Origin of the sequence: Hymenobacter lapidiphilus (assembly GCF_003417065.2) — a bacterium.
In the GTDB taxonomy this organism is placed as follows: domain Bacteria; phylum Bacteroidota; class Bacteroidia; order Cytophagales; family Hymenobacteraceae; genus Hymenobacter.
In genome coordinates this window covers 1-56,429 of record NZ_QVLT01000024.1, presented here as the reverse complement: position 1 = coordinate 56,429, position 56,429 = coordinate 1, and the positions used below count along the sequence as shown (strand labels likewise).

The window sequence follows — 56,429 nt, the reverse complement described above, 5'->3', positions numbered from 1 at the left end:
GACGTAGGTGAAAAACAGCCGGCTGAAACGGAACGGACGGATAAAGGGCGTGATAAGCAGCTGGGCCGCCGGCAGCACCGTGAGGGCCAGCAGCAACTCCAGCCAGTGCTTGCCCGCGCCCTCAAACACGCCAATACCGGTGCGCTGCCGCACCGCATCGGCCAGAAGGGCCTCGGCGGCGGCGGGCGGGAAGTGGTGGAACGCCGAGAAGATGGTGCGGAAGCCCGGCAGCCCGGCCGGTACAGCCAGCGCGTTTACCGGGGCCGGCTCGAACTCCAGGCCGGGGGTGGCGGCCTGCAGCGGCTGCCAGGCGGCGGGTTGGGGGTAAAGGTCGGTGAGGCAGACGCGGGCATCGGGCAGGCCACCGGCCCGCAGGCCGCGCAGTACGCCGGCCGTGCCGCCGCCCGCCCCGGCACCCAGCTCCAGCACCCGCGTTTGGCCGGTGTGGCGCAGGGCCGCCAGCAGCAGCGGCACAATGGGCCGATAGGTACCCAGGGCCGAAATCATAAACCGCAGGTAGTCCATCATCCCGGACCGAATAACCTTCGGAAACCAGGGCAAATCCTCGAACTCGAACAGGTGCAGGCGCAGCTTCATGCCGTGGGCTTACGGGCAGAGCAGGCGTTGCGTTGGCCGGCCCCGCCCGCGCAGGCGGGTCGCTAGGCCGGGTGCTGCGAAGGCGCGGCTACGTGCCGGGCAGGACCATAGAGCCACAACACGCCCAGCACCGCTGCCAGACCATACGGTAGTGAAAACGGCAACAGCTCGGCCAGCGAATTCATCGGAATGAGGTCGAGCAGCAGCAAATTGATGAGCAGAAAAAACAGAATAATACCCGTTAAAGCCATTGTGCGGCGTGGCCAGTTAGCCTGCAGACGGCTCATGAGCAGGAAAAAGGGAACTACCAGCGGCACGATGGCCAGCGACGCCAGTGCCGCCGTCAGGCCTACCATCAGGGCAATCGAATAATCATCGAGCCGCTCGTAGGAAAAATCCAGCAGCAGCCAGAGGGTCCCGCCGAGGTTGCTCAGCAGCCACAGAATAAGTGTGCGGGTAATAGTAGAATAATTGGCCGAAGTATAAGTGTGCGTCATAGGATTGGTGGTTAGAGAAATGGGAGGATACATTTATGGCCGAAAACCGGGTAGACAGACGGCCGGCGACAGTAGCGTTGCTGCCAGAACTTACGGTCTCAAAGTTCCCACTGGTTTGATTTAAAGCAGGTTTTTAATGGGAAAGGGCTGTTTCAAAATGGGGCGTCCGCAGGAGGTCCACCCTGCGGCCGTAGTCTGGTTTTGGCCATGTCCGGCACCGCCTTCGTCTGGTCATCCACTCATTTTGGGACGAATTCGGACCTCGATCTGGCCAGACTGCCCGTTTCCAAATGGGGTATGTCGAAAAAAAACAAGCAGCGGCAGGGGAATAATTGGCAAAATAGTCGTTGCTTTGTAGTGCAAAGTTCTTTTTGAAGCTATGGCCCAGCCTACTCCCGACCCACTTGCCCAACTCACCGAGATTCGCGCCATCATGGAGCGGTCGTCGCGCTTTATTTCGCTGAGCGGACTGGCCGGGGTAGGGGCGGGGCTGGTGGCGCTGGCCGGAGCCGGGCTGGGGCACTGGTACCTGAAAGGGCTGTACCCCCACGCCGGCTACCTGGGGCTGCTGGAAAGTTCGGCCGCCGAACGGCGGGCGGTGCTGCCGTTTCTGCTGGGGCTGGCGGCGGGTATCATAGCAATAGCACTATTGGTGGCCACGTTCTTCACGTTGCGCCGGGCCCGCCGCAATGGGCAGCCACTCTGGAGCGCGCTGGGCCGGCGGCTGGCCATCAGCCTGGCCATTCCGCTGGTGGCGGGCGGGCTGTTTTGCATCGCGCTGTACCTGGATGGCGCGGTGGCGCTGGTGGTGCCGGGCATGCTGCTGTTCTATGGCCTGGCCCTGCTCAACGCCAGCAAGTACACCCTCGACGAAATCCGCTGGTTGGGCCTCACCGTAATCGGCCTCGGGCTGGTCGCCATGTTGATTCCCGGTCTCGGCCTGCTGTTCTTTGCGCTCGGTTTCGGCTTGGGCCACATCGGCTACGGCCTGCTGATGTATAACCGGTACGAGCGGTGAAAAACGGTTGTCATGCTGAGCGAAGGCGGAGCCGAAGTTGAAGCATCTCTACCGCAACACTAATTTTACCATTTGATTGCTATTGCAACGAAGCAGTAGAGATGCTTCGGCTCCGCCTTCGCTCAGCATGACATCGTTATATCTGCTCTCTTTCCTTCAGAAGACTGCCCCCATCATTTTACTATCTCACCGCATTGAAGCACCTGATTCACACGCTCAATAAAGCTTTCGACAACCGGGTGCGGTTGGGCGTGATGGCGGTGCTCATGGCCAACGAGGTGGTCAGCTTCACCGAACTCAAGGAAGCCCTCGACCTGACCGACGGCAACCTCGCCAGCCACGTCGCGGCCCTTGAGAAAGTGGGGTACGTGAGCGTCAGCAAGCAATTCGTCGGCAAAAAGCCCAACACTACCTACTCGGCTTCCAAGGAAGGCAAAACAGCTTTCCAGGAGCATCTGGCGGTGCTCGAAAAACTACTGCGCGGATAGTGGGGCTCTTTTTTTGTCGTTAAACTTTGAAATACAAAGTTCTTTTAAAATAAACCATATGTCTGCATTCACTTTGAATCCTGCTGCCGCTGGCTCTACTGCTGCGGCTACGGCCCGCCGAGTCCCGCTGCCGCTCACGGCCCTCCAGAAACTGCTGCTGCCGCTGGGCGCGGTACTGTTCGACGTGCTGTTCTACCGGCAGGGCGTGGGCCTGAATCTGGCGCTGTACACGCTGTTTGTGGTGGTGGCCACGCTGGTGGGGCTGCCCCGGCACGCGGCGGTCTGGCGCTCGGGCTACTTCCGGCTGCTACTGACTGGTACCCTCTTGAGCGCGGGCGCTGTGCTCTGGTACGGCTCGGCGGCGGCCTGGCTGGCCTGCGTGGCCTCGCTCGTGATGCTGCTTGGCTTCGTGAACCAGCCCCACCTGCGGCTGCTGGCCTTCGCGCTGCTCACGGCTTTGGGCGGCGCGGCGCGGGTGCTGCCGGGGCTGCTGCCGTACCTGCGGCTGCCCAGCGCCGGGGCCGGCAAGTGGGGACGTACCCGTTTCTACGGCCGTTTGCTGCTGGCGCCGCTGGCGGTGCTGGTCGTTTTCCATTTCCTGTTCGTGCTGGCCAATCCGCGCTACGCCGCTCTGGCCGGGCAAGTATTCGATTGGCTAGGCGATTGGCTGCTGGCGCTTCTGCCCGCTATTTCCATCCCGCACCTGCTGTTTTTTCTGGTCGGATTCGCCCTCACCGGCATGGCGCTGGTCGTCGTGCCGTTCCACTTTTTCCAGGACCAGGAGTCGCGGCTGGGCGAGTTTGTGCGGCGGCAGCGCGACCGGGTGGCCTCATTCGGGGTCCGCCGGCCCGATTTCCGGCCCCTAACCCGTAAGGCCCTCGATCTGCGCAAGGAATACCTGGCGGCCCTGGCCGTATTCGGCCTCGTGAACGTGCTGCTGCTGGTCGTTAACGTCATCGACATCCGCTGGATTTGGTTCGGCTTCGTGCCGGCCGCCGGTTTCGACCTGACCCAGTTCGTGCACGAAGGTACCTACGTGCTCATTTTCAGCATTCTGGTGGCTATGGGCATCGTGCTGTGGTTCTTCCGGCGCAACCTCAACTTCTACCAGCCCGGTTTGGCGGCCCTGCGCTGGGGCGCTACTATTTGGGTGGTGCAGAACGCGGTGCTGATGATATCGGTGGGCCTGCGCAACTATTATTACATCCAGTACACGGGCCTGGCATACAAGCGCATCGGGGTGTACGGGTTTCTGCTGCTGACTTTCTTCGGGCTCGTTACGGTGCTGCTCAAAATCTGGCAGCGCCGCTCGGCCTTTGCGCTGTTGCGCCTCAACTCGCTGGCCGCCTACAGCCTGCTGCTGCTGCTGGCGCTGGGCAACTGGGAAATCTGGATTGCCCGCTACAACCTCAACGCTCGCTTCGGCACCCTCGACCTCGGCTTCCTGCTCGAAATGCCCGCCCGCGTGCTACCCGAGCTGGCCGTCCGCCAGCAAGTGCTCTACGGCGTGAGCCGCATCATCATCAGCCCGCCCGGTAGCTACACCGAGCAAACGGCCCTGCCCGCCGAGGCCCGCGCCCTCATCCAGCGCCGCGTCGCCGCCTGGCAGCGCAGCTACCAGCGCCAGCGCGCCTGGCAAAGCTGGACCGGCGCCGAATCGGCCGCTTATTACTCAGCTGTTAGCCATTAGCTGCTAGCTGTCAGCTTGCGTTGTATCCGCCCGACTGCCGATTAATCTCTTCCCAAAAGCTGTCAGCTAACAGCTGATAGTTAAAAGCTCAAAACAATGACTTTCTTCCTCACTTTCCTCGGCCTGTTCTGGTGTACAGCCAGCATCGTCGCTCTGGCCACCCTGCTTACCTGGCGCGAGCGGGCTGCCACGCCCCCCGAACGAAGCCGGCGCCTGCTGGCCGTGGTGCTACCCGCCGCGGCCCTGCTGCTGGGTTCCGTCCTCTGGACGCTGCTACACGTGATGCTGCTCTGGGGCCCGGGCGCGGCAGCAGTGGCCGCTCAATGAGCGAGCAAATGGACATGAGAACCGTTTTATCTTCTCCCGGCCGCTGCCTGGCGGTGCTCCTGACGAGCTGCGCTCTACTTTGGACGTCGTGGCAGATACCCGCCTGGTACCGCTTGGGCTCGGCCGACGCGGCCACCCTCGCTATGCTGGTGCAACTCTGGCAGCAGCCGATTCTGGTGGTGGGGCTGCTGGTCGTGGCTAACGCCGTGGTACTATACCATGCCACCCTGCTGTTGGCGCTGCCCGCCGCCCCAGCTTCATTGCTCGACCGGCCCAGTTACCTGGCCGATTTTGTGTTCTGGCTCTGCATAGTTTTTCACCTCAGCAGCCTGTTGCTGCTGCTGCTACTTGGGGGCGGCTGGCTGCGGCTAAATCCGTTGGCCCCATGAAAAAGACCGAATCGTACCCGGAACAACTGTGTCAGTTTACCCTGCATGTGCTGTTGCCGGCCGTGCCGCGCCTGACGTGGTGGGTGCTGGGGCTTATAGGTTTTAGCGGGCTGAACCTGCTGTTTTCAAAGGAGCTGTGGCCGCACTTCCCACGGGCGGCAAACTGGTTTTGGTTTTCTATGATGCCCTGTTTGGCGGTGCTGCCCTGGCTGGGGGCCTACACCGCAAAGCAGCTACGACAACGGGTGCGGCAGTGGTGGTGGCGCGGGCTATGGCAGCTGGCAACTATTGGAGCCTACTTAGTGGCAATTATTGGGTCATTGGGGCTGATTATTTTCTCGCTGATTGGGATGGTAATTTAGTCCTGCTGATGTAGCTGCCGCAATTTCGCTAGCTTACCCGCCATTGCCCCGGCACCTCTGCCGGCCTGTAAACCCCGCCCAATGGCCCGTACCGCCCTGTTGATTCTACTCATTCTATCCCTGGTCTTCGAGCTGATACTGACCGTCGGCGGCTTCTTCGCTCCCGAAATGCTGCTGGCAAAATTTGGCGTCGGTGTTACGCCCGACACCCGTTTTCTGGCTTTTGTGCTGGCCTGGCTGCTGCTGTTCGTGAGCCTAGCCATTGTGCTGGCCCTGGTTTGGGTGTGGCGGCGCGATGGAGGCTACCCGGCCCTGTGCTACCTGTTGGGCTTTTGGTGGATAGGCATCGGGCTGGGCCTGTATCTCGGCTACGGGCGCTTCGATAACCTGCTGCTCGACGGGCTGAAGGGCGTGCTACTGGTGCTGGCGACCTGGGCTGCCCGGCGGGAAGTGGCTCAGGGCCGGCCCTTCAGCAGCTGACCCATTGTCGGTGGCCCGGCCGCAACTGGTATATTTGCGGTTCCGCTGCCGGCCTGCCTGGCCGCGCCCTTCCTTCCGCGCCCTGCATGTCTGCCTCCCAAGCCCCTCAATCAACCGATTCTGCTGCTACTGCCCGGCCCGGGCGCCGCTGGCCCAACCGCCTTTCCCGGCTGCTGTGGGCCTGCTTTGTGGTGGGGCTGGGCGTGTTTCTGCTCTATCCGATTCTGGTGAGCATGAACTTTATGTACCTGTTTGGCAAGTCGCCGAGCCTGGAGGAGCTGGAGAACCCGCGCGTCGAGCAGCCCTCGCAGGTATTCACCGCCGATGGGGTGCTGCTGGGCCGCTACTTCCGCGAAAACCGCAGCCCGGTGCCGCTCAGCAAAATGTCGCCCTGGCTGATTAAGGCCCTCGTTGCTACGGAAGATGTGCGTTACCAGGATCATTCGGGTATCGACGCCATCGCCATTGCGCGGGCTGTGGCAGGCGTGGCTACCGGCGGCAGCGGGGGCGGGGGGTCCACCATCACCAGCAGCTGGCCAAAAACCTGTACAAAACCCGGCGCAAAGAAAACACCGGCGCGCTGGGCCGGATACCGCTGCTGGGCACCGTCATCAGCAAAACCAAGGAGTGGCTCACGGCCGTGGAGTTGGAGCGCCGCTATACCAAAAACGAAATTCTGGCCCTGTATTTCAACACCGTCGAGTACGGCTCGCAGGCTTATGGGGTGAAGGTAGCCGCCAAAACGTTCTACAGCACCTCGCCCGATTCGCTCAGCATCGAGCAGGCCGCCATGCTCGTGGGCATGCTCAACAACCCCACGGCCTACAACCCCCAGTTCCATCCCGAAGCCGCTAAGCGCCGCCGCGACCTGGTGCTCACGCGCATGGGCCAGGCCGGCGTGCTCACGGCGGCTGAAGTGGCTGTGCAGCAGGCCACGCCTATCGTGCTGCAGTACCAGGTGGAAAAGCACGTGGACGGCCCCGAAACCTACTACCGCAGCGCCATCAGCCAGCGGGCCAACGAGTGGTGCCGCCAGAACGGCTACGACCTTTACCGCGACGGCCTGAAGGTGTACACCACCATCGACTCGCGCATGCAGGGCCACGCCGAGGAATCGGTGGACAAGAAAATGAAGAGCCTGCAGCAGGCTTTCGACCGATTCTGGCGCAACCGCGGCACCGACCCCTGGGTGGACGAGGACGGCAACGTGATTCCCAACTTCATCGAAACCCAGATGAAGCGCACCCAGCAGTACAAGCGCCTGGCCGCCCGCTATGCCGGTCAGCCCGCCCGCCTCGATTCGGCCCTAAACGCCAAGCGGCCCATGAAGGTGTTTACCTGGAAGGGCGACCGGGACACCACGCTGCTGCTTTCGCCGCTCGATTCGCTGGCTTACTACAAGCATTTCCTGCACGCCGGCCTGATGACGATGGACCCCTATACCGGCCAGATTAAGGCCTGGGTGGGCGGCATCGACTACCGCTTCTTCCAATATGACCATGTGAAGCAGGGCAAGCGCCAGGCCGGCTCCACCTTCAAGCCCTTCGTGTACCTGACGGCCCTCGACAACGGCTACGCTCCCTGCGACCGAATCCGTGATGAGCGCGTGACCATCAATTACGTGGAAAACGGCCAGCCCATGGAGTGGAAACCCGACAACGTGACCCGCGAGTACACCGGCATGAACATGACCCTGCGCTACGCCATGGCCCGCTCGGTGAACTCGGTGACGGCCCAACTCACCGAGAAAGTCGGCTGGGACAACGTGGCCAAGTACGCCCACAAAGTGGGCATCAAGAGCAAGCTGCTGGGCGTGCCCAGCATCGGCCTGGGCTCAGGCGGTGATGTGAGCGTGTATGAGATGGTGAATGCCTACAGCACGTTCGTCAACCAGGGTTTCCGGCCCGAACCGATGCTCATTACGCGCATCGAAGATCAGAACGGCAACGTGTTGGTGCAGTTCGACCCGCGCCAGAAGCGCGTAATTCCGGCCGAAACGGCCTGGCTGATGACCTACATGCTGCGCGGCGGCATGGAGGAGCCCGGCGGTACCTCGCAGGCCCTCTGGGATTATGAACTGTGGAAGAAGAACAACCAGATTGGCGGCAAAACCGGCACCACCAGCAACTACTCCGACGGCTGGTACATGGGCATCACCAAAGACCTGGTAACCGGCGTGTGGGTGGGCGGCGAAGACCGCAGCATCCACTTCGTGGGCTCGCAGCAGGGCGAGGGCGGCCGCACGGCGCTGCCCATCTTCGGTACCTACATGGAGAAGCTCTACCAAGACCCCGAACTGGACCTCAAAATGGGGCCCTTGCCCCAGCCGACAGTTAAAATCAACAAGAAATACATGTGCGTTACGGCCGAGCCCCGCCGTCGCCCCGAACCCGTGGATAGTCTCGTAATGGACGATTTACTGGAGAAGATAAATAGCGGCCTGGCCATCCCCGACAGCATCAAACTATAGCTGCCGTTAGGCGGTCGGCCGCTGCAAGCCGGCAACTCCCAGCTAGTTGCGCCGACGGGGCCGGAGCGCTACCACCGCGGCCAGCAGCCCAGCTGCCACCAGCACCGAAAGCAGCTGGAAATGCCCGCGCCAGCCCGTCGCGCCCCGTATTTCGCGGGTGGCCTCTATTGAATTGGCCCAGGCAATGAAGGCATCGGCAATGGGCAGCTGTCCGAACAGATAGCGTTTGCCAGCTGAAGTAGTCAGGGCGGCGCCAAAGCCCTCTATGCTGTTGCGCAGGCCCACGGCCGTGGTGCTGTCGGCGTAGCGCTGCATGGTGCGGCGGCCCACCAGCGAGGCCGCACCACCCACGTCCCAGATAACCGGCCCCGAGTCTACGTCGTCGGCTGGAGGCGCACCGAGGGCGGCTTCGCGGATGCCCGGCAGGCCCAAGCGGGTCGTCAGGAAATGGCGGCGGTAGCGGCGGAACTGCTGTTGGGCGAAAGCCGGGTCGACTTCAAGCAGGAAATTGAGCAACTGGCTTTGCGAGGAGCCCCGCGCAGCTTCCAGGCTTTGGCCGCTGCCGGCCGCCGTGCGGTGCGGAATCAGCCCCCGCGAGTCGAGGCAGCCCTTTACCTGCTGCACCCACTGCCGGAGCAGGGGCTGGTAGCGGGCAGGGTACAGCCGGTCGTGCTCAGCCAAAGCGGCCACGCCCACCACGCCATCGGCGGGCCAGGCCGCCCCGGAGTACGATTCGAGGTAGGGCGACGGGCTGCCCATCAGCGCCCGGGCAATCAGGGCGCACTGCCGCCGGAACTGGCCCACATCGGCCGTGTCGCGGCGGGCAGCGGGCTGGGCGGCCAAGTAGCGCCCCAGCACGTAGGCCGACCAACCCTGGTAAAAGGCGCCGTTAGGCAGAGACAAATCGGGGTTGATAAACTGCGCGGAGCCGTTCGGCGACTGAATTTCGCGCACCGCCCAACCCGCTTCTACCAGCCCTTCCTGGTACAGCGGCGCCTGCGGAGGCAAGTGCGGCAGCAGCTCTAACCAGGCCAGCGCGTACAACGCATTCAGATATACAAATCCCTCGGGATAGATGCTTTGCATCTGCTGGCCGGCCCCGGCGTGCATCGGCCCGCGCAGAAACCGCAGCTGGGCCACTACATCACGGTTGATTGGCCGACCGTTTTCGGGGCTGAAATCAGGACGATGGTAGAGCCGGACATTCAGATAGCCTACCACCAACAGCAGCCCCAGCAAAATCCCTTGCCCTAAGCGGCGCATGACTTCGGCCGTTACTCCTCCCCGTAAAACGACTCCAGGGCCGGCTTCAGGGTCGGATACTCGAAATTAAAGCTCTGGCCCAGCACTTTCTCGGCGCTGACCCGCTGCGAGGCCAGCACGATTTCGCTCATCTCGCCCATCATCAGCTTCAGGCCGAACTCGGGCACTTTGGGCAGCACCAGCGGGCGGTGCAGCACCTCGGCCAGGGTTTCGGTGAACTTCTTGTTGGTAACCGGGTTGGGGGCCACGGCATTGTACACGCCGCGCCACTGCTCGTCTTCGATGGCCCTAATGAAGAGCCGGCACAAGTCATCGAGGTGAATCCAGGACATATACTGCTTGCCCGAGCCCAGTGGGGCGCCGGCCAGCATCTTCACGGTGCGGGCCAGTGGCACCAGCGCCCCGCCCTCGGGACTGAGCACGATGCCGATGCGCAAAATGGCCGTCCGGATGCCGTCCTGCTCCACGTACTCGGCCGCCTGCTCCCACTGTCGGCACACGTTGGCCAGGAAGTCGTCGGGGGTAGATGCGGTTTCTTCCGTCAGGAGCCGGTCGCCCTGGTCGCCATAGATGCCGATGGCCGAAGCCGAAATAAAGCCGCGCACATGGTGGCCGGGTTTGCGCAACTCCTTGGCCAGCAGCTGCGTGCCCGCCACCCGGCTCGACAGAATCTGCCGCTTGCGCTCCGGCGTCCATTTGCCATCCGACACACTGCTGCCAGCCAGATTGACGATGTAGTCGGCGTAGGGCACAGCCGCTTCGTCGATGGTACCAGCCAGCGGGTCCCAGCGGAAGCTGAAGTAGCGGTTGTTGCCGGGCGTACGGCTCAGCAGGGCCACTTCGTAGCCGCCGTCAATCAGCATTTCAGCCAGCCGCGTACCAATCATTCCGGTGCCTCCCGTAATCAGAACCTTACGCGACATAGCAATTCTTAAGCTGCTAGCTAGCAGCTATTAGCTGTTAGCTGATGTTTTGAAGTGAAAAATCGTAATCGAGGCTGCAAGCTACTACGGAGTTCCGTACCATTAGCTAGCAGCTCATTTCCCTATCAGGCGCAGGAACTCCTGGCGCAGGGCAGCATCCTGGCCGAAGGCCCCGCCGTACTCGGCCGTGAGGGTGCTGCTACTGGTATCGTTTACGCCGCGGCTCATTACGCACAGGTGGTCGGCCTCAATAAGCACAGCCACGTCGTCGGTCCCCAAGCTCTGCTTGAGTTCCTCGGCAATCTGGCGCGTCAAACGTTCCTGCACCTGGGGGCGACGGGCAAAGTACTGCACCACCCGGTTCAGCTTGCTCAGGCCCACCACGTGCTCACCGGGCAGGTACGCCACGTGCGCCTTACCAATAATAGGTACAAAGTGATGCTCGCAACACGAGAACAACGTAATGTCGCGCTCCACCAGCATCTGCCGGTACTGGTAGCGGTTCTCAAACAAACGTACCTCGGGGCGGTAAGCCGGGTTGAGGCCCCGAAACCACTCCTGCACGTACATTTTGGCCACCCGGCGGGGAGTGCCAGCCAGGCTATCGTCGCTCATATCGAGGCCCAATACCTGCATAATCTCGCGAAAATGACCGGAAATAGCTTCAATTTTGGCATCATCATCCAGCTCAAAAGCATCGGGCCGGAGGGGCGTGCGCAAGTCGACGGGAAGTTGGGTGTCGGCGGCGGCAACGGTGGCAGAATTGCCGGCTACTGCTGCTGCCGACAGCGGCAGGTTATCCATGGTATTCTACAAAGTTGCGTTCGGTCTCGTACAACGTAACCGACAAAGCCAGATTCCCGGCCAGGTGGGGCCGTAGCCGGTTCCAGCTTACGACGGCAATATTTTCGGCCGTGGGGTTGAGGGTATGGAAATCGGCCACATCCAGGTTCAGATTTCGATGGTCAAAGGTATCGAGAATCTCCCGCTTAATGAGGTCGCTCAGCTTCTTCATGTCATACACGTAGCCCGTTTCCGGGTCGATTTCACCCGTGAGACGCACGATAAGCTGGTAATTGTGGCCGTGGTAATTGGGGTTATTGCACTTGCCGAACACCTCTTGGTTGCGCTCGTCAGACCAGGCGGGGTTGTGCAGGCGGTGGGCAGCATTGAAGTGCTCCTGGCGGCAGATGGTTATCGTCATAGTGAGCACGCAACCCCCGCCGGGAGGCTTTTGTTCAGGTCCCGGGAGGTATCCATAAGTTTATCATATAAATAAGTTAATATATAAATCTTCCCCTAAAAGTCTAATTTCCTGAAAAAAAACAATCGGGGGTGTAGCAACATGCAGACAGGCTGGTTAAATTTGGTCAGTCGGAAAGCCATTTTCCAATCTTAATTCCTGTTGCGCAAGCTTTTCTTTTTCAATCAATTGTTCTCCTTATGAAACGAAGCATACTTTTTCCGCTGCTGCTGGTGCTGGTATCGTCGGTAACCGGCTTCGCACAGACTGCCCAGGTTGACGAAACCGAGATGGCCATCAAAGGCATTCCCCGCAAAGGCCAGCGGATTTCCATGCAGCTCGACAGCAAGAGAGTAGAGGATTCCTGGAAGAAACAGCTGGATGAGCAGTTTGGTAGCAAGGTAAAGTCCGACAAAGGCATTTACACCATGGACGGCGTAGTAATCGACGCGCTGTCTAAAACGCCGGTGCGCGTTATCAGCAAGGTTGATGCCGTGCCAACCGGTACCACCATCTGGTGGTCGATTGACCTGGGCAACGCCTACTTGAGCAAGGATGCCACGCCCGTGCAGTGGAAATCGGCCGAAGGCTACCTGAAAGACTTTTCCACTAAGCTCTACCGCGAAGATATGGCCGTGCAGGTAATGTCGGCTGAAAAGTCGCTGGAGCAGGCCCAGAACCAGCACATTGCGGTTATTGCCAAAGCCGACGCCTACAAGAAGGACATCGAGAAGAACAAGCAGAAGAAAATGGAGATTCAGCAGCAGCTGGCCCAAAATGCTTCCGAACTGCTTCAGCTCAACAACCAGGTTGATACCAACCTGAAAGAGCAGGAAGGTGCCCGCGCCGACATCGTGAACATGCGCGTTGCGCTGGAGGCCGTAAAAGAGCGCCTCAACAAGATCCAGTAAGCCGTCCGGAGCCGCCAACTTTCCAGTTGCGGCCCCTCACGTAGCGTCTACAGCAGAAAGCGCGCCGGTTTAACCGGCGGGGCGGCTTTCTGCTGTAGACGCTACGTACCTGCCAGCTCAGCTACCGCATCCACCGGCGAATCAGTTGGCTGGCAGCTTTTTTCGTCTTTCCAGCCTACGATGCGCGTGTTGGGGGGCGCAGTTACGAAACCACAGGTCGAGGAAGGGCCTGACCGCGGGGTGCGTGCGCTGGAGGCTGGCCCAGTCGGTAGCCTGAGGCAGGATGCGCTGGCTGGGCCGGGCCGGCACGGTTACCACCACTGGCCGTAGCAGTCCATCTATGTCGAGCGTGAGCAGGGCAATAGGCAGCACCTCAAGCACGGTGCCGGTGGGCTGGCTTTCGGCCAGCAGCAGAGCCGGCAGTGGCTGGCCCTGGGCCGCATCGGGCGGGCTGGTACCGGGTATGAAGCCCAGGTTGCCGGGCGCGGGCAGAAACTCCACCACCGCTGCCAGCCCCGCCAGCCTCCGCGGCTCAAAAGCATCGGTAGTTGGGTTGTAACGCTGCTCGTGGTTGGTGCCGGCCGGCGTCTCTACTACTAGCTGTAGCAGCCTACGATCGGCTGAGAAAGTGGGTATATCGGAGTAGCGCGGGCCACAGCCGCATAGTAGCAGCAACAGGGCCGGGGTAAGGAGTCGTCGTCGCAAACGCATGGTGGAAAAGTACTGGCAAAGGGGCGCAACCGCAACCGGGTGCCCCAACTTGGGCGACTTAATGCGCCGAAAGCTGCTCCGATACTGGAAGCTGCTGTTCGGAGCGCCAGCGTTGACCCTTCAGACAACAACGCTTGGCCCCGGCCGTGTAGTGCGGGTCGGGGCCGGGTGTCGGGCGTAAAGTATGTTTATTCTACTGGGCCAGCCGCTGGTTTATGATGCGGAAGGGACTCAGCTCTTCGAGGTGGAAAACAAATCGAATCTGGTCGGTGAATTCCTTGCGGCTACCGGGTAACCCGTTGCCGTACTGGCTGCCGGCCAGGGGCACGTAAAGGCGCAGGATATTATTGGGTATGGGCACCAGTATTCTGGATACGGGCACTACCAGACCGGCATCGTAGTAGCCATATGTACGGCCCGAATTTGACTGGCCGGCCCGATTTACCAAGCCGAAATCAGCAAAAACCACCAGCGGAACAATGGGCAGGTCGGCTTCGAGCCCCACGGTAGTAAGCCACTTCTGAGTAGCCACGGGCAGATACGCCTTGAATCCGCCGTCCCGGTCGTCGGTCTGGTGACGCTGGGCGGTATAGGTGTGGGAAGTCTGCTGGCGGTCCAGGAACATCGTCTGGCGGCGGTAATCAAAGCTGCCGCTCAGGCCCATGGCAAACGGACTATCAGTACCCGAATTCAGGAAAGCGCCGCCGAAGAAGCGGGCACGCACCTGTTTGGTGGCGTTGTAGTAGCGGCCATAGGTGGCGGTGGCCCGCAGCAGGGTCGCGTTCTGGCTGGTGTTGTCCGATTCTGCGTCGGGGCTGAGCTGGTTGAGCTCTACGTGGGCCGACCAGTTCCGCAGGGCATTGCCGTCGCGCATCAGGTACTCCAGGGTCTGAATGCTGGTAGTCTGGCGGCGGTCCTGGTCGCGGACGTTGGTGTTGGCAAACCGCACCAGATGCTGGGCCTGGTTGAAGGCCGAGTGGGGCAGGAGCAGCGTCAGGCTGGGCTCAATCTTGCGGTAGCGCTCGAAGCGGGTTAGCTGCACGCTGGTCAGCAGCTGGCGGGCCCGGGCCTGAGGCAGCACGTTCAGGGTTAGGCTCCCAATGCCGTTGAGTTCCCGGCGGTTGAAGCTGTATAGGGGCATGGCCAGGTAATTCAGCCGTTTAGGGGTCAACAGGTTGTTGTAGAAGGCGGCCCCAAGCATGAACTTGTCGGAGGTGTTGACGCCCACCACCGGCACCCAGTTGATAACCTGCCGGTCCCAGCGTTCCACGCTGGCCAGGGGGCGCAACTGCAGTGGTTCCCAGCGGCGGAAGGAGCCATTGACCTTCATCCGGTCGTCGCGGCGGTTGAGTTGCGGGGTGAGGTAGCCCGCGTCGATTACCACAGCCGCCACGCCGGCGGCGCGGAAGTTGAGCTGGGTTTCGTCTTTAGTATCGTCATTGGTGCCTCCGAAAGCGGGCGTCCACTTGGTTTCCAGCACTTGGCCCCGGGCATCGAGGGTGGAAACGGGCACGGCAAACGGGGCGGGCGAGTCATTGCGGACCAGCACCTTCAGGGTTTCGCCCTGCACCAGCATATCAGACAGGGCCGCCTCGTAGTGATTCTGGGTGGTGAGCATCTGCTGGAAAAACCAACCCAGTTTCTGGCCGGTTGCCTGCTCGAACGCAGCCTGCATATCCTCGGGGTAAGGGTGGCGGAACTGCCACTGCTGATAATACGCTTGCATGGCCGCATCAAACTGCTCCTGCCCGAGGTAACCGGCCAGGTATTTCAGCAGCAGCGGTGCTTCCGAATACAAGCTGAGACGATAGTTCAAACTGCTGTAATCGGCCGAGGTGACCCCACTCACGGGCTGGTCGAGGCCGCGGGACGTCAGGGCGGAAATGGGCAACCGCTCCAGGGCAACGGCCGGCAGGTCGGCGATGCCCGCGGCGGATGTCAGCATGGGCCACCTGGACAGGAAGCCCAGCGCGCTGCCCGCTGCCGTGTCGCGCTCGGCCACGCGCTTGTCCATATAGGAGTTCACGCCCTCATCCATCCAGGCGAAGTCCCGCTCGTTGGAACCCAGGATGCCATAGAACCAGTTGTGGCCTACCTCGTGCACAATGGCTGCGGGCTGGGTCACGGTTACCATCGGGTACTCCATGCTACCTCCGCCCACCAGTACGCTGGCTACAGCCGTGGCGGAGGCGTAGGGGTACTCGCCCACCCAGCGCGAGTAGTAAGTAAGGGCGTCGTTCACGTTCTGAAGCCCTTTTATCCACTGCGGAGCGTCGCGGTTGGTGAACATCACCCAGGAGGTCACCGTGCGGCCCGAAGGTAGCGTGACGCCGCTTTTGAGCACATTGAAGCGCTTGTCGGCAAACCAGGCGAAGTCATGAACGCGGTCCTGGACGTAGCGCAGCGTCTTTGTTTCGCTGGCCGAAGCCGGAAAGCTGAGGTCGGAGCCGAAGTCTTCGGCCGTTTTCTTGGCGGCTCCGGCGGCGGCCAGCGCATCCAGGCGCGCCAATTCCGCGGGGTTTTGCAGCACGCCGGTGGCCCCCACTACATAGTTGGCCGGCAGCGTAATGCGCACGTCAAACGAGCCAAATTCGGAGTAGAACTCGCCTTGGTTGAGGTAGGGCATGGGGTGCCAGCCGCGCTGGTCGTACACGGCCGGTTTGGGGTACCACTGCGTTATCTGATAGTTCTGGCCCACGTGCCCGAACCGGGAAAACAAATCCGGAATTTTCACCCGAAAGGGTGTCGTGATGGTAATGCTGGCCCCGGCAGCTAGGGGTCGGGGCAGCACGAGCCGAGCCATATCGGGGTTGGTGGCGTCGTAGTCGAGACGGGCGGGCTGGCCGTTCACCCGAAATTCGAGCCCATCGACAAAGCCGCGCTGGGCCGGCGTGGCAAACTCGAACTCGCGGTTGCCGTTGCGCAGCTGCTGGCGGGCAAAGGCCGTATTGTTGTCGCGGTAGGCGTTGGGCCAGAGGTGGAACCAGAGGTAAGGCAGCACATCGGGCGAGTTGTTCGTGTACACTATTTCCTCGCGGCCGTTGAGCTCGTGGCGCTGGTCATCGAGCGTCACATCAATGGAATAATTGGCCTCCTGCTGCCAGCCAGCGGCCGGCTTCTGGGCCAGGGCAGGCAGCGCGAGCAGACTGAGCAGGTAAAGGATTGTTTTCATGCAGAAACTGGGCGGAACAGCAAAGGAGGGAGAAAAAGAGAACGAAAGTAGCCTCTCGGGCCGCAAGATGCACTACAACCTTTACCCGTTGCCTGCGTTTGCACGGATACTATTTTTCATCTCCGCCGCCCCGGCGGCCCCAAACACCTTTCACATGGCCTTCCACAAGATTCCAAAAGACGATACCCAGCATCAGGTTCACCTCGACGGCGCTGTTACGCTGCTCAGCAATGACCTGCAAGAAGAAGCCAGCCGCGCTGGCCTCGACAACCACTTCCAGCGCTGGATTGAGGACCTCAAGGACGTTAACAACCCCCAGTTGCATCAGATTGTGGTGGACCTGCAGGACCTGAAAGCGCATTTCGGGGGTGGAACAGTGAACGAGGAGACGGTTACCCGCCTCATGTCGCGGTTGGGCACTAATACCCTGGCCGCCGCCGCTTTCGCCGATAATCCCAACACGGCCGAGCGCGTCACCAAGCTCGGTGAGGCCCTCAGTGCTGCTGCCCAGCAGCTACGCGGCAGCCAAAACACGCCTGCCCAAGACCTGAAGAAGGATTCGGCCAAGAACTAATCAATGTCATCTTGACGAAGGAAGGACCTTGTACAGAAGCTAACATGAAACAATAGCTTTTGAATGAGGTCCTTCCTTCGTCAGGATGACAGATGGTCAAACGAAAAAGCCGGCTTCCCGTAAGGGAAACCGGCTTTTTCTATGCTGAGAAGCAACGCTGCTTACGCGGCGGCTACAACCTTAGGGGCGTTCAAACGGCGCTCCTTGATACGAGCTGCTTTGCCCGACAGGCCACGCAGGTAGTACAGACGGGCGCGACGCACCTTACCGCGACGGATAACTTCAATCTTGTCGATGTTCGGCGAGAGAAGGGGGAAAATCCGCTCGGTACCAATCTGGTTCGAGATTTTACGCACGGTGAAGGTTTCGCCGTTGGTGCTGGTGTTCTTGCGCTGAAGCACAACGCCTTGGAACTGCTGCACGCGCTCCTTGTTGCCCTCACGAATTTTTACGTGAACGTTAACGGTGTCGCCGGCGGCAAAACGGGGGAAGCTGGCGCGGCGCTCCTGGGACTCTTGCTCAATAAAATCGAGTAGTACGCTCATGGTTGAAAAGACTATAAAGGACGGTCGCGCCGCCCCGAGGGTTTCTGGTAAAGAGGCGCAAATATAGCGCTCTGTTTTTGGATTGTGAAATGGTGAGGTGGTGAAATGCTGACAGTTGCCCGCAGTTTCCTTCGCTCACTATTCCAGTAGGTCCGGCCGGCGCTGTTGGGTGCGGGCCAGGGCTTGTTCGTGGCGCCAGACGTCAATTTTCGGGGTGTTGCCCGAAAGCAGAATATCCGGCACCGGTTGGCCCCGCCATTCGGCGGGCCGGGTATAGATGGGCGGCGAGAGCAGGTTATCCTGAAACGAGTCGCTCAGGGCCGATTCTTCGTTGCCCAGCACGCCGGGCAACAGCCGAACTACGGCATCAACCAGCACCGCCGCGCCCAGCTCACCTCCGCTCAGTACGTAGTCGCCTACACTGATTTCGTGGGTGATGTAGGCCTGCCTAATCCGCTCATCGACGCCCTTGTAGTGGCCACACAGTACCAGTATGTTACTGCAAAGCGACAAACGGTTAACCAGCGGCTGGCGCATGGTTTCGCCGTCGGGCGTGAGGTAAATGATGGCATCGTAGGTCCGTTGGGCCAGTAGCTCGTCGAAACAGGCTGCAATTGGCTCCACGCGTAACACCATGCCCGCACCACCTCCGAATACGTAATCGTCAATCTGGCCATGCTTGTTGATGGCATAGCGGCGCAGATCGTGCAAATGGATTTCGGCCAGACCTTTTTCCTGGGCGCGTTTCACGATGGAATGCGCAAAGGGGCTGACCAGCAAATCCGGCTGGCACGTGACGATGTCAATCCGCATGAACTGAACGGTTACGCAGCCGGCTCGTCGTCGTCTGACTCCTGCTCGTCGTTGGGCGAGGAAGGCGTCAGGTACACGTCGAGCAGGCCGTCGGGCAACTTCACCAGCAGGCGGCGGGCCGCCTGATCGGCGCGGAGGATTAGCTCATCCACCACCGGAATCAGGACTTCCTGCCCCTGATAGCGCATGCCCAACACATCCTGCCGGGGCAGCTCGTAGAAAGCCTCCACGACACCCAGCTCGCCCAATTCCTCATCCACTACGAGGTAACCTACCACGTCATGAAAGTAGAACTGGTCGTCGGCCAAAGCAGGTAGCTCGGCCAGAGGGCGCCACAGCTTGGCATTGCGCAGCGGCTCGGCATCCTCAATCCGGTCGATGCCTTTCAGCTTGAACAGTACCTTATTATCGGTCTGGGGCTGAAACTTCTCGACTTCGTAGGCTACCAGCTTGCCGGGCGCAGTGGGCATTTCCAGCCACACTGTTTGGAGTTTGCGGTAGTCGTTGAGGTCGTCCACGTCGAAGAAGGCCACCACAAACCCTTTCAGGCCGTGGGGCTTCCCGAGGGAGCCCAGCTGGTAGCAATCGTCGATTTTCATGGAGGAGTGGAGCTTGTAGCTATAGAAATCGAGCAGTTGAAAAGTTGAAAGGCCATTACAGCAATTCTGCTTTCCAACTGCTCAACTCACAAACTATTCGGCGGCGGCTTCGGTGGTTTCTTCGGCTGGAGCAGCAGCTTCAGTCGTTTCGCCTTCAGCTTCCGAAGTAGCTTCGGTAGCTTCCTCGGCTACGGGAGCCGGGGCGTTAGCGGCATCGATGGCGGCCTGCTTGGCGCGCTGAGCTTCCGAACGGGCTTCCTTCACCTTGGTTTCGGCGGCCAGACGCTGCTGACGAGCATCATCCTTGGCGGTGCCGAGGCTGGTGCGCTTGCTCTCAATCTTGGTTTCCTTGTCTTCCTTCCAGGCGGTGTAACGCTCATCGGCAGTTTCCTGCGAAATAGCGCCTTTGATAACACCCAGCTGCAGGTGCTTGCGGTAGAGCACACCACGGTACGAGAGCATGGCCCGTACGGTATCGGTGGGCTGGGCACCTTTCATAATCCAGTCGAACGCCTTCTCACCATCGAAGTTGATGGTAGCGGGGTTGGTCTGGGGGTTGTAGGTACCGATTTTCTCGATGAAGCGACCATCACGCGGAGCGCGCGAGTCAGCAATAACGATGTCGAACATTGCGGCCTTCTTGCGGCCGCGGCGGGCGAGGCGGATTTTAACTGCCATAAACCGGTTGGGTTAAGCGACGCATCCCGTGCGTCTGGTTGAAAATGAGGTGCAAAGGTACTCACAGATTGCGCGGATTAAAAGGATTGCCCGGATTCAAATCTGACCCCCACCTCTTCGGACGGCTCGATAAGCATGCAAAAGGGCTTCCCCTAGTGGAGAAGCCCTTTTGCTTGGTGAGCCAGGTGACTGTAGTTCGCAAAAACCTACGCGGCCATCTGCACGTCTTCCTGCCACTTGCGCTTGATTTTGACCACTTTTACCTTGTCGAGGGCCCAGATGAAGGCGTAGGTCGGGTCAAGCTCCCACTTCTTCACGGCAAAGTTGACGCGCATGGGGAGCTTGTGGTGGTTGTTCTGGAATAGCTCACCGAAGGCCAGGAAATCGAAGGGCAGCGTGTTCTTGGAGTGGTCGTGGTTGTCGAAGTTCTGGTAGCCGTACTTGTGGCCGCCCCAGTTCACGATGGCACCATGAATCGGACCCATCAGAAAGTGCAGCGGCAGCAGCAGGAACTGCCACCAAGCCGTAGCGAAGTTGACGTAAAACAACACATACATCGTTCCCCAGGCCAGACGCGAGTACCACTTGTCGCCCAGATTCTCGATGAGGCTCCACTCGGGGTAGTCGCCTTCGAAACGCTCGGCGGCGGCGTAGTCGCGGTTGAGCACAGCGTTGTAGATGTTCTTGGTCTTCCACATCATCGTGAAGGCGTTCGACGAGTACAGCGGCGAGTGCGGGTCGAGCTCGGTGTCGGAGTAGGCGTGGTGCATGCGGTGCAGCAGCGCATAGGCCCGCGGCGACAGGAATGAGGAACCCTGGCAGATGTAGGTGAACAGGAAGAAGAATTTCTCCCAGAACTTGTTCATGGTAAACATCTTATGCGCCGCATAGCGGTGCAGGTAAAACGTCTGCGTGAACAGCGACAGGTAATAGTGAGCGACGAAGAAAACGAGTATTGCCATCGGGGCAGAGAAAAATGGAGGAAATCGGAGGGAGAGGCTGCTGGAACCGTCGCGCTCAAAAGCGCGGAACCCTTATATAAGTTCAGCAACCATACCGCAAAACTACGGCTACCCCTACCGTCAGTGCAATTTCCCTGCCCAAAAGGCCATAATGTTATTGAGGCTGGTCGGGTCCGAAGCCAAAATTGCCTTTTAAAGCAGCGCGTCATCCTGAACGAAACAGAACGTCATTCAAAGCGCAAACCAGAACGTCATCCAGAGCATAACGAAGAATCTCGCGTGCCAGAGCAACTCCTGAAAGTAGGGTTGCTCTGGCACGCGAGATTCTTCGTTATGCTCTGGATGACGTTCTGTTTCTAGTAATAAGCCTCGGCGGCCTGCCAGTGGGCAATGTCGGGGAGAGGGGCTACAATGCGCATGTCTTCCTTGGTGACGGGGTGCTTGAACTGCAGCTCGCGGGCGTGCAGGGCGATGCTTACGTCCGGCAAAGGAGCTAGGAAACCATACTTTACGTCGCCGACGATGGGGGTGCCCAAGCCGGTGCTCAGCTGCACCCGAATCTGATGGGGGCGGCCAGTAATGGGGTTTACCTGCACCAGAAAGCGGTGGCCGGCCTCTCCCAGCACCTGATAGTCCAAGTCCGACTTCTGGCCCTGACCGTGACGCTCGGGGTAGGCCTTGGTAACGTTGCGGATAGGATCTTTCACCAGCCAGTGCGTGAGGTGGCCCGAAACGGGGGCGGGGCATTTACCGGTGAGGGCCCAGTAGGTTTTGCTGATTTTGTTGTCGCGGAACAGCTCGTTCATGCGGCTCAGGGCCTTGCTGGTTTTGGCCAGCACCACCACGCCACTCACCGGCCGGTCGAGGCGGTGTACTACGCCGATGAAGGCCGCGCCGGGCTTCTTGTACTTGAAGCGCAGATACTCCTCGGCCTTGTTAGACAGCGGTTCGTCGCCGGTGGCGTCGCCCTGCACGAGCAGGCCGGCGGGCTTGTTGATGATGAGCAGATGGTTGTCTTCGAACAGAATTTCTTTCCGCTCCGACCACAAATTCGGACGATTCACTGAGGGGGAATTAAAAATTAAAAGTGAAAAATTAAAAATTGACTCGGGCGATACCAAGTGGTACAAAAAGCCTGTTCTGAGAGTCGAAAGAATAACTTTTAACTTTTAACTTCTATTTTTAATTAAATTAATATGCTTCGTCCTGAGTGGGGAAGTCGTGGGATTTTACGTCCTGGATGTAGCGCTGCACGGCGTCGTGCATGGCGTCGCCGAGGTCGGCGTAGCGGCGCAGGAAGCGCGGTTTGAACTCCTTGGTGATGCCCAGCATATCGTGCACGACCAGCACCTGCCCATCCACATCGGGGCCGGCGCCGATGCCGATGACCGGAATGGTGAGCTGCTCGGCCACGCGCTTGGCCAGGCCCGATGGAATTTTCTCCAGCACAAGGGCAAAACAGCCTATTTCCTGCAGCAGCAGCGCATCTTCAATCAGCTTCTGCGCCTCTACCTCTTCCTTGGCCCGCACCGAATACGTGCCAAATTTATAAATACTTTGCGGAGTGAGCCCCAGATGGCCCATCACCGGGATGCCGGCCGTGAGGATGCGGGTGATGCTGTCCTTGATTTCGGCGCCGCCTTCCAGCTTGATGCCGTGCCCGCCCGATTCCTTCATGATGCGGATGGCCGAGCGCAGGGCCTCCGACGAGTTGCCCTGGTAGGAGCCAAACGGCATATCGACGACTACAAACGCGCGTTTCACGGCGCGCACCACACTCTGGGCGTGGTAAATCATCTGGTCGAGGGTGATGGGCAGCGTGGTTTCATGGCCGGCCATCACGTTGGAGGCCGAGTCGCCGACGAGCAGCACGTCGATGCCCGCGCCGTCCAGAATCTGAGCCATCGAGAAGTCGTAGGCCGTGAGCATGGAGATTTTCTCGCCGCGCTCCTTCATGGCCAGCAGCTGATGCGTGGTCACGAGTTTCACTTCCTTGTGTTGAGACATGTTTTTTAGCTGTTAGCTAGTAGCTGATGGCCGTTAGCTTAGGTTCTGAATAGTGGTTCCGGTCTGCTGTAGCGCCGCGCAACCTGCCTGTGCTCACGACCAAGTAGCAGGGCCATTGCGAGGCTGCAAAGTAATCGGCCGGCTTCAAGCTTACCGGGCCTTGTCGGAGCGGGAAAGCAAAGCTGCAGTTTTTTTCAGAAGATGCGAACAAAGCTACTAGCTAATAGCTGTCAGCCAGCGGCTAAAAAAGCTACAGGTTGTTGAGGAAGGTGCGGTTGCGGCTCAGCTTGAGGCTTTGCAGCAGCGCCGATTTGGCGGCAATGGTCACGAAATAGCCGCGGGCCGGGCCGAAGGGCGTCCAGGTGCCGTTGATCTGCCAGCAGTGCAGGTCCTTGGTCAGGTCGAGGCGGGTGAAGGCGGGCGTTTTGTTGACGAAATCGTAGTTGGAACTGAATCCGAAGCGCAGGGACTCGGTGAGCTTTACCGAGCCGTTGAGGTTGAGCGAGGCCGCCGTGTAGGGGCCTTTGCGCACCCGGCCGAAACGCGCCGGCAACGGACCCTGGTTCTGGTAGGTAAGGGCGAAAGCCGTATTCAACTCCCAGGGAATCTCGAAATTCACGTAATCCTCGTAAGGGTTGAGAGGCGTAACGGCGCCCAGCTGCGGATCGTTGACGGGGGCTACATCGCGCTTTACAGCCGACTTGCGGGTGCCCTGGCTAGGATTAAACTGGTAGGCCAGGTTCATGCTGGCTCCGGTCAGGCGCGCCAGCCGCACCTTCGACTGCTGCCACAGATACTTGTCGCGCAGCCGCCCCAGCGAGTCCTGCTGGTAGGGGCTGAGCTGGCCGTTGATGAACACCGTGAGCTTGCGGGCAACCTCCGTATTGAAGGCGAAGGATATGGGGTCGAGATTAAAACCACCCACTCTTTCAAAGTCGTAGCCACCCGAAAACGTGAGGTCGCGGATGAGGGTCACCTTATTAAACGGTGTGGTGCCAGTGGTGTCGTCGGAGTTGCGCACCTTTAATTCCACCGAGTTCTGCAGCTGGAAAGACAGCCGGTTGTTGGAACTGTTGAGCGGTACGCCGTAGATGAAGTTGTTGAACTGCGGAAACGGTACCCCGTTTCTGTAAAGCGGGTTAGAGGAGTATAGCTGGCCGGTGGCTGGGTCGCGCAGGTCATCCAGCTGCAGGTTCTGGAAAGCCTGCGCGCCCGGCAGGTTCTTGGGCGCATAGCTGTAGCCGATGCTGGGCGTAACCTTGTGGCGCAACGCCTGCAGCTTGCGGTTGCCCTTGCGGATAATCGTGCCGTAGAACGACGTGTTGAGGTTAAGGTTGGCCGAGCCCGTGGGCAGGCGGTTGAAGCTGACCACCGTATCAATTTGTACGGCCCGGGCTACAGAGTTGTACTCATAGTCGAGCTTCTTGAAGTACCAAACCTCGTTGTAGGTGATGCCAGGGCTGATATTGAATTTGCTGACGGTGTAGCTGCCCAGCGTGATGTTGAAGTCGTGCTTCATGCCCGTTTGGGAGTTGCGCAGCAACTGGTTCAGGTTGCCCAGCTTGATGGGCGTAATGTAGGGGTCGCGCGAGCCGCCCAGCAGCGGAATGGTGCCACTGTTGAGCAGCCGGGCCGGCACGTTGTTGGTCAGGCTGTTCCGGAAGGTGAGGTTGTAGGAAAACGCCAGCTGCTCGTAGGCCTTGCGGGGGCGCAGCTTCAGAATATCGTACACGTACTGCCGGGCCAGGCCCACCGTCAGGTCGGGCAGATTGGCCGTCATCGTGCCCAGGCGGGTGTCCTGGGTCTGGCTGAGCTGCAGCGCGTAGTTGATGGGGGCGTTGCGCAGCTGCTTGGAGTAGCTGATGTTCGACTGGAACGCGGCGCTCAGGTAGTTGCGCGTGTTGAACGTGGAGCTGCGCTGGTACGCGCCGTTAGCCGATTGCAGGTTTACGCTGGCCGAAAACCGTCCGCCGCCCGGCCGCGGCACCGGCGTGTGTCGCCAGCTGAGGGCGAAGGATTTGGCCGAACTCGGCGGCGTGTACGTGGGGTTGGTGTTGGCGTCGGTGCTGTTGAAGATGGGTTCAAGCGGCTGCGAGTTGAAGCTGAACGTGAACAGACCGTCGTACTTGTAGCGCGTGATGTACTGCATCTCGGCCGTACCCCGCCAGCCCCCGAACCGGTCGCTGTTGCCGGCATAGATGTCGCCCGTCAGGCGCACGCCGATGTGTTCGTTGGCGGCCCAGTAGTAGCCGCCGTTGCGCAGGAAGAATCCCCGGTCGGCGGCCTGCCCGAAAGTGGGGATGATGAGGCCCGAGGCCCGCTTGTTGTTTTTGGGCGTGGGAAAGTAGCCGAACAAAAAGCCCAGCGGCGTTGGAATATCCCCGATAACCAGGTTGAACGGCCCGGTGATGACCTGCTCCCCGGGAATGAGCTTCATCTTGGACGCGTTGATGTAGAAGTGCGGGTGCTCGAGGTTGCAGGTGGTGTAGCTGCCGCGCAGGCCGTTGATGTCGCCGTTGGGCTGGCGCTTGATTTTCTCGGCATGAATGAAGCCCTCGCCCTGCTTGGTCACTACATCGGTAATGCGGCCGCGCTTGCTCTTGATGTTGTAGTCGATGCGACCCGCCTGGTAAGTTTCGGCACCCTGCGTGAACAGCGGCCGGTCTTGCACTTTGCCCGTCGAGTCGGCCGCGCCTTCGGCCGTCACCAGGTTGCGTTCGTAGTCAATCGTAATCAGGGCCGCCTTCAGGTTCACGTCACCATAGGTTACGTCGGCCTTGTCGTAGAGAATGGCGCGCTTGTTCTGCACCTCGAACCGGATAGAGTCCTGAGCCTTGTAGACCACGGTGGTTTCCACGGCGCCTTTGCGGCCCGGGTTAGCGCCCAGCAGCACCGAATCGGGGGTGCCGCCCACCTGCAGGCCGGTAGTACCGGTGCGCACGCGGCCGTCGGGCTTGGGCGGGTTCACGATGGTGGGCAGCGGGCGTACGTCGCCCGGCGCGTTGGTGCTCGGCGACACCTGCGTGCCCGGTGGTGGCGTCGGGTTGGGCACCTGCTGATCGGGCAGCGGCTTTTGCCGGGTAGGGGTTGGCATTTGCTGCGCCCGGGCCGCGGTGGTTAGCAACCCCAGGCACAGCAGCAGCGTAAGGACCACAGCCGGCGCCGGCAGGCGCCCGAATAAGCGTGTTAAGAGATGAAACACAGGCGCGAATAGGGCCACGTAGTTATTTATCGTTTATTTTGTGGCGGTTTGCAAAGGTAGCCGGTAGCTGCCTCAACTAACGAACTCCGTGCGGAATATTGTCGCTCTGGGCACGGCGGCCCTTCTTCTTTTCGCCGAATTCACTTCTCCCCTCACACCGGCTCCGCAGTCGGCGGCCCCGCCACCCGTGCGCTACAAGCTCCGGACGGTGGTGCTCGATGCCGGCCACGGGGGTAAAGACCGGGGCTGCGCCGGCGTATCGGCCCGCGAAGCCGATGTGGCCCTGAAGCTGGTGCTGGCCCTGGGCAAGGAAATTGAGGGGAAAATGCCCGACGTGAAGGTGGTGTACACCCGCAAAACCGACGTGTTTGTGGAGCTGGCCGACCGCGCCAACATCGCCAATAGCCACAGCGCCGACCTGTTCATCTCCATCCACTGCAACGCCGCCTCGCCCGCCGCCCACGGTACCGAGGTCTGGACGATGGGTCCGCACAAAACCGACGCCAACCTGGCCGTGGCCAAGCGCGAAAACTCGGTTATTCTGCAGGAGGATAACTACAAGGAGCAGTACAATGGCTTCGACCCTACCTCGCCCCAGAGCCACATCCTGTTCAGCCTGTTTCAGAGCGCTTATATGGTGAACAGCCTGCGCTTTGCCCAGAAGGTTGACCGGCATTTCCGCACCACGCTCAAGCGCCCCTCGCGGGGCGTAAAGCAGGCGGGTTTCCTGGTACTCTGGAAATCGGCCATGCCCGCAGTGCTGATTGAGTCCGGCTTTCTGACCAACCGGCAGGAGGAGATCTATCTGAACGATAAAACCAATCAGGCGTATATGGCTTCGGGCATCTACCAGGCCTTCCGCGAATACAAGCAGGAACTGGAAACCGGCTCGGGCGACTAGCCGGGCCGTGCAACCGCGGGCCCGCCTGCCGACTCTCTCCTCTCATATAACCGCGACCTCCCGTGTCCAAAGAAATAAAAGTGGCCCTGCTGGGCATAGTGGCCGTGGCGCTGCTTATTTTTGGCTTCAACTTCCTGAAGGGCAGCAACATTCTGTCGTCGGACCGCACGTACTTCGCCAAATACGATAACGTGGACGGGCTGGCCATCGGCAACCCCGTGATTCTGAACGGCATTAAGGTAGGCCAAGTGAAGCAGATGGAGCTGCTGCCCGAAGAAGGCAACCGCGTGAAAGTTTCGGTGGAGCTTCAGAAAGGCGTAACGGTGGGCGACTCGACGGTGGCCAGCCTGAGCGGTTCGCTGCTGGGCTCGAAAACCATTACCCTATTTCTGGGCCGCAACTCGAAGGTGTTCGCCGGGGGCGAGGAGCTGAAGTCGTACACCGTGGCCAGCCTCACCGATGCCTTCCAGGCCAAGGCCCTGCCAGTGCTCGGTACCGTCGATTCGACGCTGACCAAGGTGAATGCCTTTCTCAACAAGGATGCCCGTTTGAGCCTGCAGGCCACGCTGCTCAACAGCCAAGCGGCCACCGAGGCCCTCAAAAACCTGCTGCTGCTTAACCAGCGCAACATCAACCAGATTACCACCAATATGGCCCAACTTACTTCTGATCTGAACAAGACCAGCAAGAAGTTCGACCGCGTGGCCTCCAACTTCGCCGTGCTCAGCGACTCGCTCAAGGACGCCCCCGTGGGCCCGGCTATGCGCAAGCTCAACGCCACCATGACCGAGGCGCAAAGCGCGGTAACGGCTCTCAACCGCTCGCTCACCGACCAGCAGGGTTCGCTCGGCAAGCTGCTCAACGACAGCACGCTCTACCGCAACCTCAACGCCACCGCGGCCAGCTCCAACGCCCTGATTTCCGACCTGCAGGCCAACCCCAAGAAATACGTGCATTTCTCGGTGTTTGGTGGCGGCAAGGATAAGACCAAGAAGGAGGTCGAAACCACCGTTACTAAGCCCAACGGCACGGTTATCGAAACCGAAAAGGAAACCAAAACGGTGAAGTAGCCCGGCTGGCTTCCGCCAATCTGCTTACCTTTGAAATCCGCCCACTCAGGCGGATTTCTTTGGTTTTAACTGGTATCTGAAATGGTCGGAACTGATAAAAAGAACCGTCATGCTGAGCATGTGGCGCATAGAGCCAGGGTCGCAGCATAGTCGAAGCATCTCCACCGCAATGGTAACCCTGTTGACTGCCACGAAGCGGTAGAGATGCTTCGACAGGCGGACGCCAGATGGAGCATGACGTTCTTTCAGCGGTTTCCATCCCGACCAAGTTTCCCACTACCCAATTCTACCCAACCACTTCCCATCCCACCCGCAATGAACCTCGAATTCAACAAGAACGAAGACAGCCTTAAGCAACTCATCTTTCAACTCAGCCAGCGGAGCAAGCGCGTGGCGTTGGGCGGCGGCGAGAAAAGCATGGCCAAGCACAAAGCCAAGGGCAAGCTCACGGCCCGCGAGCGAATTGCCTACCTGCTTGATAAGGGTGCGGACAGCGTAGAAATTGGGGCGTTTGCCGGCGAGGGAATGTACCAGGCCGAAGGCGGCTGCCCCGGCGGCGGCGTGGTGGTGATGGTGGGCTGGGTGCAGGGCCGCCAGTGCGTGGTGGTGGCCAACGACGCCACCGTGAAGGCCGGCGCCTGGTTTCCGATTACGGCCAAGAAAAACCTGCGGGCCCAGGAAATCAGCATGGAAAACAAGCTGCCCATCATCTACCTCGTTGATTCGGCGGGCGTGTACCTGCCCATGCAGGACGAGATTTTCCCTGACAAGGAGCACTTCGGCCGCATCTTTCGCAACAACGCGGTGATGAGCTCGATGGGCATCGTGCAGATGGCCGCCATTATGGGCCCCTGCGTGGCCGGCGGCGCCTACCTGCCCATTATGAGCGACGAGGCCATGATTGTGGACGGCACCGGCTCGGTATTCCTGGCGGGCTCCTATCTGGTGAAGTCGGCCATCGGCGAATCCATCGATAACGAAACGCTGGGCGGCGCTTCCACTCACTCCGAAATTTCGGGCGTGACCGATTACAAGTTTGCCACCGACGAGGAGTGCCTCGACCACCTGCGTAACATCTTCGATAAGCTCGGGGGCCAGGCCACGGCCGGTTTCTCGCGCAATGAGCCCGTGGCGCCCAAGGCTAACCCCGAGGAAATCCTGGGCGTGCTGCCGGCCGACCGTGCCAAGCCCTACGACATGATGGACATCATCAACCGGCTGGTCGATAACTCGGAGTTCGAGCCCTACAAGGACCTCTACGGCCAGACGCTGCTGTGCGGCCTGGCCCGCATCGACGGTTGGGCGGTGGGCATCGTGGCCAACCAGCGCAAAATCGTGAAGACCAAGAAGGGCGCCATGCAGATGGGCGGCGTCATCTACTCTGACTCGGCCGATAAGGCCGCCCGGTTTATTATGAACTGCAACCAGAAGAAGATTCCGCTGCTATTCCTGCACGACGTGTCGGGCTTCATGGTGGGCTCGCAGAGTGAGCACGGCGGCATCATCAAGGACGGGGCGAAGATGGTGAATGCCATGGCCAACTCCGTGGTGCCCAAGTTCTCGGTGATTGTGGGCAACAGCTACGGCGCCGGCAACTACGCCATGTGCGGCAAGGCCTACGACCCGCGCCTCATCGTGGCTTGGCCCACGGCCCAACTGGCCGTGATGAGCGGCGCGGCGGCGGCCAATACGCTGCTCCAGATTCAGGTGGCCTCGCTCAAGTCCAAGGGTCAGGAAATCACGCCCGAAGCCGAAAAAGAGCTGCTCGACACCATCAAGGCCCGCTATGAGGAGCAACTCTCGCCTTACTACGCCGCGGCTCGCCTCTGGGTCGACGCCATCATCGACCCCCGCGAAACCCGCAAGGTTATTTCCCAGGGCATCAGCATGGCCAACCACGCGCCGATTGAAAAGGCGTACAACGTGGGCGTGATTCAGGTGTAAGGTAAAGACGAAATAATATGCGGCTGATTTCAATTTGGATAACAAGTAGTCTTCTGCTGGCCACGCTGACCGTTACTGGCCAACAGCGCAAGCTCACGGATAAGGAATTGAATAATTCTGGAGTTATTCAATTAGCCTACAGTGCTGAATGTGCTGAAGCAACTTCCTTGGCAGAGCTGGACATTGCGAAGCAGATGCCTTTTCTGGTATTGAAAAGCGGTCCTGCTCCTCAATCTTTCGCATCTGATGTGACCTTTGAAGAAACTTACGGGGTCTTTTATTGGGAAGAAGGATGCACTGGTCCGGCACAGGAATGTATGGTTTCATACAATCAACGAGTCTTCAAATACTTGACAGCCACGCATGGCAATCGTTGGATGAAAACCATCCGCAAAGATGTAGTTGGCTTTAAAGAGTGGAGGAAAAAGCGCAAATGATGTAATTACCAGCGGCCCGCCAGCTCCACCCGGAGCGGCGGGCCGCTGACGTTTCGGCGACACGTATTTAGGACCTTAGTGATTCCAGTGTTAGCTCTGTAGAAAGAGGTGCGGGCGGCGGCTCCCCTTTGCTCAGCCCGCCTGTTCATAGTTGTCATATTCCGTCGCCGTCCGAACAAAACGGGCCGGCCAACGTGTTATCTATCGGCAACCTGCGCAGGAAAACCGCGTCGGTTGTGTTTATTCGCTTATTTTGTCTGCTCCTGTTTTAGTTGCCGCCCGCTTACGTCCATGACCAACCGCGAAATCAAGGCCCTCATTTCCCTGCTCGACGACCCGGAAATTGCCCCCCATGCGGAGGACAAAATCCAGACGCTGGGCGAAACCATTATTCCGTTTCTGGAGGAGAGCTGGGAGGAAAGCCTCGACCCGCGCCAGCAGCAGCGCCTCGAAGACCTGATTCATCACCTACAGTTCGAAGGTCTGCAGCAGCGCTTCCGGGTGTGGCGCGAAACCGGGGCCGAAAACCTGCTGGAAGGCATGTGGCTGCTGAACTCTTATCAGTACCCCGACGCCGATTTCCAGAGCCTGAACCGGGCCATCGAGCAGCTGCGTTTCGAGGTATGGACGCTGCTGCAGCCCGAAATGCACCCCGCCGACCAGGTGCAGACGCTCAACCACGTGTTCTTCCGGGCCCATAAGTTCGCGGCCAACACCCAGAATTTCCACTCGCCGGCCAACTCCATGCTGCACCGGGTGCTGGAGACCAAGCGCGGCAACCCGCTCTCGCTCTGCGTGATTTACCTGCTGGTGGCCCAGCGCCTCAAAATGCCGGTGTTTGGTGTGAACCTACCCAACCTGTTCGTGCTCACCTACCAGCTCGAACCGCCCCTGGAGCCCTTCTACATCAACTGCTACAACCGCGGCCTGGTGCTCTCGCGCACCGATATCGAGCACTACGTGCAGCAGCTCAACCTCACGCCCAACGACATCTTCTTCCAGCCCTGCACCCACCTCGACATTGTGCGCCGGGCCCTGCGCAACCTGCAGCTCAGCTTCGAGAAGCTGCAGGAGCCCGCTAAGGCCGTGGAAGTCGGCCAGCTGCTGTCCATCCTCACCGACGACCCGCAGCCCTCCGACACTGACCCCAACGAATAAGTAGCAAAGCTGTAAACGGCCACGGCCGGCCCGCACATTGGTGCGGACCGGCCGTGGCTTTTTGCTGGGGAAGAGGTTTAGAACCGCTTAATCAGGCAGCCGGCGGCGCGTTTGTCGGTTACACCGGCGGCGCGGCCGGCCAGCAGATTGTCGAGCACCTGGGCCAGGTATTTTTCCTTCACGTAGTTCTCCACCTGCGGATTGTCGTCGATGGCGCCCTTGTAGCGCACCGCAAAACCGCCGCTGACGGGCTGCAGTACAATTACTTCGGGGGTTTTGGTGGCGCCGAGCAGCGTGCTCACGTTCTGGCCTTCGTCGGTGAGCAGTGGGAGGGCCGCGCCGCCGCTGGCCTTCACTTTCACCTTCTCGTTGGCATCAATGGCCGCCTCCACGTTAATGGGCGTGTCGATGAACAGGAACTGCACGCCCTTGCCGCCGTAGTCGGCGCTGAGGGCCGCCAGTCGGTTCTGGTAGAGCGTCGAGAAAGGGCAGGTCTGGTTGATGAACACCACGACCACGGCCTTACTGCCGGCGTAGCTTTTCAGGCTGACTTCCGTGTTGTTCTGCTTAAGGTTGAAATCGGCCACCGAGCGGCTGCCCTGGGCGCGGGCCGAGCTAACGGCGAAGATGCCGAACAATAGCGTGGCGGCGGCGAGCAGGGAAATGCGGCGGAAAGACATAGGGAGGTGGTAAGGTGGTGAGCGAGTTCACTTATGCAGCATCTACGCAATAAGTGAGGACGTAATCGGGGGTAGGCTGAAAGTAATGAATCTGGTGTTGGCGGCGGGAGTTTTCTAACAGCAGGTGTCCCGTCAATACACCAGCCTCCCGCCGCTCAAACGGATTGAGCAACAATTGCTCTTTAAACACCAGCCCCCGGCGACTATGCAGCTTGTAGAGCGTTTCCTTGGCACTCCAGTACAGGCAGTGCTTGGCTGCATCGTTGCCGGCATCGGCCTGTTCGGTTTCCGATAGAAACCGCCGGGCCAGCTGTTGGGCTTTTGGGCGGATGAGTTCAATATCTGTGCCAACGGCTGCGGCACCCCGGGCAACCACCGCCGCCACCCACTCGCCCGAGTGCGACAACGACACCCCGAAGGTGGGCAAACCACTGAAATAGGGCCGGCCGTTCGGGTCGTTTTCGAGCGGAGTAGGCGCATCAGTCAGCTCGCGCAGCAGCTGCCCGGCCAGCACGCGGGCCGCCAGCCACTGCCGGGCCCGCAGCTCGTCGCGGCCGTCGGGGAAGCGGGCCAGGTAGTGCGCCGGACTCGGCAGCAGCTCCCAGAGTTTGTCTGCCGGTTCCGTCAGGTGCCACAGCCCCAGCAGGGCAGTAGTGGAAACAGGGGAAAGGGAATGCAGCGGCATCGGCGGGTGAATGACTCAGTGAATGAGCAAAGATACTGTCATCCTGAGCGGAGCGAAAGACCTGCAGAGATGGTATTTAATGACGTTACCTTCTCTATAGGTCCTTCGCTCGCTCAGGATGACAGTATCTTTGCTCGCTAACTCACTCACCTGCCCGTGCGTCCTACTATCCAGAAAATCGCCACCCTCGCTGGCCACCGCGACTGCGTGTACGCCCTCACTGGCACGGTGGGGGAGGACGTGGTGTATTCGGCCGGGCCTGATGGGCTGGTGGTGGCCTGGAACACGGCCGCGCCGGAGCAGGATGGCGAGCTGGTGGCGAAGGTGGAGAATTCGGTGTACGCGCTGTGCCGGCTGCCGGAGCGCGATTTACTGGTGCTGGGCCACAATTTCCAGGGCGTGCAGGTGATTGATCTAGCCAACAAAGAGCTGATTTTCGCCACCGCGCTGCCGCCCGTGGCCATCTTCGATATCTGTTATTCTGAAGCCCGGCAGCGCCTGTATGTGGCTCTGGCCGATGGCACGCTGGCAGTATTGCGTACCACCGATTTCCGGCTCGAAACCCTGCACCGCGTCTCCGATAAAAGCCTGCGTTGCCTGGCCCTACACGAAGAGCGCAACGAGTTGGCCGTGGGCGGCTCCGACTGGCAGGTGCATATCCTCGACGCCGATACGTTGGCCTCTAAGCACACCATTGCCGAGGCCACCAACTCGGTGTTCACCTGCGTCTACTCGCCCGATGGCAGCCAACTGCTGGCCGCCGGCCGCGACGCTCACCTGCGCACCTACGATGTGGCCGCCGGCTACGCGCCCCTGCGCACCGTGGTAGCCCACATGTTCACCATCAATCACCTCATCTTCTCGCCTGATGCCCGCCTGCTGGCCACCTGCAGCATGGACAAGAGCATCAAGCTCTGGGACGCCGCCACCGGACAGTTGCTGCGTGTGGTAGACAAGGCCCGCCACGCCGGCCACGGCACCTCTGTGAACAAGTTATTTTGGCCGGGGAGCCAGAATAGGCTAGTTTCGTGTAGCGACGACCGTAGTCTGGCGGTCTGGCAGGTGGAGGAAGGGAGGAGTTAGGAGTTAGAAGCGAGGAGCTAGAATGGATGTTGAGAGGAACTGATTTGGCCCTCTCAACCCATATATGATTCCGACATATCTTCCTTCTGGATATCCATATTTCCCTTCTAACTCCTAGCTCCTAACTCCTAGCTTCTCAAAATGAAAATTACCGCCCTCGATATCCGGCAGCAAACCTTTGGAAAAGCCCTTCGTGGGCTGGATAAGGACGAAGTGCAGGCCTTTTTACAGACCGTTTCGCAGCAGTGGGAGCGGATGGGCGACGAAAACCGGGAACTGCGCCTCAAGCTGGAGCACGCCACCCAGGACGTGAGCAAGATGCGCGAGGTGGAAACCAGCCTCTACCGCACCCTCAAAACGGCCGAGGATACCAGCAACAGCATCACCGAGCAGGCCCAGCGCGACGCCGACCTGCGCATCCGGGAGGCCCAACTGCAGGCCGAGGAGCTGCTAGCCGGTGCCCGCCAGAAGGCCCGCGCCGTGGTGGAGGACGCCTACCAGCAGGCCGAGCGCACGGTGGCCGACATGAAAAAGGAGGCCAACGCGCTGGGCCAGGAGTGCCAACGACTCGAAAACCTGCTCGACGGCCTCACCCGCGACCTGCACCATTTGGCTTCCGATGCGCTGGATAAAGTGGAAAAAGCCCGCACCCGGCCCAAATCCGGCGCGGCGGCCATCCTTTCGAGGGCGGCCAGCGTAAAGGTGAACCGGCCGCCCGCGGCCGACGAACCTTCCACTTCTGACGCTTCTGCCATGTACGTTTCCACCGCCGCTACCGCTTCGGCCGCTGCTATTGCCGCCCCGGCCGCGGCCCGCTTTGAACCAGCCGCCACCAACGGGTCGGCCGAAAGCCGCGCCACCCAGCCTGCCACTACTGGCTACAACCCCAAGCCCGGCCAGCAGCCCGACCCCAGCCAGGAGCCCGAGCGCCCCACCGGTCCCACCGGCCCCGACCAGCAGCCCGGCCCCGAGATTGAGCGCCCCGGAGCCCCAGCCGAAACCCCGGCATCTCGCCCGCGCCCCGCATCGACCCGCCCGGCCCCATGCGGGTGCCCGATCCAGCGCCGCCACGCGTTGAGCCCCCGGCCCCCGATATCCAGCCCATCGGCCCCAGTCACCCCGAAATCGTCCAGCCGGCGCCCTCCATTCATCCCGGCCAGCCGGGCATGGCGGCCGCTCCGGCCGCGTTGGGCGAACGGTCGTTCTTCGACGACATTTAATCACAGATGTTGCAGATAAAGCTGATTTCGCAGATTGCGGATACAGTTTTTCTGCCCTCTGATTGAAGCCTGCCTCTTGGGGCGGGCTTCGTTGTTTTTAAATGCCTGACTGCGGCTGCTCACCGGAGTATCCAACGCATCATCTCACTACTTCACCACCTCACCACATGGGCCAGATTGCACTTGAAGGCATGGAGTTTTTCGCCTTCCACGGATATTATGATGAGGAGCAGAAAATTGGCAATAAGTATGGTATCGACCTGTTTATCGATACCGACCTGCACGCGGCCGGGACCTCCGACCAGCTGCGCGAAACCGTGAACTACGAGGTGCTGTACCGGGTAGTGACCGAGGAGATGCAGGCGCCGGCCCGCCTGCTCGAACACCTCGGCCACCGCGTACTCGATAGGGTGTTAGCCGAGTTTCCCTACGTGAATAGCGTGCGCGTCAGCGTTTCGAAGTTCAACCCGCCGCTGGGCGGTATCTGCCACCGGGCCCGCATTACGCTGGAGCGGCGGCGGGACTAGGGGCGAAAGGTAGTATACGTTGGATTAGGGGCGGGGCTTGTCCTCGCTCGCCATTGAACGAGGCTGTTGAACAACAAAGCGCTTCCGGAAGGCGTGTTTTTATTCAACGGTTTGGTGCAGCGGCGGGCGGGGGCGAGCCCCGCCCCTACGTCGTTCAAAAAAAAGTTGCGGCCCGCTGTAACGAACAGCCGCCGGGCCGGTACTCCTTGCAACTCACCCGCTAAAACCTGCCCCTAGCCGTGCTCCACATCAGCGACGAAACCTTGATGGAGCAAGTCCGCGGCGACGACCTGGACCAGCTCACGCCGCTGTTCGAGCGCTACCATGGGCTGCTGTTCAACTTTTTGTGCCGGCTTTGCGGCTGCCGCGAAACCAGCCAGGATTTGGTGCAAAACGTGTTTTTGCGGGTGCTGAAATACCGGACCAGTTACCAGCCGGGCCAACCCTTCCGGGCCTGGGTATACCAGCTGGCTCGCCACGTCCATCACGACCACTGGCAGAAAACCCGTCGGCTGCCGGACGATGTGGAAGGCTTCGAGCACACCGCCACTCACCGGCGTGCCGCCCTGGCCGGCATGGCTGCCTCCCAAGACCACGCCGCTTTACAGGAGGCGCTGGGCTTGCTGCCCGTCGCGCAGCGCGAAATTCTGGTGTTGCACCGCTTTCAGGGCTTCAGCTACGCCGAAATCGGGCAGTTGCTGGCTTGCTCCGAAGGGGCCGCCCGGGTAAAGGCCCACCGCGCCCTGGAGGCCCTGCGGCAGGTGTATTTCCAATAAGACTTCTTACTAAAATGCTACCCGAAGAAATCGACGCCCAATTACCGCTGCTACCCGACTGCGCTGCCCTGCTGCCGCTGCTGGCCGACTACGCCGCCCAGGATTTGCCGCCTGCCGAAGTGGCGCGGGTGGCGGCCCACCTGCCAGGCTGCCCCGACTGCCAGGCGCATCTGGCCGCGTATCAGACGCTGCTCCCGCTGCTGGCTGATGTTGCGCCCGAACTGCCCCCGCTGGCCCTGCGCGACGACTTCTTGGCTATGCTGGCCGCCGAGAAGCAAGCGTTGCGAGAGGCGAAAGTTTCAGCCAGCTTACCAGTGGCGGTAGTGCGGCCGTTGCGGCCGGCGGGGGCGCTGGACGCGGCTACGGCCGGCTGGCTGCGCATCGCGGCCAGCGTGGCGCTGCTGGTTGTGGGAGCAACGCTTGGCTGGCTGCTGGCCCGGCCCGGCTTGCCTGCCGAGGCTACGCTGGCGGCCAACCAGGCCGAATCGGCCCAACTATTGGCCCGCCAGTTAACGGCCTCTAACGGCCAGCCCCCAATGGCCAGCAGCCGGATTCAGTTGGTGCATGAGGCGGTGGGCGAAAACGTGCGCCCCGGCGACCCCACGGTGCTCGTGCTCATCAATACGCTCAACGCCGACCCCAACCCCAATGTGCGCCTGGCCGCAGCCGAGGCCCTCTACCGCCTGCGGGCCGACTCGCTCGTGGGGCCGGCCCTGGCCCAGTCGCTGGCCGTGCAAACCGACCCCAACGTGCAGATTACGCTGATTGAAATGCTCGTGAGTCTGCGCCGCAAGCAGGCCGTGCCCCAACTCCAGCGCCTGGCCCAGCGCCCCGACGCGCTGCCCGTGGTGCGCCAGCAGGCCACCCAGGGCATTGGGGTGCTGCTCTGAAAGAGCTATTAGCTAATAGCCGTTAGCTGTTAGCCTCGTTCCAGCGGGCTAAACAAAACCTGGTATTTTACCTGTTTCGCGGCCTGTTATTGACCCCGATTTTTCTCCACGCATTTTCGCTTTTCACTCATGAAAAAGACTTTTTTACTAACCCTGCTGGCGCTGCTGAGTGCCGCCGGCCTGCGGGCCCAGGAATATAAAATGAAGCTCAATGGCGCTCAAATCGTAATTCTGATGCGCAACTCGGAAGTAACCGTTGAGGGCTATGACGGCGACGAAATAGTGATTAGAGGTAACAGTAACAAAGAACCTGACAAGCGAGCCGAGGGCTTACATTCCGTGTACAATACTGCCGTAGACAATACTAAAATAGGCCTGGAAATCCGGCGCACTGGGAATACGGTAAGCATCGTGCAGGCCTCACGTTGGACCAACCGCTACACGATCCAGGTGCCTCGTGCGGCCGACGTAGTATATCGGTCCATGAATTGGGGCGATGAAGACCTGGTAATGCAGAACCTGCGTGGCCGCTTGCAGGTGGAAATGAAAAGTGCTAGTGCCAAATTGCTCAACGTAACCGGGCCGGTGGTGGCCAGCAGCACCAGCGGTGACATTACGGTGCGCTACGCCACGCTCACGCCCGCGCCCAGCGCCATCAGCAACATCAGCGGGGCTATTGATGTGGCCCTGCCTACCGCCACCAAGGCCACTCTCACCATGCGCACCATTTCGGGCGAGGTGTACACCGATTTCGACCTGACCCCACCCAAAACCACCGATACCGGTGGCCTGACCCGCATTGGCGGCCAGGCCACCGGCGGACACTTAAACGGCGGCGGCACATCTATCTCGCTGAAAAACATCAGCGGCAACGTGTACGTGCGGAAGACAAAGTAGCAGCATAGTGCGAGCCAGACATTTTTACACCTAAATCTTACCTCCTATGCTACGCTTTCTCCTGAATTTGTGCGCCGTAGCGGGCTTTGTTCTAGCCGTTGCGCCGGTAGCCCGGGCCCAGAAAACCATCGACAAAGCGGCGGCCGTGGCGGCCGGCCAGACGGTGGTGCTGGACCTCAAATACGGCACGATTATCCGGCTGCGACCGGCCGCCGACAACCAGTTGCGGCTGCGAGCCACGGTGAGAATCAACCAAAACAAGCTAAACGACGCGCTCCAGCTCGACCTGCGCGAAACCCCGGCCGCCGTAACTGTTACGGCGGCCCTCGATAAGCAGGTGCTGGCCCAGGCCCAACCCGGCGACTGTCCGGCCCAGGGCTCTGGCATTACTTATTACGGCTCCTGGACCGATGGGCGCGACGGCCAGGACAGCCGGGCGGCCGTGTGCGCCACCATCACCTACGACATTACGCTGCCCGCCACCGCCACCGTGCGCCTCAACACCATCAGCGGCAACGTGGACGTAGTGGGCCTGACCGGGCCGCTGGAGTTGAAAAGTATTAGTGGCTTCGTGGATGTGAGCTGGCCGGCCAGCCGCGGGGCCGAGGTAGCCTTTAAATCAATTTCAGGCGAGGTGTTCACCAACCAGGAAGTGACTTTCAGCAACCGCAAAGAGAATCCGTTGGTGGGCTACGAGGTGCGGGGTACGCTGGCTGGCGGTGGCCCCCGCGTTCGGCTCGAATCCATCAGCGGCAACGTGTTTTTTCGCAAAAGCCAGTAGTCAGTTGCCAGTTGATTGTTGTCAGGCCGTGCAACGACTGGCAACTGCATTATTTGCTGCTAATCAGGCAACCCCGGCCCGGTTCACGGACTCTTCCCGTCGCTACTTTTCTACTCCTTCAGTCATGCGCCACTTCTACACCTGGAGATTGATTGGCCTGCTACCGCTGCTGAGCGGCCTGCTGTACGCCGCCCCTGCCCGGGCCCAGCAGGCTCCGGCGGCTCCGGCCGCTGCCGCGACTGGCCGCCTCACGGGCATGGTGCTCGACTCGCTTAAGGGCCTGCCGGTACCCTACGCCACGGTGGTATTGCTGCCGGCTGACGCGGCCAACAACAAGCCCGTAACTGGCGCGGCCACCGATGAGCGGGGCCGTTTTGTGCTTGATAAGCTAACGCCCGGTAACTACCGCCTGCAAGCCAGTTTCGTGGGCTACGCGACCCGTACGCGGGCCATAGCCATAACAGCCGGTACTGTTGAGGCAGGCAGCTTCCGGCTGCCGACGGCCGGCACCACCCTGGGCGAAGTAGTGGTAACGGGCACCAAGCCAATAATTGACGTGCGCCCCGACCGCCTCGTGTACAACGCCGACCAGGACCTGAGCAACGCCGGCGGCACGGCGGCCGACGTACTGCGCAAGGCCCCGCTACTGGCCGTTGATGGCGACGGCAACGTGAAGATGCGCGGCTCGGGTAACTTCCGGGTGCTTGTCAACAACAAACCTTCGCCCACGCTGGCCAAAAACCTGGCCGAGGCCCTGAAGAGTATCCCAGCCGAGCAGATTCAGAGCGTGGAGATAATTACGACCCCGCCCGCCAGATACGACGGTGAGGGTACGGCCGGCATCATCAACATCGTGCTCAAGAAAGGTGTCCAGCAGAAGCCCAACGGCCGGCTGAGCGCCAGCACCGGCAACCGCAACAGCGGCCTCAACTCCTCGTTCAACTTCCGCACCGGCAAGCTGGGTTTCACTTCGTCGTTGGGTGGCGGGCTGTGGTACAACCCCGGTGAGAGCCTGCGCGAGCGGACGAGCTTCGATGAAAGCGGCACAGCTACCAGCCTGCTGCAACAAAACAGCGACAACCAGAACAATGGCGGCTGGTACTACGGCTCGGTGGGCCTCGATTTCGACCCCGCCGACCACCACAGCTTCTCGTTGGCCGGCTCGCTTAATGGCTACGGGGGCACTTCCGACCAGACGCTGCGCAGCCGCACGACTCCGCTGGTAGGCACGCTGGCCGAGCAGCTCTTCGTGCGCGAGAACCGTAACCGGTTTTCGGGCCTCAATACCGAGCTGACCGGCACTTACACCCGCACCTTCGAGCAGAAGGGCCGCGAGTGGAGCGTGCTGGGCCAGTACGCGGGCAACCCCAGCACCAACGGCTACAATTTCGAGCAGTACGATGACCGCCTCGTGCCCCTTGACCCCGCTCAGGCCAGCTACCGCGAACAAAGCCGCGGCCGCCAGCCCGGCTCCGAAAGTACCATTCAGACCGATTTCGTGCAGCCGATGGGCAAGGGTGACAAGCAGAAGCTCGAAACCGGCCTCAAGGCCATCTGGCGTAGCACTGGCTCGCTGGTGAGCGTGGACAGCCTGCAACGTGGTACCAGCGAGCCGACCCAGCTGCCGGCCCGCGGCACCAACTTCGACTACCAGCAGGACGTGCAGGCCGCCTACGCCACGTACTCCTTTAGCCTGGGCAAAAAGCTGAGCCTGAGCCTCGGCGGCCGGCTGGAGCGCACGGCCCTAACAGCCGATTTCCGCACCAGTGCCGATACGAGCTTTACACGCAGCTACTACACGCCCCTGCCCAACGGCAGCGCTCAGCTCAAACTCAGCGAGGAGAGCAGTCTGCGCCTAGCCTACAGCCGCCGCATTACCCGGCCCTACATCTACTACCTCAACCCGTTCCGCGACGTGTCGGACCCCAACGTTATCCGTTTCGGTAACCCCGAATTGGATGCCGAGTTAACTGATTCGTATGAGTTGAGCTACAACACGAGCATCAAAACGGCTACGCTGAGCGTGTCGGGCTCGGTGCGGCGCACGGGCAACGCCATCGAGCAGGTGAGCCGGCTACTCGACCCAGTCCGCAACCTCACGGAGCAAACCTACCGCAACGTGGCGGCCAACACGTTTTACGAGCTGAATGTGTACGGCTCAATAAAGCCAGCCAAAGGGTGGGACCTGAGTGGCGGGCCCAATGTGCGCTACATCACGCGCCGGAGCAGCGCGCTGAACCTGCGCCGCGAAGGCGTTACGGCAGGCCTCAGCCTGAATACTTCCTACAAGCTGCCCAAGCAGTTCATGGTGCAGGCCTTCCTGGCCGGTTCGTTGCCCGACCCCGAAATCCAGGGCACTGGCTCGGCCAACCTGTACTACTCGGTAGGAGCCAAGAAAACGTTCTGGAAGGAGCGGGCCGACCTCACGCTCAACGTGGCCAATCCTTTCAACCAGTACTGGGGCTACCGTAGCACCCTGCGGACGCCCTTTTTCGAGGAAGCCAGTGAGTACCGGGCCTACAACCGGGCCGTGCGCCTGAGCTTGGCCTACCGCTTCGGCGACGCGAAGTCGGGCGGCCCCAAGCGCCGCAAAACCATCAGCAACGACGACACGAAAGGCGGCGGCGGTCAGCAAGGAGGACAGCAGTAATTTTTTGAGAAGCTACAAGTCAGGCGCTAGAATCGAACGTCATTCAGCACGGGTGATGACGTTCGATTCTAGCGCCTGACTTGTAGCTTCTCAAAGCAAATACGATTTATTTCGTACTATATATTTGGATATACGATATGTTTCGTATATGTTTGAAGTACGAATAATGTCGTACCTTCTATAGCCTGATTTACAATGACTAGAAAGATGATACCCAAGCCCACCGAATCGGAGCTGGAGATTTTGCAGGTGCTTTGGCAGCACGGCCCCAGCACGGTGCGCTTCGTGAACGACGAGCTGAGCCAGCGCCGCGAAATCGGCTACACCACCACGCTCAAGCTGCTGCAGCTGATGCTCGAAAAGGTGCTGGTGCTGCGCGACGACGATACCCGCACCCATATATACCGGGCGGCGGTGCGTGAGGAGGAAACCCAGGGGCTGCTGCTCGACAAGTTCGTGGACGCCGCCTTCGGAGGCTCGGCCATGAAGCTGGTGATGCAGGCGCTGGGCAACCGCCGCACCTCGCGCGAGGAGCTGGCCCAGATTCGCCGCCTGCTCAACGACATCGAGATTCAGAACGATACCAACTCACCCGCTAACGACTCTGCGCAATGAACTGGCTCGAACAAATGTTGCCTCCGGCCCTGGTGCGGGCCCTGGGCTGGACTCTGCTTCATTCGCTCTGGCAGGGAGCGGTAGTGGCGCTGGCGCTGGCCGGCCTGCTACTGCTGCTGCGCCGCCACTCGGCCCAGGTGCGCTACCGCACCGCCGCCGCCGCCCTAATTACGCTGCTGCTGCTGTGCGGCCTCACCTTCGGGCGCCACTACTACCAGACGCCCCCCCGCCGGCCCGGCTACCACTGCGGTAATGCAGGCGGCCGAAATGGGAGCCGCGCCAGGTGCTGCCGTAGCTGCGGCCCCGGCGTCCCAATTCGCTGGCCGCGCGCCCGCACCCGGCTGGCTGGACTCGTGGCACGCGTATTTCGATGCCAACCTGCCGCTACTGGTTACCGTGTGGCTGATGGGGCTGCTGGTGATGATGCTGCGCTTGTTGGGTAGCCTGGCCTACGTGCAGCGCTTGCGGCGCTACCGGGTGCAGCCGCTGGCCGCCGAGTGGCAGGAGCGGCTAGCCGAGCTGGCCGACCGCGCTGGCCTGAAGCAGCGCGTAGAGCTGCTCGAATCGGCGCTTGTGAAGGTGCCGGTGGTGGTGGGGCATCTGCGGCCGGTGGTGCTGCTGCCGCTGGGTACCGTTACGGGCCTGGGCACGGCGTACCTGGAGGCAGTATTGGCCCACGAGCTGGCCCACGTACAGCGCCGCGACTATCTGCTGAATTTGCTGCAGGCCGTAGCCGAAACCGTGCTGTTTTACCATCCGGGCGTGTGGTTTATGGCTGCCTGCCTGCGCACCGAGCGCGAAAACTGCTGCGACGACGTTGCCACGGCCCTGGTGGGCGGCAACCCGCTCACGGTGGCCCGCGCCCTGGCTGCCCTGGCCGAGCTGACGGCTGCCCCCGCGCCCGTCGGGGTGGGTCTGGCACTGTCGGCGCTGGGGCCCGATGGCTCGGTGTTGGGTCGCATTCGGCGGCTGGTGCAGGGCCGGCAGCGGCCCACGTTTGCCGAGGGCTTTATGGCTGCCTGCGTGGTGCTGGTAGGCGTAGTTGTGCTGAGCACCGCGGTGGCGTTGGCCCGTCCGGCCGCTACTTCGCTGGCCGCCACGCTGGCCAAGCCGGCCGCCGCCCTGCGCCGCGCTACTCTGCCGGGGCCAATGCCGCCGACTGCGGCACCGGCCCCGGCTGCCGCAACCAGCCGCCAGGAGCCGCTGCGCATTCTGAGTGTGTCGGCCGATGGGCAGGCCCGGGCCCGCCTGGGCAGCACCGAAATAAGCTTCGACACTATTCGCAACCCGCGGCTTATGCGTTGGTCGCGGGCCGGCCGCCGCGGCGACGATGCCGGCACGGTCATCATCAAGCGTGATAAGAAGGGCCGCCTGACGGAACTGTTCGTGGACGGGCAGCCGATTGACATCGCCCCGGCCCGCAAAAAGGGCGACCAAGTGGATGTAGTGCAGCTCGATAGCCGTGCGAACCGGACCAGCGGGCCGCCTCAAACCAGCGCGCAGCAGCGCCTGGAAGAGTTGTCGTTGCGCATGAATCGGGCGTCCGTGAGCGGTAATGCCCCCAGCGCCGCCGATGCGCAGGAGCTGTCGGCGCTGGCGCTGGCGGAGGCCCAGCGGGCGGTAGGGGAGATGGATATTGACGACATCACCCACAACGCTTTTGCTCAGGCGGAGAAGGAGCTGGAGGCCGCTGTCAAATCGGCCCGTACCGACGAGGAGCGGGCGCTGCTGCAGGAGCAGGTGGAGGCCATGCGCGAACGGCAGCAGGCGCGGGAGGAAGACCTGATCCAGCAGCGGCGCGATGTCAGGCAGGATATCCGCGAAGCCCAGGAGCAGGCCCGCCGCGACGCGGAGCAAGCCCGGCGCGACGCCGACCAAACCCGCCGGGACGCTGAACAGAACCGGCGCGACGCCGACCAGGCCCGCCGGGATGCCGACCAGGCCCGCCGCGACGTGGAGCAGGCCCGCCGGGATAAAGGCACCGCCGCCCTGCTGCAGGAGCTACGCCGCGACAACCTCATCCAGAACACCAACAACCTGCAGCTCAGCCTTTCGGCCAGCGGCATGACGGTGAACGGGAAGAAGCAGCCTGCCGCTGTGCAGCAGAAGTATCTGCGGCTGATAGAGCAGCAGCAGGGCCAGCCGCTGCGGGGTGCGTACAATCTCAACTACCAGACTTCGGGCGCGACGACCAACGTGGTCGGTTCCCGGATGCCGCCCATGCCGCCCATGCCGCCCGCTCCTCAGGCCCTGCCTGCGCCGCCTCCGCCACCCCTGCTCACTACTGATGAAATCCGGGCTGAGCTGCGCCGCGACGGGCTGATTGGAGCTACTGATAAGGGCTTTCAGTTTCAGCTCAACACAAAAACCATGACCGTAAACGGCCAGCAGCAGCCGGCTGCCGTGGCCAACAGGTACCGCCGCCTGCTTGGTGTAGAGCCCGCGACTGACGGTAAAAGCAGCCGCAACATTCAGATTTCCGTGAGCGAGTAGGGCCATACGCTCGAACCGGCCGCTGCTGCAACGGCGGCCGGTTTTTTTATCCGCAATTTTGCGCGAAAACAGGCAACGGTTGTGATGCCTGCCGCATCTATGGCGGCAGGCCGCCGGCTCTGGAGGCTCAGGCCTGCTTGGCGCGGTAAGGTGGCTGGCTTTTCCGCTTTTTCTGCTGATTAATTTGATCTTTTTACTCTCTCGTCGATTCGTTGTGAAGCCTTATTGTGCCCTGTTGGGTCTGCTATTTTTATTCCTGCTGGCTGGCCCGGCGCACGCCCAGAAGCTGGCGGCCGGCCCCAAAACCGCCGTGGCCGACAGCGCCGCCCTACCGGCCCCGAAGCGCCAGTTTCGGGCTACGCGCATCACCGAAGTCATTAAAATTGATGGGGAGCTGGATGAGGCGGTCTGGCGGGAAGCGCCGGTAGCCACCAACTTCATCGAAACCCGGCCCACCCCCGGCCGGCCCGAAAAGCATGCCACCGAGGTGCGTCTGCTCTACGACGATGCCGCCCTGTACATTGGGGCCGTGATGCACGATGTGAGCCCCGATTCCATCTTCCGCGAGCTAACCCAGCGCGACGATTTGGGCAACACCGACTACTTCGCCGTGTTTCTCGACACCTATAACGACAAGCTCAACGGTTACGGCTTTTTCCTGACGCCCGGCGGCGTGGAGCTTGACGCCCGCTACTCGCCCGCCGGGGGCGAAGATTTCAACTGGAATGCCGTGTGGATGAGCCAGACCAAGCTGCGGGGTAACGATTGGATAGCCGAAATCCGGATTCCGTACTCGGCTATTCGTTTCAGCGACGCGGCCGAGCAGGTGTGGGGCATCAACTTTGCGCGGCAGCGCCAGAGCACCCGCCAGCAGTTTTTTTGGAACCAGGTGAAGCCCCAGGTAGATGGCCTGGTGAACCAATGGGGCGAGCTGCGCGGCCTGCGCGACATCAAGCCGCCGCTGCGCCTCTCGCTCACGCCTTACGTTTCCACTTACTACAACCATTTCCCCTACAACGAGCAGGGCAAGCGCAATTCCAGCACCAGCTTCAACGGTGGGGCCGACGTGAAATGGGGCATCAATGAGAGCTTCACGCTCGATGCCACGCTGGTGCCCGATTTCGGGCAGGTGCAGAGCGATAATCAGGTGCTCAACCTGTCGCCCTTCGAGGTGCAGTACAACGAGAACCGGCAGTTTTTCACCGAGGGCACCGAGCTGTTTAACAAGGGCGGGCTGTTTTATTCGCGGCGGGTGGGTGGCCAGCCGCTGGGCTTTTACAACGTGGACGGGCAGCTGCGCGGCCGCACTACCGAGGCCGATGGGCAAATCCGGCAGGGCGAATACGTGGTGAGCAACCCCGGCGTAACGCGGCTGCTGAACGCCACCAAAATATCGGGCCGCACCAAGAGCGGGCTGGGCGTGGGCCTGTTTAATGCCCTGAGCAACGACGTGTACGCCACCGTGCAGGACAGCACCAGCGGCGAGCAGCGCGAGGTGCTCACACAGCCGTTTTCCAACTACAACATCTTCGTGCTCGACCAGAGCCTCAAAAACAACTCCTACGTCTCGCTCATCAACACCAACGTAACGCGCAAGGGCAGCACCTACGACGCCAACGTAACCGGCGGCCTGTTCCGCTTCGCCAACAAAGCCAATAGTTACGCCCTCAAGGGCCAGGCCAACTACTCGCGCCGCCGGGGCACGGTGTTTGGCTCCGAGGAGCAGATCAACAACCGCGACGGGTACAAATACACGCTTGAAGTGGGCAAAATCAGCGGCAACTGGAACTGGAGCCTCAACCACGGCATCGAGTCGGACACCTACGACCCGAACGACTTGGGCATCCTGTTTTCCAATAACTCCATCAATCAAGAGGCCTTCGTGAGCTACAACAAGTACCAGCCGTTCTGGAAGCTCAACCGCCTCAACACGTTTCTGGGCGTCTACCAGAACCTGCTTTATAAGCCCACCCGCTACCAGAGCGTGGGTTTCTACTCGGGCTTCAACACCACCGTCACCAAAAACTTCTTCTCGCTGGGGGGCAACCTGAGCGGCAGCCTGGCCGAGCACGACTTCTTTGAGCCCCGCCGCCAGCCGCTGGGCCAGTACTACGTGCGCATCCCGGCCAATATTGGGGTGAACGGCTACGGCAGCTCCGACTACCGCAAAAAGCTCGCCTACGACCTCAGCCTGGCCGGTCGCTGGTTCGCGGCCGATGGCGCGCGCACCGGCCGCGACGGCTACGATGTGGGCCTCAGTCCGCGCTACCGGGTCACCAACCAGCTCTCGTTCCGCTACAATTTCAACTGGTCGCTGCGCCGCAACGAAATCGGCTACGCCGGCGGCCTGAGGAGCGGCGAGCCCCAGGACCAGCCGTTTATTCAGAACGGCGTGGCCGACGTAATTCTGGGCCGCCGCCGCCGTATCACCACCACCAACACGGTGTCGGCCAGCTACACGTTCACCAACCGCATGTCGTTCACGGTGCGCACCCGCCACTACGTGAGCGTGGCCCGCTACCGCGACTTTTCGCGCCTGAACCCCGGGGGTGAGGAGGAGGGCGTGAGCTACCAGCGCAACCGCGACAACAGTTTCAGCGCCTTCAACGTGGATGCCGTGTTCTCGTGGTGGTTCGCGCCCGGCTCGCAGATAACCGTGGTCTGGAAAAACGCCAATGCCAGCTACCTGGCCGGCGACGAGACGCTGCCGCAGTACTTCACCAACTTCAACAATACGCTCAACACGCCCCACAACAACTCGGTGTCAGTCAAGGTGCTGTACTTCCTCGACTACCTGGCGCTACGCCCGAAGCGGAAGTAAGCCCGGCCCGTACCGCGAAACGGAGTTGAGCAGTGCGGGCCGTTCTACAAGCCCAGTAGCTCGCCGGCCGCGCCGAAGGCCGATTTGCGGCCGTCGCGCACGGCCTGCTCGACGGCGGCCAGCTGCTCGCGTACTGCGGGTCGCTGGTAGAACTGGGTTTCCAGGTTTTGGCGGATGGTTTCGTGGAGCCAGTGCAGGTTTTGCTCCTGGCGGCGTTGGGTGAAATAGCCGTTTTCCTGGGTCTGGGCCACGTAGCGCGTTACTATTTCCCAGACCGTAGGCACGCCCTGGCCAGTGAGGGCCGAGCTGACGGTAACCTCGGGGCTCCAGCCGCTGGGGGAGAGCGGGTAGAGATGCAGCGCGTTCTGGTACTCGTGGCGGGCCCGGCGGGCAGCGGTTTCGTTGCCCTGGTCGGCCTTGGTGATGCTGATGGCGTCGGCCATTTCCATGATGCCCTTCTTGATGCCCTGCAGCTCGTCGCCGGCCCCGGCCAGCATCAGCAGCAGGAAGAAATCGACCATGCCATGCACAGCGGTTTCGCTCTGGCCCACGCCCACGGTTTCCACGAAAATGACGTCGTGGCCGGCCGCCTCGCACAGCAGCAGCGCCTCGCGGGTGCTGCGCGTAACGCCGCCCAGGCTACGGCCGGCCGGCGAGGGGCGGATGAAAGCCTGCGGGTGGGCGGCCAGCTCGTTCATGCGGGTTTTGTCGCCCAGAATGCTGCCGCCGCCGCGCTGCGAGCTGGGGTCGACGGCCAATACGGCCAGCCGGTGGCCTTTCTCGCGCACCAGATGCAGGCCCAGCGCCTCGATAAACGTGCTTTTGCCCACGCCCGGCACGCCCGTAATGCCCACCCGCACCGAGCGGCCAGCGTAGGGCAGCACCGCATCGAGCACCTGCTGGGCTAATTCCTGGTCGGAGGGCAGCGTGCTTTCCACCAAAGTAATAGCCTGGCTAAGCCGCACGCGGTTGCCGGCCAGAATCCCCTCACTGTATTCGGAAGCAGAAAAGCGTTTGGGCACGAGGAAAGCAGGGTGGAGCGTTATCTTTGAGGCTAAATTGTGGTTCGCATAGAACGTCATGCTTCATCTGGCGTCCGCGTAGTCGAAGCATCTCTACCGCAATGGTAATCCGGACGACTGCCACGAAGCGGTAGAGATGCTTCGACTACGCTCCGTCTCTGCTTGATACGCAGAATGCTCAGCATGACGTTCTATGTGAACCACTCCTGCAAGCTACTTCCCCCGCATCAATTTACGCCCATGAACCGTTTTTTACTCCTGACTACTGCCGGCCTGCTGGCCCTGCCCGGGGCTGGATGGGCCCAGAACGAGCTGAGCAACTTTACGGCCACCGGCCGGGGCGGAGTGGCCACCACGTTTGCCACCGATTTCCAGGCCATCGGCATCAACCCGGCCAATCTGGGCCGGCGGGGCGGGGCGCTGGTGGCGTTTACCATCGGCGAGGCGGGCGCCGGCGTCAGCTCGCAGGCCCTCACGCGGCAGCAGTTGCGCAAGTTCGTTTTTGATACCAACGAGGCCCTCACGCCGGCCCAGAAGCAGGAATTTGCCCGCGCTTTCACTTCTGATAACGTAGCCAATTTCAGCGCCGACGCTACCACGCTGGGGCTGTCGGTGCAGCTGCCAGTGGTTGGGGGCGTGGCCGTCAGCCACCGGCTGCGTACTTCCGGACACATTGGCCTGAACCAGAACGCGGCTGAAATTGCCTTTCTGGGTCGTGATGCGCCCATTTATAAGTTGACGGCGGCCGGCAATGTGCCGCTGGTGACGGAGGCGCTGGCCGGCACCAACCTGCAGCTGGCGGCCCTGAGCGAGTTCAACGTGGCCTGGGGCACGCGCATACTTGATTTGCCGTTGTTCCAGCTCTCGGCCGGGGCCGGCTACCGCTATATTCAGGGCGTGGGCATTATTGATATTCGGGTGGAGCCGGGTGACTTGCGGGCCTACAGCTCCCTCTCGCCGCTGTTTGATGTAGACTACGGCAGCGTCACGGCCAACCCCAGTTTCAACCTGAAAACCGGCGCGGGCCTCAAGCCCGTGGGCCAGGGCCACGGCTTCGACGTGGGCCTGGCCGCTGAAGTGGGCAAGGCCGTGCGGCTGGGCGTGGCCGTTACCGACCTAGGCAACATGACCTGGACCGGCAACCTGCTCACGGCCAACGACCAGAAGCTTAAGAAGCTCAAATCGGAGGGCATCGGCTCCTACAACTTCATCAAAGAAGCCGCTGAAATCTTCGGTACCGGTACCGACAGCCTGTTTGAGTACAAGGCCGGCCAGGAGCGCCGCGCCAACCTGCCCACCAAGCTGCGGGTTGGGGCCGGCGTGCGGCTGAGCGAGTATTTCGAAGCCGGTCTCGACGTCACGCTGCCCCTCAACAACGTGGCCGGCAACCTGACCGCGCCTTTCGTGGGTGCGGGCCTCGATTTCAAGCCCGTCCGCTGGCTGCGCCTGAGCAGCGGCCTGGGCGGCGGCGCGGGCTACGGCCTGACCGTGCCGCTGGGCCTTACGCTCTCCACGTCCTTCTACGAAGCCGGCGTCAGCACCCGCGACGTAGTGGGGCTGGTGGCTTCCAAAAACCCTTATCTGTCGGTCGCCGCTGGTTTCCTGCGGTTTCGGCTGGGCGGGAAAAGTGACTGAGTTGGTTACAGAACGCTGTAGGGGCGGGGCTTAGCTGCGCGTGCGTCGGAATGATAGTTCACTCATTCACCAATTTACTTCGGTTCGGTGATGAAGTTGGGGAGGCCGAGCTTGCCGCGGCGGCCGCCAAGCTTGAGGCCGTCATCCACGTAGCTGGCCTCGGCGGAGTTGGGGTTCTTGATGATGCCCAGAAACGGGTTGTCTTCACGCGAGACGTAGATGTTGCCGTCGGGCGCGCGTTGCAGGGAGCCTACTTTGCGGTTGGCCGACTTGCCGATAACCGTGGCCTGGCCGCTTTTCAGATCGATTTGGTAAATCTGGGCCTGGCCGCCGCCTTCGCCGTTGCTGGAGCCGTAAAGCTTGCTGCCATCGGGCGAAAACTCGACGCCGTAGGCCTCGGGGTAGGGGCCGTAGGAACGCGGGTTGCGCACCTGGCCGGTTGTGCGGTCAAAGTCGAAGACCTCGTATTTGTTGGCTTCGCGCCACAGGGCCAGGGCCAGCTGGCGGCCGTCGGGTGAGAACTTGAGGGCACCGATGGCGTTGCGGCCGGGGCCGGCGTGCATGCTGCCCACGTTGCTCATCACGGGCTTACTCTGCACGCCGTCGGGCGTCACCAGAAAGCTCACGAAGGCGTTGGAATTCCAGCGGTGCGCTACCACCCACACGTCGCGGCCGTTCTGGTGGCGCACGGCGGCCAGCTTCTCGGCCACCGGGGACACGAGCAGGGCGTTAAGGCGCACCAGGTCGCCCAGGCCATTGTCGCGGGTCATGTCGAGGGTGGAGTAGCGCAGGCCGTTGGGGCCGCCCTGGGCGCCGGTGGTGAAGATGTAGAAGATATTGCCGCTGCCCGGGTCGGGCACAATCAGGGCACTTTGGGTGCTGGAATTCGAGCCCATCAGCTTGCGGCCGTTGGGCATTACCTGGTGCTGGCGGTTAAACACCAGCTCGCCGTTGGTATAAAACAGCAGCTGGCCCTGCTTATTGGCCGCTACGGCCGAGCCCTCGTAGGTGGCCATTTTGCTGGTGAGCAGCGGCGTAGGCACGCCGCCATCGGCCGGAAACTGCAGGCCTGCCTGCTGCCCAAACAGCCAGGTGGACTGCTCGCGTTGGGCCAGGGCCGCGCTTGGCAGTAGCCCGGACAGAAGCGGCAACAGAAGGGCGAAACGGAAAGAGGCAAAGATTTTCATACCAGCTACAAACGTAATATCATGCCAAAGTGGTGTGCTGGCAGCAGACTGCGGAAGGCAAACTCGGGCGCCACGCAACCGTTTCCACAAACCCGCTCAAAATGCCCACTCGCCGGCCAGCAGCCGCGGCAGCAGCGGCTGGATGATGCGGTAGCTCGCGCCCCAAAGCGGGTAATTTCCCTCGGGCCCCACGCGGTAGAAGGGCACCTGCCGGGGGCCGGGCCAGCCGGGCAGCTCCCAGATTTCCTCGGTGTGCGTGGCGGGGGCCACCAGGTGGCGCAGCGGAATTTCCAGCACCTCATCCACCTCCGAAGCCTGCCGCTGCCAGGCCGCCGGCCGCTCGATGCGGCCCAGAAACGGGCTGATGCGGAAGCCCGAGGGCATGGGCACGGCAGGCAGAGCCGCCAGCAGCGCCACGCTGGTAGTCGGCAGGCCGATTTCCTCGAACGCCTCGCGCCGGGCCGTGGCCCAGAGGTCGGCGGCGTCGTGGGGTTCGGGCTTGCCGCCGGGGAAAGCCAGCTGCCCGCCATGCACCCCGAAGGCTGTTCGCCGCACCATCACCACCTGCAGCTCGCCGGCTGCGTCGCGGAAAACGGGCACGAGTACGGCCGCGGCGCGCAGGTTCGCTGGAATCGGAAAATCGTGAATGGAAAGCGTTTTCATGGCTGCAAGGTACGGTGCGGGCCCGGTGGGGTTCAGCGCACTACGTAGGTCCCGGCGGCGGCCACCGTCACGGTGGGCAGCTCGTGGTGAGTTTCGAAATGCTGGTAGCCCGGGGCCAGCTCCTGCCAGAACGCCAGATGAGGGCTGGCCTGTCGGCGGGCCAGCTGGTCGGCCGTCAGCTCGAACGGGAAGATGTGCACCGGAATGGTGAGCTGCCCGGCGGCGCGCGCTTCTACGGCCAACACATAAAGCTCCCGAATGCCCGCATCGGTGATGGGCAGGCAGCCGATGGTTTCGTTCGAGCCGTGCAGGAAAATATTGTCGCCGGGGTCGAGGCCGGTGGTGGTGCGCAACTGGTCGGCCGCGTTGGGGTAGTCGAGGCCCAGGGAAAGCAGGTACCGGCTATTTGGGTTGAATCGGTTGATGGTGTAGAAGCCTTCCGGAATCTGCCCGTCGCCGGCCCGACGCTTGGGGCCCAGCGTGCCCGAAGTGCCGGCCAGTCCGAAGGTGCGCAGCAGCACGAACGGCCCCGCGCCCCGGTTGCGGGCCCACACTTCTACCCGCCGCCCTATTTTGAAGGCCCGCACGAATAGCTCCAGCCGTTCCGGAACCAGCTCGTAGCGGCGCAGCAGGGCCCGCACTGGGTTCTGGTACTGGGCGTAGGCCTCGCGCACTCGGGGGTAGCGCAGCTGCTCGGTGCGGAAACCTGGGTCGGATTCGGGCTGCTGGGTGGCCGGGCGGGCAGCCAGGGCTGCCACCAGCACCAGCGCCGCCGACAGAAAGAGGTAATTCCGCATCGGGAAGCAGGTAATATTATCCTCAAAAACAGGAAGCAACTACCCAACGCGGGGCCCGGCCAGACTGGTATATAGGGCCAGTTGAATTGTTGAAGTCGCTATTTCTGCGTACACTGCCCCACATGAAGCCTCCCTACCAGCCCGACCCGCTCGGTTCCGACTTCGGCCAGTTGGCGCTGCCCCAGCCGCCCGACTACGAAGGCCCCGTGCAGGCCGTGCTGGTACGCTACCTGCCGCAGCCCACCGCGCCCGCCAGCGGGGCCGTGGGCTGCGTGCACGGGTTCAACGACTACTTTTTTCAGCGTGAAATGGCCGCGCAGTATGTCGCCCACGGCTACCATTTTTTCGCCCTCGACCTGCGCAAGTATGGCCGGGCCCTGTTGCCCCAGCAGCGGCCCAACAACGAGCGCGACCTGCGCGATTATGATGCCGACCTCGATGCGGCGCTGACCGAAATCCGGGCCGCCGGCCACCCGCGTATCGTGCTCAGCGGCCACTCTACCGGCGGCCTCATTGCGGCCCTGTACGCGGCCCGGCACCCGGCCAGCTTTGCGGCGCTGGTGCTCAATAGCCCGTTTCTGGCCCTCAATCAGCCGTGGCTACGGCGCAGGGTAGCCGCGCCGCTGGCCGGGGCCGTGGGCCGGATGCTGCCCAACCTGCCCCTGCCCGCCGGCCTGCCCGATACGTATGGCCAGAGTCTGCACCAGGCGTATCGGGGCGAGTGGGATTACAATCTGGCCTGGAAGCCCAACCACGTTTTTCCGGTGAACACGGGCTGGCTGGGCGCCATTCTGCGGGGGCAACGGCAGGTGCGGCACGGACTCAAGCTGCCGCTGCCCCGTGCTGGTGCTGCACGCCGGGCGCAGCGCCGCGGCCGGCAGTGGCGGGAGGAGTTCCGCCGCGCCGACATCGTGCTCAACGTGGCCGACATCCGCCGCCTCGCGCCGCGCCTGGGGCCGCACGTAACGCTGCACGCCCTGCCCGACGCCGTACACGACGTGTTTCTGTCGGTTCCTACCGTGCGCGCCGCCGCTTATGAAAAACTGTTTGACTGGCTCGCCCAACTCGGATAATGCCCCTTTTCAACCCGATAAAATGCCCCAATCCGAAGGCCAGTTCGCACGCGCCGGAGTAGCCGCCGGGGCACCATGCCGGGACGGGTTGCGTTGCCACTTCATGCTGATTCGGTTCTTCTGCCTGCTGCTAATGACCAGCCTGGCCCTCGTGACTACCAGTGTCCGGGCGCAGACTTCCAACCAAAACGCTTTGGAAAATTCCCTGGAAAACACCGTGAAAGCGGCCCGCTGGCGGCAGCGGGTGCTGCTCATCTGCGCGCCGGCTGCCACCGATGCCCAGCTACTGGCCCAACGCGCGTTGCTGCAAGCCGCGCAGGCTGGCCTCGCTGAGCGCGACGTACTGGTTCGGACGCTGGTGGTGCCCGGTTTGGCGGCCACCGACCGGGCTTATCTGCGCCGCCTGGGGGTGAAAACGGATGCTTTTCAGGTGCTGCTGCTTGGCAAAGACGGGGGCGTGAAGCGGCGCGATACCGTGCCAGTGGCCCCCGCCGCCCTGTTCGCTACCATCGACGGCATGCCCATGCGGCGGCAGGAAATGAAGCGGGTAAAGTAGGCTGGCCATCAGAACGACGTGTTTTCTGACAAGCGACATCCAACCGTTGCCGCTACCTTTGCTGCTTATGAACCAGTCCGCGCTTTTTAGTTTCCTGACCGACCTCGCTCAACACAACGACCGGGAGTGGTTCCAGGCCCGCAAATCCATCTACGACCAACTGCGCCGCGAATTTGAGGTGCTGGTGGGCCAAATTCTGGGGGTGCTGGCGGCTGAAGAACCCGCGCTGGCGACGCTGGAGGCCAAGAAGTGCATCTTCCGCATCTACCGCGACGTGCGGTTTTCCAAGCGCAAGGAGCCGTACAAAACCCACTTCAGCGCCTACTTCTCGGTGGGCGGCAAGCACAGCATCGGCCCCGGCTACTACTTCCAGCTTGGCCCCGGCGGCCAGACGATGATGGCCGGCGGCATCTACCAACCCGAAAAGGAGCAGCTGGCCCACATCCGCCAGGAAATCGACTACAACGGCCCCGCCCTGCACGCTATCCTGAAAGCGCCCGCGTTCCGGAAGTTCTTTCCGGGCCTCGAAGGCGACCAACTCAAGCGTCCGCCCGCCGGCTACCCCGCCGACCACCCCGACCTGGCCCTGCTCCGCCACAAAAGCTTCGTCGTGTCGCACCCAGTGCCCGATGCCACCGCCCGCCAGCTCAACCTGGCCGAATACGTGCCCGCTGCCTTCCAGGCCATGCGCCCCTTTACCGATTTTCTGCGCGACGCGGTGGAGGGGTAGGAGGGGAGAGGGAAAGGGGGCACAGGATAAAAGAACGGTCATGCCTCATCTGGCGTCCGCGAAGGCGGAGCCGTAGTCGAAGCATCTCTACCGCAGTAGTAAACCCGACGACAGGATTACCATTGCGGTAGAGATGCTTCGACTGCGCTCCGCTTCGCTCAGCATGACCGTTCTTTGTCTACGTTCAATCATCAAGGCCTCAATACTTCCCCCAAATGCCCTACGATTACGATGTGCTGATAGTGGGAGCGGGGCCGGCGGGTACGGCCTGCGCGCTGGGGCTGGCCGGCAGTGGCCTGCGGGTGGTCCTGCTCGATAAGGCCCAATTTCCGCGCGATAAAGTGTGCGGCGACGCCATTCCCAGCCCCGCCCTCAAGGCCCTCACGCGCCTTAACCCCGCTTGGGCTGCCGAGCTGCGCGAGCTCACGGCCGGCCACCGCACCGATATGCGTACCAGCCGCCTCGTGTCGCCGGCCGGCACCGGCGTGAGCGTGCACTGGCAGGCCCCCGCGTTCAACTCGCCGCGCCTGCATTTCGACGATGCTCTGCTGACGCTCGTGCGCCGCCATACTGATACCGATATCCGCGAAAACAGCTCCGTAAAAACCGTAACGGCCGATGCCGACGGCGCGGCGGTGCAGCTCGCCGACGGTACCCGCCTCACGGCCCGTCTGCTCATCGGCTGCGACGGGGCTCACTCGGCCGTAGCCCGCGCCCTGGCACCCGCCCCGCTCGACCGCGCCCGGCATTGCGCCGCCGTGCGGGCCTATTTTGAGGAGGTTGATGATGTGCCCGCCACTACCAGCGACTTTCTGTTTCTGGGCCGCTACCGGGCCGGTTACTGCTGGGTGTTTCCGGTGGGCGCGGGTCGCTTCAACGTGGGTTTCGGCATGCTTTCCTCGGATGTGGCCCGCCAGAAACTCGACCTGAAACTGGTGTTGCAGGAGCTGCTCGAAACCCACCCGCACCTGGTGCCGCGCTTCACCCGGGCCCGGCAGCTGGGCCCGATTCAGGGCTTCGGGCTGCCGCTGGGCGGCTCGGCCCGGCCCCTCACCGGCCCCCGCGCCCTGCTCTGCGGCGACGCGGCCGCCCTCATCGACCCGTTGCAGGGCCACGGCATCGACACGGCCGTTATCAGCGGGCTGCTGGCCGCCGAACACGCCGCCCGCTGCTGCGCCGCCGACACGTTCGACCCCACCGACCTCGCGCCCTACGCC

Annotated in this window: 54 protein-coding genes and 1 pseudogene (1 of these 55 running past the window's edge); 33 read left to right on the top strand and 22 right to left on the bottom strand. The window is 61.6% G+C overall.

Annotated features, from left to right (window positions below; translation table 11 throughout):
* Positions 1-597 carry the 5' portion of a class I SAM-dependent methyltransferase gene (locus tag D0N36_RS13795; RefSeq protein ID WP_116942379.1) on the bottom strand. 207 nt of this gene lie to the left of the window's left edge, so 597 of the gene's 804 nt are visible here — the first part of the coding sequence; its start codon is at positions 595-597; its stop codon lies off the left edge, out of view.
* A gap of 62 nt (positions 598-659) precedes the next feature.
* Positions 660-1,094, bottom strand: a complete 435-nt coding sequence (locus D0N36_RS13790; RefSeq protein ID WP_116942378.1) for a hypothetical protein — start codon at positions 1,092-1,094, stop codon at positions 660-662.
* Positions 1,095-1,473: 379 nt separating this feature from the next.
* Here D0N36_RS13790 and D0N36_RS13785 point away from each other — a divergent pair, with 379 nt between their 5' ends.
* From D0N36_RS13785 to D0N36_RS13750, 9 genes and pseudogenes are all read left to right on the top strand, one after another.
* Positions 1,474-2,112 carry a hypothetical protein gene (locus D0N36_RS13785; RefSeq protein WP_116942377.1) on the top strand — a complete coding sequence of 213 codons (639 nt, stop codon included), beginning with the start codon at positions 1,474-1,476 and terminating at the stop codon, positions 2,110-2,112.
* A 194-nt stretch (positions 2,113-2,306) separates the two neighbouring features.
* A complete protein-coding gene (locus tag D0N36_RS13780) occupies positions 2,307-2,600 on the top strand; it encodes a winged helix-turn-helix domain-containing protein (protein ID WP_116942376.1) in 294 nt (97 codons plus the stop codon).
* Positions 2,601-2,658: 58 nt separating this feature from the next.
* Entirely contained in the window at positions 2,659-4,290 is a 1,632-nt protein-coding gene (locus D0N36_RS13775) for a DUF4153 domain-containing protein (protein ID WP_116942375.1), read from the top strand.
* Between the two features lie 96 nt (positions 4,291-4,386).
* The gene (locus D0N36_RS13770; protein WP_116942374.1) at positions 4,387-4,617 is read left to right on the top strand and encodes a hypothetical protein; all 231 of its coding nucleotides are present in this window, start codon (positions 4,387-4,389) and stop codon (positions 4,615-4,617) included.
* A gap of 14 nt (positions 4,618-4,631) precedes the next feature.
* On the top strand, positions 4,632-5,006 hold the full coding sequence (locus D0N36_RS13765) for a hypothetical protein (RefSeq protein WP_147320895.1): 375 nt from the start codon (positions 4,632-4,634) through the stop codon (positions 5,004-5,006).
* On the top strand, positions 5,003-5,368 hold the full coding sequence (locus D0N36_RS13760; RefSeq protein WP_116942372.1) for a hypothetical protein: 366 nt from the start codon (positions 5,003-5,005) through the stop codon (positions 5,366-5,368). Before D0N36_RS13765 ends, D0N36_RS13760 begins: the two co-directional genes overlap by 4 nt.
* An 81-nt stretch (positions 5,369-5,449) precedes the next feature.
* Positions 5,450-5,848 (top strand): hypothetical protein, encoded by a 399-nt coding sequence (locus D0N36_RS13755; RefSeq protein ID WP_116942371.1) that lies wholly within the window; start codon positions 5,450-5,452, stop codon positions 5,846-5,848.
* 86 nt (positions 5,849-5,934) lie between these two features.
* Positions 5,935-6,674, top strand: a pseudogene (locus D0N36_RS20285) (transglycosylase domain-containing protein); the annotation flags it as partial.
* The gene (locus D0N36_RS13750) at positions 6,651-8,318 is read left to right on the top strand and encodes a transglycosylase domain-containing protein (RefSeq protein WP_410504162.1); all 1,668 of its coding nucleotides are present in this window, start codon (positions 6,651-6,653) and stop codon (positions 8,316-8,318) included. The pseudogene D0N36_RS20285 and the gene D0N36_RS13750, both read left to right, overlap by 24 nt.
* Positions 8,319-8,360: 42 nt before the next feature.
* On the opposite strand, the gene D0N36_RS13745 is transcribed toward D0N36_RS13750, so the two are convergent.
* The 4 genes from D0N36_RS13745 to D0N36_RS13730 form a co-directional block, all read right to left on the bottom strand.
* The gene (locus tag D0N36_RS13745; RefSeq protein WP_116942370.1) at positions 8,361-9,581 is read right to left on the bottom strand and encodes a hypothetical protein; all 1,221 of its coding nucleotides are present in this window, start codon (positions 9,579-9,581) and stop codon (positions 8,361-8,363) included.
* Between the two features lie 11 nt (positions 9,582-9,592).
* Positions 9,593-10,504, bottom strand: a complete 912-nt coding sequence (locus D0N36_RS13740) for a TIGR01777 family oxidoreductase (RefSeq protein WP_116942369.1) — start codon at positions 10,502-10,504, stop codon at positions 9,593-9,595.
* 114 nt (positions 10,505-10,618) lie between these two features.
* The gene (gene folE / locus D0N36_RS13735; protein ID WP_116942368.1) at positions 10,619-11,308 is read right to left on the bottom strand and encodes a GTP cyclohydrolase I FolE; all 690 of its coding nucleotides are present in this window, start codon (positions 11,306-11,308) and stop codon (positions 10,619-10,621) included.
* Entirely contained in the window at positions 11,301-11,708 is a 408-nt protein-coding gene (locus D0N36_RS13730; RefSeq protein ID WP_116942367.1) for a 6-pyruvoyl trahydropterin synthase family protein, read from the bottom strand. The genes folE and D0N36_RS13730 overlap by 8 nt, the downstream gene beginning before the upstream one ends.
* Before the next feature lie 239 nt (positions 11,709-11,947).
* On the opposite strand from D0N36_RS13730, the gene D0N36_RS13725 reads away from it, so the two are divergent.
* Entirely contained in the window at positions 11,948-12,658 is a 711-nt protein-coding gene (locus D0N36_RS13725; RefSeq protein WP_116942366.1) for a DNA repair ATPase, read from the top strand.
* Positions 12,659-12,799: 141 nt separating this feature from the next.
* On the opposite strand, the gene D0N36_RS13720 is transcribed toward D0N36_RS13725, so the two are convergent.
* The gene (locus D0N36_RS13720; RefSeq protein WP_190242677.1) at positions 12,800-13,363 is read right to left on the bottom strand and encodes an inorganic diphosphatase; all 564 of its coding nucleotides are present in this window, start codon (positions 13,361-13,363) and stop codon (positions 12,800-12,802) included.
* Between the two features lie 199 nt (positions 13,364-13,562).
* Positions 13,563-16,541, bottom strand: coding sequence for a M1 family metallopeptidase (locus D0N36_RS13715; RefSeq protein ID WP_116942364.1), 2,979 nt, complete (start codon positions 16,539-16,541; stop codon positions 13,563-13,565).
* A 154-nt stretch (positions 16,542-16,695) separates the two neighbouring features.
* On the opposite strand from D0N36_RS13715, the gene D0N36_RS13710 reads away from it, so the two are divergent.
* Positions 16,696-17,115, top strand: coding sequence for a hypothetical protein (locus tag D0N36_RS13710; RefSeq protein WP_147320894.1), 420 nt, complete (start codon positions 16,696-16,698; stop codon positions 17,113-17,115).
* A gap of 161 nt (positions 17,116-17,276) precedes the next feature.
* Here the strand turns inward: D0N36_RS13710 and rplS are convergent, their stop codons facing one another.
* From rplS to D0N36_RS13670, 8 genes are all read right to left on the bottom strand, one after another.
* Positions 17,277-17,660: a 50S ribosomal protein L19 gene (gene rplS, locus D0N36_RS13705; RefSeq protein WP_116942362.1), complete on the bottom strand. Its 384-nt coding sequence runs from the start codon at positions 17,658-17,660 to the stop codon at positions 17,277-17,279.
* A 138-nt stretch (positions 17,661-17,798) separates the two neighbouring features.
* On the bottom strand, positions 17,799-18,473 hold the full coding sequence (gene trmD / locus D0N36_RS13700) for a tRNA (guanosine(37)-N1)-methyltransferase TrmD (RefSeq protein WP_116942361.1): 675 nt from the start codon (positions 18,471-18,473) through the stop codon (positions 17,799-17,801).
* Between the two features lie 11 nt (positions 18,474-18,484).
* Positions 18,485-19,072 (bottom strand): ribosome maturation factor RimM, encoded by a 588-nt coding sequence (gene rimM, locus D0N36_RS13695; protein ID WP_242478919.1) that lies wholly within the window; start codon positions 19,070-19,072, stop codon positions 18,485-18,487.
* A 93-nt stretch (positions 19,073-19,165) separates the two neighbouring features.
* Positions 19,166-19,750: a 30S ribosomal protein S16 gene (locus D0N36_RS13690; protein WP_116942359.1), complete on the bottom strand. Its 585-nt coding sequence runs from the start codon at positions 19,748-19,750 to the stop codon at positions 19,166-19,168.
* A gap of 206 nt (positions 19,751-19,956) precedes the next feature.
* The gene (locus tag D0N36_RS13685) at positions 19,957-20,712 is read right to left on the bottom strand and encodes an acyl-CoA desaturase (RefSeq protein ID WP_116942358.1); all 756 of its coding nucleotides are present in this window, start codon (positions 20,710-20,712) and stop codon (positions 19,957-19,959) included.
* 356 nt (positions 20,713-21,068) lie between these two features.
* A complete protein-coding gene (locus D0N36_RS13680; RefSeq protein WP_116942357.1) occupies positions 21,069-21,776 on the bottom strand; it encodes an RluA family pseudouridine synthase in 708 nt (235 codons plus the stop codon).
* A gap of 127 nt (positions 21,777-21,903) precedes the next feature.
* Positions 21,904-22,719 carry a 3-methyl-2-oxobutanoate hydroxymethyltransferase gene (gene panB / locus D0N36_RS13675; protein WP_116942356.1) on the bottom strand — a complete coding sequence of 272 codons (816 nt, stop codon included), beginning with the start codon at positions 22,717-22,719 and terminating at the stop codon, positions 21,904-21,906.
* 250 nt (positions 22,720-22,969) lie between these two features.
* A complete protein-coding gene (locus tag D0N36_RS13670; RefSeq protein WP_116942355.1) occupies positions 22,970-25,873 on the bottom strand; it encodes a putative LPS assembly protein LptD in 2,904 nt (967 codons plus the stop codon).
* Between the two features lie 136 nt (positions 25,874-26,009).
* On the opposite strand from D0N36_RS13670, the gene D0N36_RS13665 reads away from it, so the two are divergent.
* From D0N36_RS13665 to D0N36_RS13645, 5 genes are all read left to right on the top strand, one after another.
* The gene (locus D0N36_RS13665) at positions 26,010-26,822 is read left to right on the top strand and encodes an N-acetylmuramoyl-L-alanine amidase family protein (RefSeq protein ID WP_116942354.1); all 813 of its coding nucleotides are present in this window, start codon (positions 26,010-26,012) and stop codon (positions 26,820-26,822) included.
* A 62-nt stretch (positions 26,823-26,884) separates the two neighbouring features.
* Positions 26,885-27,892: an MlaD family protein gene (locus D0N36_RS13660; protein WP_116942353.1), complete on the top strand. Its 1,008-nt coding sequence runs from the start codon at positions 26,885-26,887 to the stop codon at positions 27,890-27,892.
* A 315-nt stretch (positions 27,893-28,207) separates the two neighbouring features.
* On the top strand, positions 28,208-29,836 hold the full coding sequence (locus D0N36_RS13655) for an acyl-CoA carboxylase subunit beta (protein WP_116942352.1): 1,629 nt from the start codon (positions 28,208-28,210) through the stop codon (positions 29,834-29,836).
* A 17-nt stretch (positions 29,837-29,853) separates the two neighbouring features.
* Positions 29,854-30,273, top strand: coding sequence for an FEKKY domain-containing protein (locus D0N36_RS13650; RefSeq protein WP_147320893.1), 420 nt, complete (start codon positions 29,854-29,856; stop codon positions 30,271-30,273).
* A gap of 291 nt (positions 30,274-30,564) precedes the next feature.
* Positions 30,565-31,431, top strand: a complete 867-nt coding sequence (locus tag D0N36_RS13645) for a transglutaminase-like domain-containing protein (RefSeq protein WP_116942351.1) — start codon at positions 30,565-30,567, stop codon at positions 31,429-31,431.
* A gap of 77 nt (positions 31,432-31,508) precedes the next feature.
* On the opposite strand, the gene D0N36_RS13640 is transcribed toward D0N36_RS13645, so the two are convergent.
* A complete protein-coding gene (locus tag D0N36_RS13640; protein ID WP_116942350.1) occupies positions 31,509-32,111 on the bottom strand; it encodes a redoxin domain-containing protein in 603 nt (200 codons plus the stop codon).
* A 31-nt stretch (positions 32,112-32,142) separates the two neighbouring features.
* The gene (locus D0N36_RS13635) at positions 32,143-32,796 is read right to left on the bottom strand and encodes a 4'-phosphopantetheinyl transferase superfamily protein (RefSeq protein WP_116942349.1); all 654 of its coding nucleotides are present in this window, start codon (positions 32,794-32,796) and stop codon (positions 32,143-32,145) included.
* Between the two features lie 156 nt (positions 32,797-32,952).
* Here D0N36_RS13635 and D0N36_RS13630 point away from each other — a divergent pair, with 156 nt between their 5' ends.
* From D0N36_RS13630 to D0N36_RS13575, 12 genes are all read left to right on the top strand, one after another.
* A complete protein-coding gene (locus D0N36_RS13630) occupies positions 32,953-33,879 on the top strand; it encodes a WD40 repeat domain-containing protein (protein WP_116942348.1) in 927 nt (308 codons plus the stop codon).
* A gap of 141 nt (positions 33,880-34,020) precedes the next feature.
* On the top strand, positions 34,021-35,118 hold the full coding sequence (locus D0N36_RS13625; protein WP_116942347.1) for a DivIVA domain-containing protein: 1,098 nt from the start codon (positions 34,021-34,023) through the stop codon (positions 35,116-35,118).
* Positions 35,119-35,266: 148 nt separating this feature from the next.
* Complete coding sequence (gene folB, locus D0N36_RS13620; protein WP_116942346.1) at positions 35,267-35,626, top strand: dihydroneopterin aldolase; 360 nt, start codon at positions 35,267-35,269, stop codon at positions 35,624-35,626.
* A 239-nt stretch (positions 35,627-35,865) separates the two neighbouring features.
* Positions 35,866-36,402, top strand: a complete 537-nt coding sequence (locus D0N36_RS13615) for an RNA polymerase sigma factor (protein WP_116942345.1) — start codon at positions 35,866-35,868, stop codon at positions 36,400-36,402.
* A gap of 14 nt (positions 36,403-36,416) precedes the next feature.
* A complete protein-coding gene (locus tag D0N36_RS13610; RefSeq protein WP_116942344.1) occupies positions 36,417-37,292 on the top strand; it encodes a HEAT repeat domain-containing protein in 876 nt (291 codons plus the stop codon).
* A 129-nt stretch (positions 37,293-37,421) separates the two neighbouring features.
* Positions 37,422-38,189, top strand: a complete 768-nt coding sequence (locus D0N36_RS13605) for a DUF4097 family beta strand repeat-containing protein (protein WP_116942343.1) — start codon at positions 37,422-37,424, stop codon at positions 38,187-38,189.
* Positions 38,190-38,235: 46 nt separating this feature from the next.
* Complete coding sequence (locus D0N36_RS13600) at positions 38,236-38,970, top strand: DUF4097 family beta strand repeat-containing protein (protein ID WP_116942342.1); 735 nt, start codon at positions 38,236-38,238, stop codon at positions 38,968-38,970.
* A gap of 124 nt (positions 38,971-39,094) precedes the next feature.
* Positions 39,095-41,620: a TonB-dependent receptor domain-containing protein gene (locus tag D0N36_RS13595; protein WP_116942341.1), complete on the top strand. Its 2,526-nt coding sequence runs from the start codon at positions 39,095-39,097 to the stop codon at positions 41,618-41,620.
* Positions 41,621-41,815: 195 nt separating this feature from the next.
* Positions 41,816-42,235: a BlaI/MecI/CopY family transcriptional regulator gene (locus D0N36_RS13590; protein WP_116942340.1), complete on the top strand. Its 420-nt coding sequence runs from the start codon at positions 41,816-41,818 to the stop codon at positions 42,233-42,235.
* Positions 42,232-42,678, top strand: a complete 447-nt coding sequence (locus tag D0N36_RS13585) for a hypothetical protein (RefSeq protein WP_190242676.1) — start codon at positions 42,232-42,234, stop codon at positions 42,676-42,678. The genes D0N36_RS13590 and D0N36_RS13585 overlap by 4 nt, the downstream gene beginning before the upstream one ends.
* Positions 42,641-44,728 carry a M56 family metallopeptidase gene (locus D0N36_RS13580; RefSeq protein WP_242478921.1) on the top strand — a complete coding sequence of 696 codons (2,088 nt, stop codon included), beginning with the start codon at positions 42,641-42,643 and terminating at the stop codon, positions 44,726-44,728. The genes D0N36_RS13585 and D0N36_RS13580 overlap by 38 nt, the downstream gene beginning before the upstream one ends.
* A gap of 235 nt (positions 44,729-44,963) precedes the next feature.
* Positions 44,964-47,549, top strand: a complete 2,586-nt coding sequence (locus D0N36_RS13575; RefSeq protein ID WP_190242674.1) for a DUF5916 domain-containing protein — start codon at positions 44,964-44,966, stop codon at positions 47,547-47,549.
* Positions 47,550-47,593: 44 nt separating this feature from the next.
* On the opposite strand, the gene meaB is transcribed toward D0N36_RS13575, so the two are convergent.
* A complete protein-coding gene (meaB, locus tag D0N36_RS13570) occupies positions 47,594-48,571 on the bottom strand; it encodes a methylmalonyl Co-A mutase-associated GTPase MeaB (RefSeq protein ID WP_116942337.1) in 978 nt (325 codons plus the stop codon).
* 240 nt (positions 48,572-48,811) lie between these two features.
* Here meaB and D0N36_RS13565 point away from each other — a divergent pair, with 240 nt between their 5' ends.
* Positions 48,812-50,206: a DUF5723 family protein gene (locus D0N36_RS13565; protein WP_147320892.1), complete on the top strand. Its 1,395-nt coding sequence runs from the start codon at positions 48,812-48,814 to the stop codon at positions 50,204-50,206.
* A 74-nt stretch (positions 50,207-50,280) separates the two neighbouring features.
* Here the strand turns inward: D0N36_RS13565 and D0N36_RS13560 are convergent, their stop codons facing one another.
* The 3 genes from D0N36_RS13560 to D0N36_RS13550 all read right to left on the bottom strand — a co-directional run bounded on the left by D0N36_RS13560 (position 50,281) and on the right by D0N36_RS13550 (position 52,853).
* Positions 50,281-51,357, bottom strand: a complete 1,077-nt coding sequence (locus D0N36_RS13560; RefSeq protein WP_242478917.1) for a TolB family protein — start codon at positions 51,355-51,357, stop codon at positions 50,281-50,283.
* Between the two features lie 132 nt (positions 51,358-51,489).
* Positions 51,490-52,056 carry an NUDIX hydrolase gene (locus tag D0N36_RS13555; protein WP_116942334.1) on the bottom strand — a complete coding sequence of 189 codons (567 nt, stop codon included), beginning with the start codon at positions 52,054-52,056 and terminating at the stop codon, positions 51,490-51,492.
* A 32-nt stretch (positions 52,057-52,088) separates the two neighbouring features.
* Positions 52,089-52,853: a L,D-transpeptidase family protein gene (locus tag D0N36_RS13550; protein WP_116942333.1), complete on the bottom strand. Its 765-nt coding sequence runs from the start codon at positions 52,851-52,853 to the stop codon at positions 52,089-52,091.
* 122 nt (positions 52,854-52,975) lie between these two features.
* On the opposite strand from D0N36_RS13550, the gene D0N36_RS13545 reads away from it, so the two are divergent.
* The 4 genes from D0N36_RS13545 to D0N36_RS13530 form a co-directional block, all read left to right on the top strand.
* Positions 52,976-53,926 carry an alpha/beta hydrolase gene (locus D0N36_RS13545; RefSeq protein WP_116942332.1) on the top strand — a complete coding sequence of 317 codons (951 nt, stop codon included), beginning with the start codon at positions 52,976-52,978 and terminating at the stop codon, positions 53,924-53,926.
* Between the two features lie 22 nt (positions 53,927-53,948).
* Positions 53,949-54,482, top strand: a complete 534-nt coding sequence (locus D0N36_RS13540) for a DUF4174 domain-containing protein (protein ID WP_199798340.1) — start codon at positions 53,949-53,951, stop codon at positions 54,480-54,482.
* A gap of 67 nt (positions 54,483-54,549) precedes the next feature.
* A complete protein-coding gene (locus D0N36_RS13535; RefSeq protein ID WP_116942331.1) occupies positions 54,550-55,212 on the top strand; it encodes a DUF2461 domain-containing protein in 663 nt (220 codons plus the stop codon).
* A 215-nt stretch (positions 55,213-55,427) separates the two neighbouring features.
* Positions 55,428-56,429, top strand: a 1,002-nt coding sequence (locus tag D0N36_RS13530; RefSeq protein ID WP_116942330.1) for an NAD(P)/FAD-dependent oxidoreductase, incomplete at its 3' end; no start/stop codon positions are given.

Excerpts from the sequence above, each read along its gene's own strand:
- D0N36_RS13610 (WP_116942344.1), top strand. The coding sequence starts at position 36,417 with ATGCTACCCGAAGAAATCGACGCCCAATTACCGCTGCTACCCGACTGC.
- trmD (WP_116942361.1), bottom strand. The coding sequence starts at position 18,473 with ATGCGGATTGACATCGTCACGTGCCAGCCGGATTTGCTGGTCAGCCCC.
- D0N36_RS13545 (WP_116942332.1), top strand. The coding sequence starts at position 52,976 with ATGAAGCCTCCCTACCAGCCCGACCCGCTCGGTTCCGACTTCGGCCAG.
- D0N36_RS13535 (WP_116942331.1), top strand. The coding sequence starts at position 54,550 with ATGAACCAGTCCGCGCTTTTTAGTTTCCTGACCGACCTCGCTCAACAC.
- D0N36_RS13605 (WP_116942343.1), top strand. The coding sequence starts at position 37,422 with ATGAAAAAGACTTTTTTACTAACCCTGCTGGCGCTGCTGAGTGCCGCC.
- D0N36_RS13745 (WP_116942370.1), bottom strand. The coding sequence starts at position 9,581 with ATGCGCCGCTTAGGGCAAGGGATTTTGCTGGGGCTGCTGTTGGTGGTA.
- D0N36_RS13580 (WP_242478921.1), top strand. The coding sequence starts at position 42,641 with ATGGGGCTGCTGGTGATGATGCTGCGCTTGTTGGGTAGCCTGGCCTAC.
- D0N36_RS13765 (WP_147320895.1), top strand. The coding sequence starts at position 4,632 with ATGAGAACCGTTTTATCTTCTCCCGGCCGCTGCCTGGCGGTGCTCCTG.
- D0N36_RS13715 (WP_116942364.1), bottom strand. The coding sequence starts at position 16,541 with ATGAAAACAATCCTTTACCTGCTCAGTCTGCTCGCGCTGCCTGCCCTG.
- D0N36_RS13650 (WP_147320893.1), top strand. The coding sequence starts at position 29,854 with ATGCGGCTGATTTCAATTTGGATAACAAGTAGTCTTCTGCTGGCCACG.
- D0N36_RS13600 (WP_116942342.1), top strand. The coding sequence starts at position 38,236 with ATGCTACGCTTTCTCCTGAATTTGTGCGCCGTAGCGGGCTTTGTTCTA.
- D0N36_RS13645 (WP_116942351.1), top strand. The coding sequence starts at position 30,565 with ATGACCAACCGCGAAATCAAGGCCCTCATTTCCCTGCTCGACGACCCG.
- D0N36_RS13775 (WP_116942375.1), top strand. The coding sequence starts at position 2,659 with ATGTCTGCATTCACTTTGAATCCTGCTGCCGCTGGCTCTACTGCTGCG.
- folB (WP_116942346.1), top strand. The coding sequence starts at position 35,267 with ATGGGCCAGATTGCACTTGAAGGCATGGAGTTTTTCGCCTTCCACGGA.
- D0N36_RS13740 (WP_116942369.1), bottom strand. The coding sequence starts at position 10,504 with ATGTCGCGTAAGGTTCTGATTACGGGAGGCACCGGAATGATTGGTACG.
- D0N36_RS13785 (WP_116942377.1), top strand. The coding sequence starts at position 1,474 with ATGGCCCAGCCTACTCCCGACCCACTTGCCCAACTCACCGAGATTCGC.
- D0N36_RS13625 (WP_116942347.1), top strand. The coding sequence starts at position 34,021 with ATGAAAATTACCGCCCTCGATATCCGGCAGCAAACCTTTGGAAAAGCC.
- D0N36_RS13750 (WP_410504162.1), top strand. The coding sequence starts at position 6,651 with ATGCTCAACAACCCCACGGCCTACAACCCCCAGTTCCATCCCGAAGCC.
- D0N36_RS13725 (WP_116942366.1), top strand. The coding sequence starts at position 11,948 with ATGAAACGAAGCATACTTTTTCCGCTGCTGCTGGTGCTGGTATCGTCG.
- D0N36_RS13710 (WP_147320894.1), top strand. The coding sequence starts at position 16,696 with ATGGCCTTCCACAAGATTCCAAAAGACGATACCCAGCATCAGGTTCAC.
- D0N36_RS13540 (WP_199798340.1), top strand. The coding sequence starts at position 53,949 with ATGCCCCAATCCGAAGGCCAGTTCGCACGCGCCGGAGTAGCCGCCGGG.
- D0N36_RS13640 (WP_116942350.1), bottom strand. The coding sequence starts at position 32,111 with ATGTCTTTCCGCCGCATTTCCCTGCTCGCCGCCGCCACGCTATTGTTC.
- D0N36_RS13760 (WP_116942372.1), top strand. The coding sequence starts at position 5,003 with ATGAAAAAGACCGAATCGTACCCGGAACAACTGTGTCAGTTTACCCTG.
- D0N36_RS13685 (WP_116942358.1), bottom strand. The coding sequence starts at position 20,712 with ATGGCAATACTCGTTTTCTTCGTCGCTCACTATTACCTGTCGCTGTTC.
- D0N36_RS13590 (WP_116942340.1), top strand. The coding sequence starts at position 41,816 with ATGACTAGAAAGATGATACCCAAGCCCACCGAATCGGAGCTGGAGATT.
- folE (WP_116942368.1), bottom strand. The coding sequence starts at position 11,308 with ATGGATAACCTGCCGCTGTCGGCAGCAGCAGTAGCCGGCAATTCTGCC.
- D0N36_RS13550 (WP_116942333.1), bottom strand. The coding sequence starts at position 52,853 with ATGCGGAATTACCTCTTTCTGTCGGCGGCGCTGGTGCTGGTGGCAGCC.
- D0N36_RS13555 (WP_116942334.1), bottom strand. The coding sequence starts at position 52,056 with ATGAAAACGCTTTCCATTCACGATTTTCCGATTCCAGCGAACCTGCGC.
- D0N36_RS13655 (WP_116942352.1), top strand. The coding sequence starts at position 28,208 with ATGAACCTCGAATTCAACAAGAACGAAGACAGCCTTAAGCAACTCATC.
- rimM (WP_242478919.1), bottom strand. The coding sequence starts at position 19,072 with ATGAAAATCGACGATTGCTACCAGCTGGGCTCCCTCGGGAAGCCCCAC.
- D0N36_RS13595 (WP_116942341.1), top strand. The coding sequence starts at position 39,095 with ATGCGCCACTTCTACACCTGGAGATTGATTGGCCTGCTACCGCTGCTG.
- D0N36_RS13755 (WP_116942371.1), top strand. The coding sequence starts at position 5,450 with ATGGCCCGTACCGCCCTGTTGATTCTACTCATTCTATCCCTGGTCTTC.
- D0N36_RS13585 (WP_190242676.1), top strand. The coding sequence starts at position 42,232 with ATGAACTGGCTCGAACAAATGTTGCCTCCGGCCCTGGTGCGGGCCCTG.
- D0N36_RS13690 (WP_116942359.1), bottom strand. The coding sequence starts at position 19,750 with ATGGCAGTTAAAATCCGCCTCGCCCGCCGCGGCCGCAAGAAGGCCGCA.
- D0N36_RS13635 (WP_116942349.1), bottom strand. The coding sequence starts at position 32,796 with ATGCCGCTGCATTCCCTTTCCCCTGTTTCCACTACTGCCCTGCTGGGG.
- D0N36_RS13565 (WP_147320892.1), top strand. The coding sequence starts at position 48,812 with ATGAACCGTTTTTTACTCCTGACTACTGCCGGCCTGCTGGCCCTGCCC.
- rplS (WP_116942362.1), bottom strand. The coding sequence starts at position 17,660 with ATGAGCGTACTACTCGATTTTATTGAGCAAGAGTCCCAGGAGCGCCGC.
- D0N36_RS13770 (WP_116942374.1), top strand. The coding sequence starts at position 4,387 with ATGACTTTCTTCCTCACTTTCCTCGGCCTGTTCTGGTGTACAGCCAGC.
- D0N36_RS13790 (WP_116942378.1), bottom strand. The coding sequence starts at position 1,094 with ATGACGCACACTTATACTTCGGCCAATTATTCTACTATTACCCGCACA.
- D0N36_RS13730 (WP_116942367.1), bottom strand. The coding sequence starts at position 11,708 with ATGACGATAACCATCTGCCGCCAGGAGCACTTCAATGCTGCCCACCGC.
- panB (WP_116942356.1), bottom strand. The coding sequence starts at position 22,719 with ATGTCTCAACACAAGGAAGTGAAACTCGTGACCACGCATCAGCTGCTG.